Genomic DNA, 57,671 nt, shown 5'->3' with positions numbered 1-57,671 from the left:
AAATGACTGTTGTCTCGCAAATATTTTTCAAGTACTGCGGATGCCGGAAGTGTTTTTAAACAAACTGGATTGGAGAGCAATCAATAAATGGGAACACGTAAAGAAAACGAACGAATCGAGATACGAAACGGTATTATCCGTATGCAAATCATCGGCGCAATCGCCGCACTGTTTCTGGGGTTGGGGATTTACGGCCTGTATGTCGCGAAAGGCGATGCATTTCATCCTTTGTTAAATCATCATGAGCTGGTTAGCGCCATGCTGGTTGCCGGTATCGTGTTGGAGATATGGCATTTATCTCAACTAATTCCGTTGCTCAAACAATATGCCAAATTTAAGCAGTTGAGTGGTATGTAGATATTATTTCCGGACGGACGGTATCGAAGTACAGAAATTGGACGCATCATGCCTAAATGAATACAATCGTTGTATTCCGACTAGCCTGGTTTCAGTTGAAATCGAAGCGAGAGCATGGTGACACAATTCAAATCAAATGGCGTTCTTATTGAATGCATTCAGGGGAATATTGCCGAACAACCGGATATGGCGGCCATTGTCAATGCGGCAAATGCCGCGTTGCAGACAGGCGGCGGCGTAGCCGGTGCCATTCATCGGGCTGCCGGACCTGAGCTCGAAGCAGAATGCAGGCAGTTTGCGCCAATTCGGCCCGGCCAGGCAGTCATCACCGGCGCATGCCGGTTGCCGAACCGTTATGTCATTCATTGCCTGGGACCGGTTTATGGCGTCGACGAACCTTCCGACGTATTGCTGGCATCATGTTATCGTCGTGCGTTGCAGCTGGCCGAAGAAAATGGCGTTGAATCCATAGCGTTTCCGGCTATTTCGACCGGTGTTTTTGGTTTTCCGCTGCCATCTGCCGCCAGGATCGCATTGAAAACAGCGTTGGATGCGCTTCCAAACCTTGTCAGAGTCAAGCATATCCGTTTCGTTCTGTTTGGCGAGTCTGATTTGCGGGTTTTTGTCGAAGCACTCAATGCCTGTACCAGCAAATGAAATTGACGCAATATAGGTCGCTGGCGGTATTGACACGATTGCTGATAGTCAGATGGCGCTTGTTTGCGAAACTTCGTGTATTTACTTGATCATCTGCGGTTCATCCTGATGGCAAACGCGAGTAAGCGGTATTCGTGAATAAATCGCTGCTATTGTACTGTTGCTGCAGCCCCATGTAAGGTAGATGGGTGAAGGTCACTGGACTATTGCTCAACGCGGATAAAAAACTGAAGGAGCAGGTGATAAACCGATACTTCGAGTGCGGTGCTATGCATCGAATCTTCTTGCTGCTCATGCTGGCGCTATTGTCGGGATGCGTGCAGCCGCAATTTGTCGACAAGCCCTATCCGCGCTGGGGAGAGGAATTCCAGGTACCCGGATCAACCGACACAGGTGAGGCAGCGACGCCGGCGCAATCCTTGTTGTTGCGTGTCATGTCACCACCGGCGGAAAACCCGCCTGCAGGTTGCTTGCTGCTTGTGCACGGAATGAATGAGCATATCGGCCGTTATGAGGATGTTGCGCGCTTTTTCTCGCAGCGGTTTATGGTGGCTGGTTTTGATTATTACGCACACGGTCTGTCCAATCCCGTATTGCGGCAGGCAGATAGGGCGCTTTCTGACGGGGCTGGGAGGCAGGATGCCAGTGACGCGTATCTGGCGCAAGCCGCGCTTGACGACCTGGAACCGATGCGCCGGGATCTCGATCGCGCAATCAAAGAAACGGTGCGTATCTGCGATACGCAGCATAAAAAGAATAAACCGGTGTTCATTATTGCGCACAGCCTGGGTGCTTTGGTGACGGCTTCGTATATGCTGCAACAGCAAGATGCCAATAGCCCGGTCAGCCGAATAGCGGGTGTCGTGTTTCTGGGACCCGGTTTTGCCGTCAGCGAAGTGCCCGGCTGGCGGGGTTGGCTGGCCAATCCGTTGATTAAGTTGTCGTTTCATGCCGAGACACATTTCTTGCACCCTCACGACGAGCCGTTACCGGTATTGATTTTCAATCAGCTAGTGTCTTTGCTGACTGTACCGGTGCTGGACGGTATATTTGAAGTACTTTCGTGGCCGGGTATCCGCCGTTTCGCCACACCGTCCGCGCCCGATTGGGTTGTGGATTATCTGACTGACAGTGCGCATGAAAAAGCGAACTTGAAGGGGGATGGATGGATCATCCGCCGCAGCCTGCTGCGGTATGTGAAAGGGATTGAAAGCGAAATCGTACAGTTTCGCCGCCATATGGACGGATTTTCCACGCCGTATTTTTTGATTTATTCAGTGCATGATCCCATCACACCCGCCTGGGGCAGCAAAGATTTTATTCATGCGACATTACACAATCATCCCGATAATGCCTGCCGGGCATTGCCGCAATCGCGTTACCATCAACATCTGTTCTTGACAGAACCCTTAAGAAGCAGGCTATTGCATGATATCGAGCAATGGCTTAATAAACGCGTGTAAACGCTTCAACAAAAACAAAAGTGAATGCTGCGAGAATCAGGCATGTTAAACAATTGTTGTAAATTTTTGTGAAAGATGCGGTAGCATAACGGTTTTTATCTGACAGAATGAACCGCTATGCCTGTTAACATCCCTGCTTTATCTTCGGAACATTTGCCGCCGGTGCCGGGCGTTTCGCTGGGTATTGCCGAAGCCGGTATAAAAAAACAGCACCGCAAGGATCTGCTGGTTATCAAACTGGATGAAGGCAGCCGGGTTGCCGGTGTTTTTACGCACAACCGCTTTTGTGCCGCGCCGGTTATCGTGGCGAAAGCGCATCTGGCATTGTCACCGGCTCGGGCGCTGGTGGTAAATACAGGCAACGCCAATGCCGGCACCGGAGAAGCAGGGCTGCAACATGCCCGCGCCACGTGTGCGGCGCTGGCCGAGTTGCTGGATTGTGAAACGCAACAGGTGCTTCCATTTTCTACCGGCGTGATTATGGAACCGTTGCCGGTTGACGCAGTGGTTGACGGATTGCCCGCGGCTGTGGCAAATCTTAAAACGGATAACTGGTTTGACGCGGCGCAGGCGATTATGACAACAGATATCGTGCCCAAAGGCGTATCCAGGCAGATTAAACTGAATGGCAGTACAGTGACCGTTACCGGCATCGCTAAAGGGTCGGGTATGATCCGGCCGAATATGGCAACCATGCTTGGTTTTGTCGCGACCGACGCCAGTATCAGCCAGACGCTGCTTCAGGAAATTGTACATTATGCAGCAGACCATTCGTTTAACTGCATCACGGTGGATGGCGATACCTCGACAAATGATGCATTTATGCTGATAGCAACCGGATGCGCCGGTCACGCCGAGATCGAAGACCGGAGCAGCACTGAGTTTCAACAGCTCAAAGATGCTGTAACCGATGTGGCCGTAACGCTGGCGCAAATGATCGTGCGGGATGGCGAGGGTGCGACCAAATTTATGACCATACGGGTTGATGCCGGGTGCAGCGAAAAAGAATGCAGGCTCGTGGCGTACGCCGTAGCGCATTCGCCACTGGTGAAAACCGCTTTTTTTGCATCCGATCCGAATCTCGGCAGAATACTGGCGGCGATTGGTTATGCAGGCATTGATGATCTCGATATCAGCGGTATCGAGCTGTATCTTGGAGATATACTGGTTGTAGAACAGGGCGCGCGCGCACCGGCATATCGTGAAGAAGATGGGCAGTCCGTCATGAGACAATCCGAAATTACCGTCCGCATTGTATTGAACCGTGGCGACGCATCGGCTACTGTCTGGACGTGCGATTTTTCATACGATTATGTGAAAATCAATTCTGATTATCGCAGTTAACTGCTGGCGTACAAAACTATATGCAAGAACTGGGAAAGCTTTGCGACCGTGCGGAGACATTGCTTGAACGACTGGAGAATTTTCTGCCTGCGGTACCACCGGAGCCGGACTGGTCTTCGAGTACCGCGTTTCGTTGGCGCCAACGCAACAACTGTGGTTTTGTTCAACCGGTAGCGCACCCGCACCGGATAAAGCTGAAAGATTTGCGTGGCATTGATCAGCAAAAAAAGCTGGCCGATCAGAATACACGCCAGTTTGTACAGGGGTTTTCCGCAAATAACGTATTGCTGACCGGTGCGCGCGGCACCGGCAAATCATCGTTGATCAAAGCATTACTGAATCAGTATGCCGGCGATGGATTGCGTTTGATCGAGGTGGAAAAAAACCACCTGGTTGATCTGCATGACATTGTGGCGCAAATAGCGCAGCGACCCGAACGTTTTATCGTGTTCTGCGACGATCTGTCGTTTGAACGCGATGAGCCGGGTTATAAGGCGTTGAAGGTGGCGCTGGATGGCTCGGTTGCGACGGTTTCGGATAATGTGCTGATTTATGCCACATCCAACCGGAGGCATATGGTGCCGGAATACATGCGTGATAATCTCGATACGCGTCATATAGGAGAAGAAGTGCATCCCAGTGAAACAATCGAAGAAAAAATTTCACTATCGGAACGTTTCGGTGTATGGATATCGTTTTATCCGTTTGATCAGGAACAGTATCTGGAAATTGTGCGTTGCTGGCTTGCAGGTTTCGGCTTTACGGATATGAATCCGGAAATACGTCGGGCGGCATTGCAATGGGCGCTCGGGCGCGGTTCGCGCAGTGGCCGGGTCGCGTGGCAGTTTGCGCGCGATTATGCAGGGCGACAGCAGTCCAGCAAACGGTCTGGTATTTGATCTGTCCGATAGGAGATTTTTGTTTGTGACGACGCCCCGGCCTGCAGCAGTTGTCGATGTTGCCGCTGCCGTCATCGTGCAGCCCGATGGCCGTTTCTTATTGACGTGCCGTCCCGAAGGCAAACCCTATGCCGGTTACTGGGAATTTCCGGGCGGTAAAATAGAACCTGGAGAAGCGCCCCTGCATGCATTGGACCGTGAACTTCAGGAAGAACTGGGCATTCAGATTCTGAACGCCGAGCCGTGGATTACGCGCAACTTTACGTATTCCCATGCTGCCGTTTGTTTGCGTTTTTTCCGTGTGACTCAGTGGCAGGGAATACCTCAGGCGCGGGAACATCAACAACTGGCATGGCAACAGCCCTGTCGGATCGCGGTTTCACCCATGCTGCCCGCAAATGCGCCTGTTTTACGCGCACTGCTATTGCCGCCGGTCTATGCGATTACGCAGGCATCCGAAATTGGTGTCTCGGCCGCTTTACAACAGATTGAGGGGGCGCTGCAGCATCGATTGCGTATGATTCAGATCCGGGAAAAAGCGATGAAGGGCGAAGCGCTGCGGACGTTTACGGAAAAAGTCATTTTGCTAGCGCATCAGGCGGGAGCGTATGTTTTGCGAAACAGCGATACGGATATGCCTCATGTCAGTGGACTCGACGGCGTTCATTTGACCGCGCCGCAGCTGATGGCCTTGTCCGAGCGCCCTGCACTGGAGAATGGCTGGTGTGGGGCTTCCTGTCATAATCGTGAGGAATTGTATCAGGCGGCACTGCTTCAGGTTGATTTTGTGGTGCTGGGGCCGGTTCTGTCGACGTTAAGCCATGCCGGTACAGCGCCCATGGGATGGCGGAAATTTGCCGCTCTAATTCGTGACTACCCGCTTCCGGTGTATGCGCTGGGCGGTATGGAACCGGATGATTTGTCTACTGCCCGGGAGCTGGGTGCGCATGGCGTTGCCATGATACGCGCAATCAGCCGTCTGTAATCCAGTGAAACTGTTTGCAGCAAGCTTGACAATAGATGGTTAATTTCTATCCTTTGCGGTTTCTTCGTGTTCTGTGTCGGGAGGTTCGGGCTCAGGAATACGGTAGGATTCCTGCGCCCAGTGTGCGAGATCCATGGTTTTACAGCGCTCGGAACAAAAAGGGCGGAACCGGTTTGCCTGATTCCAGATCACGGATTTGCCGCATTGCGGACAGTTGACGGTACGTTGTTTCATAGTCCAGTATTGTAAGTGATATTGTCCGGATAGCTCAAATTACGTTGCCTGAACTGATTGTTGATACACCGTATGCCAGAAAAAGTACTCGATAAAGCATTATCCGGCTCTGTCGTTTTGCGCAATGAACGTGCGCCAGACAGTCATTTGCCTAGTGCTGTCTTGCTGATGGGGCCGACTGCGAGTGGAAAAAGCCGGATCGCGCTGGAGATTGCAGGACAATTTCCGGTTGAGATTGTCAGTGTGGATTCCGCGCAGGTTTACCGGCATATGAATATCGGTACGGCCAAGCCTGGCCGGGATATACTGGCCCGAACGCCGCATCATTTGATCGATCTGATTGATCCGGTCGAACAGTATTCCGCGGCGCAATTCCGGCGAGATGTACTCAATGTGATGCAGGACATTACCGGGCGCGGAAAAATTCCGTTACTGGCTGGCGGCACCATGCTGTATTTTCAAGCGCTGCTGGACGGACTCTCAGTGTTGCCGGAGGCTGACAACAGGCTTCGAGCCACAATTGAGAGCAAGGCGGTAATTTCCGGGTGGCCTGCCTTGCACAAAAAGCTCGCGGCACTGGATATCGAGAGCGCGGCACGGATTAAGCCCACGGACAGCCAGCGTATTCAGCGTGCGCTGGAAGTCTGTATGCTCACCGGTCGCCCTATGTCTGAGATACTCAAGGCGCCCCGTAATGCCGAACTGCCTTTCCGGTTGGTCAAGCTTGCCTTATTGCCCGCCGATCGCGGCCAGCTGCATCAACGAATCGCACAGCGTTTTGAAAACATGCTGCAGGAAGGCCTGATAGATGAAGTGTCATTGCTGCGCCAGCAATTTGATTTAAATCCTGAACTGCCGTCGATGCGTTGTGTCGGTTACCGGCAGACGTGGCTTTACCTCGAAAAAAAGATCAACCTGGAAGCCTTGCGGGACAAAGGAATCGTTGCTACCAGACAACTCGCCAAGCGACAACTGACCTGGTTACGCAGTATAATGCGCAGATACGAAGTCACCGCGCTTGATTGCTTGGCTGATGATGTGCACCATCAGGTCCGTGTTTTTCTGCATGCAGCAAATATCGGTGACGGAGCGGCGCAGTGAAACGGCGGACAAATTGCAAACACCGCTGTTTTTTTGATTATTGTCAAAATACGGAGTGCGGTTTTGTGAGATTTTTAAAAAAGATATAAGTGTTTGTTATATTTTTGTATTTAAATGACCTAGAAAAAGGAGAGCAAGTATGAAATATTCTTTGTTGGCACTCGTTTTTGCAGTTTTTGCGTTAAGTGCTTGCGGTGAACCGAGAAGAACACCAGACGGCCATCTGATGGATAAACCGACGCCGTCAGCCTATGCACCCAGTGACTTCAACACACCAGGCGACCAGCCGGAGGATGAAGATTTACAGCAGGATCAGTAAGGTTGATCAATCAGTTGTATAATCATTCGGATTATGTTTACGTTTTAGTGCGTGACAAGCGGATGATCAAAGCATTTATTTCCATTTTGAGGAATGGTCGCTATCGATACATAATCAAAAAAAGAACGGGTAGAATCGTTCGTAAATCCTGCTGGCATCCTGTGCTGCTTTTTCAGCAATGATGTTTAAAAACGGCCGTTAATACCGCTTATTCTTTGGCGGATATAATCGCTCGTGAATGCTGTGTAACGCTGAGATTTCCATGGCGGCCTCAATTGGAAACCCCGATCTTCTTTGATCTCTGCGGTCAACAAGCAGTTTTTCGATGAATGGATAGAACTCATCGTAACCCCAATGCAGCTCGATTTTTTCCGCGACATGTTGATAATTTTTATCAAGCAGCGATTCCTTTTCTCCCAGAAAAGCGCCAAATTCTTTGATGAACGTTTTTAAAGCCATTGTTTACCGCGCTATTGATCAGGATGTTGTACACATTTTTATTGTAGCGACTGTTTGGTCTGTTTTATTTAAAAATTAACGGGATAAACACTCTGCTGATTACCTGATTGGCTTTGCGGTTTGAAACCCGTTGACGATAACCCTTGTTGCCATATGTTTGCTCAGTCATCCATGCGCAATGATGGCAGACAGTGTTTCGTTTCCTGTTTGCATGTTTAAGCATGAACATGTGTTTGAAAATTGTTTCGGTCTGTCAAACTACAATATTGACCAATTTGCCTGGTACGACAATAATTTTTTTTACCGCTGCATCTCCGATGAAATTAAGGACCTGTTCATTTTCCAGTGCAGTCTTTTCAATGACTGCTTGATCGGCTTGCTTGGCGACATGTATTTGTCCACGCAGCTTGCCATTGACCTGTACTACCAGTTTGATCTCGTCCTGAATCAATGCGGCTTGATCGGCTTGTGGCCAAGGCTGGTCGAGTAGTTCAGTGTCTGGTTTGAGCTCACGCCAGAGAACATGGCAAATATGTGGCGCAATGGGTGACAACATCAAAATGATGCATTCCAGTGCCTCTTGCATCAGGTTGCGGGCTGTTGGGGCGGTATCGTGCGCTTTGGCCAGACTGTTCATCAATTCCATTATTGCCGCGATAGCCGTGTTAAAGGTGTGGCGCCGTTCCAGATCGTCACTGACTTTGGCGATAGTATGATGCAGTTGAAAACGCAGCGCTTTGAGCTCCGCTGTCATATTCGTGTATAGATCCGGGTCAACGGCGGTGGTGCCTTGTTTGACGTGGCTGTAAACCTGCTTCCACAGACGTTTTAAGAATCGGTATGCGCCGTCGACACCCGCATCGGACCATTCCAGCGTTTGGGTTGGCGGACTCGCGAACATCATGAATAATCGTGCTGTGTCTGCGCCATATTCCTCGACCAGTTGTTGAGGATCAACACCATTGTTTTTGGATTTCGACATGGTGCCGATGCCCCCGGATTCTACGGGTTGCTGATCGGAATGCAATATTGCGCCGCAACGCTTGCCACTTTCGTCAAACTGAATGTCTATCTCGGCAGGATTGTAATAGGTAATACGACCGCCGTCGTTTTTACGGTAAAAAATTTCATTAAGCACCATGCCCTGCGTTAACAGATTGGTGAACGGTTCGTCGGTTTTCAGCAGACCGACATCACGCATAACCTTGTTCCAGAAACGCGAATACAGCAAATGCAAAATAGCATGTTCAATGCCACCGATATATTGGTCGACAGGCAGCCAGTAATCTGCGCGTTCATCGGTCATGGCTTTATCCTGATCAGGGCAGGCATAACGGGCATAGTACCAGGAAGAGTCGACAAAGGTGTCCATGGTATCTGTTTCCCGGCGTGCAGCCTTGCCGCATTTCGGGCAGGTGCATTCGTAAAAATGCGGTGTTTTGCCAAGGGGGTTGCCGGAGCCGTCCGGCACCAGATCTTGTGGCAGGACGACAGGCAGCTGTTCATCCGGTACCGGCACGATACCGCAGGATTCGCAGTGTATCAGCGGAATAGGGCATCCCCAGTAACGCTGGCGTGAGATGCCCCAATCGCGCAAACGATACTGCACACGCTTGTTTCCAAGTTTTTTAGCCTTTAATGCCGCTGCAATTGCATCAACCGCGGCCTGAAATTCAAGACCGGAAAACTCCTCCGAATCAACCGTGACACCATAATCAACATGGGCTTCAGTCAGCGGCAATTTCAAATCGCCATCGACTGGTTTGATCACCGCTTTAACCGGTAGTGCATATTGACTGGCAAATGCAAAGTCGCGTTCATCGTGTGCGGGAACGGCCATGACGGCACCTTCGCCGTATCCCATCAACACATAGTTTGCAATCCAGATAGGCAGCCGTTTGCCGTTGAGCGGGTGGATTGCGAACAAGCCGGTGTCCATGCCTTTTTTCTCCTGGGTTGCCAGATCGGCTTCCTTGGTTGCACCCAGTTTGCATTCCTGAATGAAATTATGCAGTGTCATATTGTCTTTGGCGGCATGGATTGCGATCGGATGTTCTGCGGCAATGGCTACGTATGTGGCCCCCATCAGCGTGTCAGCACGGGTGGTGAATACTTTAAGATCCTGCGGTGTGCCGGATTCCGTGTCGGCTGGAAAAATGATATCGACGCCGTAACTTTTGCCTATCCAGTTGGCTTGCATGGTTTTCACGCGTTCCGGCCAGCCTGGCAAGCTATCCAGCGCTTCCAGCAGCTCGTCGGCATACGCTGTGATTCTCAGGTAATACATCGGGATTTCGCGCTTTTCAACCGGTGCACCTGTGCGCCAGCCACAGCCGTCAATCACCTGTTCATTGGCCAGCACAGTTTGGTCCACCGGATCCCAGTTGACCGTACCGGTTGTCTGATAGGCAAGTCCTTTTTCCAGCATGCGCAGAAACAGCCATTGATTCCATTGGTAGTAGCGGTGGTCGCAAGTCGCCAGTTCACGGCTCCAGTCAATACTTAATCCCAGGCTTTTGAGCTGCATGCGCATATATGCAATATTGTCGTATGTCCATTGCGCCGGAGAAACCTTATTTTGCATTGCCGCGTTTTCCGCAGGCAGGCCGAAGGCATCCCATCCCATGGGCTGTAATACGTTATAACCCTGCATGCGGCGGTAACGTGACAGTACATCTCCAATCGTATAGTTACGCACGTGTCCCATATGTAATTTTCCGGACGGATAGGGAAACATCGACAGACAATAGTATTTTGGTTGGTTGGTCAATTCTTCCGCTTTAAATGCGGCGGTTTTTTCCCAAAATTGCTGGACGTTTTTTTCAATTTCCTGGGGATGGTATTTTTCTTGCATGACGCGGTAATTGTCGCTTTTAAAAGCTTTCATTATAGCGCGAAGTGGTAGAGCAGGACCATGTGGTGTGTTGCAATCAATTCAGTGTCCTGGTAATCAAATTTATAAGGCTTGATACAACCGGTTTGCCGGTTATGCCCTGTTACTTTTTAGTAAGAGAGTATAGGCTGGATTTGCCGTAATTTAGACTCAGGGTTTATAAGGTTAAGATAATTTGATACAATTGTAAGATTTTGATAACAAATAAGGCAGAGTATGAGTGATTATCTTTTTACTTCAGAATCCGTATCAGAAGGCCATCCGGATAAAGTTTCCGATCAAATATCGGATGCAGTGCTTGATGCGATTTTAACGCAAGATGTTAACGCAAGAGTTGCGTGTGAGACTATGTGCAGCACCGGATTGATTGTGTTGTCAGGTGAGATCACGACAACTGCAACAATTGATTATAATGTTATAGCGCGTGAGACTGTGCGCAATATCGGGTACACCAGTTCTGACATTGGATTTGACTCGACAACCTGCGCAGTACTGACTGCTTTCAACAAACAATCCCCTGACATTGCGCAAGGTGTAAATCGAACAAAAGAAGAAGAAATGGACCAAGGTGCCGGCGATCAGGGGTTGATGTTTGGCTATGCCTGTGACGAAACGCCACAATTGATGCCAATGCCCATTTTTTATGCGCACCGCTTGGTTGAGCGCCAGTCTGTATTGCGAAAAAACGGAAAATTATCGTGGCTTCGCCCTGATGCAAAATCACAGGTGTCAGTCAGATATCTGGATGGTAAACCGAAACATATTGAAACGGTCGTTATTTCCACACAACATAATCCTGAGATTTCCTATGAAATGCTGAAGGAAGCCGTTATTGAAGAAATCATTAAACCGGTTTTGCCGCAGGAGATGCTGAATGATCAGACCCAATATCTGGTAAATCCGACTGGACGCTTTGTAGTCGGCGGTCCGATGGGGGATTGTGGTTTGACGGGGCGCAAAATTATCGTGGATTCCTATGGTGGCATGGCACGCCACGGCGGCGGCGCATTTTCAGGTAAAGATCCATCGAAAGTAGATCGTTCCGCGACTTACGCAGGACGTTATGTTGCGAAAAATATTGTAGCTGCCGGCCTTGCAGGCCAATGCGAAGTTCAGATCGCATATGCCATTGGTGTGGCAAAACCCGTTTCATTGATGGTCAATACCTTTGGTACGGGAAGAGTTCCAGATAACAAAATTATTCAACTGGTCGAAAAGCATTTTGATTTGCGGCCGCGTGCAATTATTCATACGTTGAATTTGTTGCGTCCAATTTATGCCAAAACAGCGGCCTATGGCCATTTTGGCCGCGAAGAGCCTGAATTTTCCTGGGAAGCTACAGATAAGGCTGAGCTTTTGCGTGGCGAAGCAGGTATCTGAAGTAGATATCCGATCTACTGACTTCAATTCTTTTATATTGTTAATATTAAACTATTTTGTTCGCAATGTTGAGGGGCGCTGCAACGGGAAACCCGTGAGGCTCAGCATGTGGATATTGATACAACGGCGCTCGCTCCATGTTATGGGAGAAAGACTATGAACGCTGTGCTTAATCCGGATGGAAGCAGCTCTACTGATTTTAAAGTTGCCGATATAGCATTGGCCGATTGGGGCCGGAAAGAAATCGCTATTGCTGAAACAGAAATGCCAGGTTTGATGGCTGTGCGAGAAGAATATGCAGGACAGAAACCATTAGCAGGTGCGCGTATTGCCGGGTCTTTGCATATGACAATTCAAACCGCAGTATTGATCGAAACGCTGGTTGCGCTCGGTGCGGAAGTGCGCTGGGCGTCCTGTAATATTTTTTCCACGCAGGATCACGCTGCTGCGGCAATTGCGGCCCAGGGTATTCCTGTTTTTGCGTACAAGGGCGAGTCTCTGGAGGAATACTGGGACTATGCACACCAGATTTTCGAATGGAAAACCGCAGGTCAGCCTGGGGACGCAAATATGATTCTGGATGATGGCGGTGACGCGACTTTACTGCTTATTCTGGGAAGTAAAGCCGAGAAGGATATGTCTGTCATTGCTGACCCATCGAATGAAGAAGAACAGGCATTGTTTGCATCAATTAAGAGCAAGCTGGCAACTGAACCGAACTGGTATTCAAAAAAACTTGCCAGTATAAATGGTGTAACCGAAGAAACGACAACAGGCGTGCATCGATTATATGAAATGCAAAAAAGCGGTGAATTACCATTTCCAGCTTTCAATGTAAATGATTCTGTTACAAAGTCAAAATTTGACAATCTGTATGGTTGTAGAGAATCGCTGGTTGATGGCATCAAGCGTGCTACTGATGTCATGATAGCAGGTAAAATTGCACTGGTATGCGGTTACGGTGACGTCGGTAAAGGATGCGCACAATCGCTGCGGGGGCTGGGCGCTACTGTGTGGGTGTCAGAAATTGATCCGATTTGTGCGTTGCAGGCTGCAATGGAAGGCTTTCGGGTAGTCACAATGGACGATGCCTGCGATAAAGCTGATATTTTTGTGACAGCTACGGGTAATTTGAGAGTAATTGCCCATGACCATATGCTGAAAATGAAAGACCAGGCAATTGTATGTAATATCGGTCACTTTGACTCTGAAATTGACATTGCCTCTGTTCAGAAATATCAGTGGGAAAATATCAAGCCTCAGGTGGATCATGTTATTTTTCCGACAGGCCGCAGAATTATCGTATTGGCTCAAGGAAGACTGGTAAACCTTGGGTGCGCCACAGGTCATCCTTCATTTGTAATGTCGAACTCTTTCACCAACCAGGTGCTGGCGCAAATGGAGTTATGGAGAAACGGTGAGAACTATCAAAAAGAAGTGTATGTGCTGCCCAAACATCTTGATGAAAAAGTAGCTCGGTTGCATCTGAAAAAGCTTGGCGCTAAACTGACCGAATTAACTGATGAACAGGCGGTATACTTGGGTCTTGACAAGAATGGCCCATATAAGCCGGAAATGTATCGCTATTAAGAATCGCAAATAATAGATGTTGACAAAACAGGTTGTCTGCTGTTTTGTCAACAAATTTGCTTAATCATTCGATCATAAAACGCACGAATCAAGATAAGCGCAGTTAAGACTTTGCCATATATAACAGGCTGGTGTGAACTTTACAATGTTTATTGTGTTGCAGACAGTATGCGAGTAGCTGCATGTTGGTGGCGCAATTTATGCGTTTATTTTATACGCTTACCCCAGCCTTCTGTTATTTTTATCAGATAGCGCACTGAGAATAGAGACACTATTTATAGTGCTTTTCTGCATAATGGTGAAATTGCAGACACTGGATATTGATCATGCAGGTGCTTTTGATTTCAGTGGTTATGTTAACCAGAAACTGCCTTATCGCATGCAAATGAAATATCGTATATTCCGGTTTGCATGATTTGACGTGTTTTTCCAACTATCCAAAATGGAATCGCAAAAAAAATTTTTCCCTACATATAGTTTTGAACTATTTCCACCGCAATCAGAACAGGGTATTGAGAAGTTGAAAGAGGCGCGTAAAAAACTTGCGCAGCTTAACCCAAAATTTTTTTCGGTAACCTTCGGTGCCGGCGGTTCAACACGGGAACGCACCCTTGAAACCGTACTTGAAATGCAATCTGAAGGATACAGGGTTGCTCCGCATATTTCGTGCATTGGTTCCACGAGACAAAATATTTGTTCGATTCTGGAAACATACCATGCAGCGGGCGTAGATCAGTTGGTTGCCTTGCGCGGAGACATACCATCGGGTATGGCGCAAGCGGGTGAATTTCGTTATGCAAGTGAATTAGTGGCATATATCAGAGAAGCATTCGGCCAAGTATTTCATATTGAAGTAGCCGCATATCCTGAGAGTCATCCACAGGCCCGTTCAATGCAAGCTGATTTGGAAAATTTTAAGCGTAAAATCGAAGCCGGGGCTGATTCTGCAATTACTCAATATTTTTATAATGCAGATGCATATTTTTATTTTATCGAATCATGTGAATCGATGGGGTTATCGGTTCCTATAGTACCCGGCATTATGCCCATCAATAAATTTTCACAGTTAGTCAGGTTTTCTGATGCTTGTGGTGCTGAAATTCCGCGCTGGATTCGAAAGAAACTGGAGTGGTATGGAGATGATACAGCATCCATCCATGCATTCGGGTTGGATGTCGTGACAGACATGTGCGAACGATTACTTAAAGAAGGTGCGCCGGGCTTACATTTTTATACCATGAACAGCGCGAATTTGACGTCCGAAATCTGGCGGCGACTCGGATTGGAAACAATGCACTAATGCATGCCTGAGGCATGCCCGAGCATCAATCGTGTCGAATTCAACAGGTTCTTTTTTCAGATCAAGCAAGCCGGTATATAATGCAAAAATATATTAAGTCATCAAAACATATAAGGCGATTGCAAGATGGATGAGAAGCGGAATGATGTTGAAGTAGAAACCGAAGCCGAAAAGACTATACCTGATATTTCACCCGTTGACGCGTGCATAGACTATGGACGTGATATTTTGGCCATACAGATCGGTCTTGTTAAAGATAAAAACTATGACTTTGCGCCCGAGTTCAGAGATATGACGACGCAACTGTATCTGATCGGCATTATGTGGAAATATGCCGAAGGCCTCGAACACGCTGAGGATCCGCGTGAAACAGCATTTAGCGCGATGGAAACAATGCTGATACGAGACGGCATTAAGCCAAAGGATATCGGTAAACGTATTGAATTTCTTAGAAAGATGTCACGTTTGGAAGATGGCAGCAATGCGCTGGCTGTTGCAATCGGTTATGATTCACGTGCCGGTGATCACAGCTTGGTAGAGGTTTTTGAGCATTATGTCGATGAAATTCAGGTGTCGGGTGCTTTCTGGCGATTATATGACCGGGTCAAAAAAACAATGCTTTATGGCGGACTTTTTATTGCCTTTGTCGTAATTTGGTTTATAACATTATTCATGCCGGGCAACAGTACAATAGCAATACTTGCCGCAGGATTGATGTCAGCGGCACTATTTGTCATACCTGTATTTCTAGTCGGATTATTGATTTATTATTTGAAAATCAAAAAAGCCAAACAGTCAACTTAGAATTCGAAGCTTAGCTGCCGATTAAATGAGCGCACATATCATCGATGGGAAACTGATAGCACGGAATGTACGCGCCGAATGGAAGCACCGTGCAGCAAAACTGACAGAGCAAGGAAAAAGACCGGGACTAGCAGTCATTATGGTCGGGGACAATCCCGCATCAGCAATATATGTACGCAACAAAGTCAAAGCCTGCAACGAAATCGGTATTCATTCGGAGGTGCACCATTTTTCCAGTACTGCTGAGCAGGATGAGATACTGGACTGCATTGATATTTTGAATCGCAATAGGCATGTGCACGGCATACTGGTGCAATTGCCGTTGCCGCCGCATTTCGAAAACAACAGGGTTATTACTTCGATTGCGGTTGAGAAGGATGTAGACAGCTTCCACTTGTATAATGTGGGCGCATTGGTTACCGGCAACACCAATTTTATTCCGTGTACCCCCTATGGTGTGATGGTCATGCTTGAACAATGTCGCATTACAGTAGAAGGAAAGCATGCTGTTGTTGTCGGGCGCAGCAATATTGTTGGCAAACCGATGGCAATGATGCTTCTGGAACGCGGTGCCACGATCACTATTTGTACGTCTAAAACCAAAGATTTGGCGCAATTTACGCAGACAGCAGATATTCTTGTGGTTGCTGCCGGCCAACCTGGCATGATAACCGCGAATATGGTAAAACCTGGTGCAGCCGTCATTGATGTGGGGATTAACCGTTTGCCGAACGGCAGTCTGTGTGGTGATGTCGAATTTGAAACGGTCAAAGAAGTTGCCGGCTATATTACGCCTGTTCCTGGCGGCGTAGGGCCAATGACAATCACAATGCTATTATGCAATACTATACAGGCGGCTGAACGCTCCCAGCTAACTGCATAATGATTAATTGATGATCACCTCAATGGAACAGTATGGAATCGTACCCTGACATAGATCCGCAAGAAACGCAGGAATGGCTGGAGGCACTGGAGTCTGTGCTAATCAATGAAGGTCCGGAACGCGCACATTTTTTACTGGAGAAGCTGGTGGAAAAAGCGCGCCGCTCAGGTACCTATCTGCCTTATAGCGCCAATACGGCCTATATTAATACAATACCGCCAGGCAATGAAATACGTTCGCCGGGTGATAATGCCATAGAACATCGTATTCGTTCTTATGTGCGCTGGAATGCGATGGCAATGGTGCTCAAGGCCAATCGATCGACTAATGTGGGAGGACATATTGCAAGTTTTGCTTCCGCTGCAACGCTGTACGATGTTGGTTACAATCATTTCTGGCATTCTCCTAGCGAGAATCATGGTGGAGACCTGGTATATGTACAGGGCCACTCCTCGCCAGGCATTTACGCCTATGCATTTCTTGCCGGGGAATTGACAGAAGATCAACTGGACAATTTTCGCCAGGAAGCAGACGGTAATGGTTTGTCTTCATATCCGCATCCATGGCTGATGCCTTCATTCTGGCAGTTTCCGACTGTATCCATGGGGCTTGGACCTATAATGGCGTTATACCAGGCGCGTTTCATGAAATATCTTGGAAGCCGCGGCCTTGTGAATACGGATGGGCGTAAAATATGGGCATTCATGGGTGATGGAGAAATGGATGAGCCAGAGTCACTGGGCGCCATTACGCTTGCATCACGTGAGAAACTGGATAACCTGATTTTTGTTGTTAATTGCAATCTACAACGTCTTGATGGACCGGTCAGAGGCAACGGGAAAATCATTCAGGAGCTGGAAGCTGCATTTCGCGGTGCAGGTTGGAATGTGATTAAAGTAATTTGGGGTTCTTATTGGGATCCTCTGCTTGCTAAAGACACCAAAGGGTTACTGCAAAAACGCATGATGGAGTGTGTTGACGGCGAATATCAAAATTTTAAGGCCCGGGATGGCGCTTATGTCCGTAAACATTTTTTCGGCAAATATCCTGAATTGCTGGAAATGGTTGCCACTATGTCTGATGATGATATCTGGCGTTTAAATAGAGGCGGGCATGATCCGCATAAGGTCTATGCAGCCTATGCAGAAGCGGTTAAGCATAAGGACCAACCCACAGTAATTCTGGCCAAAACAATTAAAGGTTATGGCATGGGTGAATCTGGTGAAGCGCAGAATATCACACACCAGCAAAAAAAAATGGGCACAATTTCCTTAAAAGCATTTCGCGATCGCTTTGGGCTGGAGATACCTGATGACAAAATCGAAGATGTGCCTTATCTTACTTTTGACGAGGATTCACCAGAATATGCTTATATGCGTGAACGCCGAGAAGCGCTGGGCGGTTTTTATCATCGCCGTAAACAGCGGGCAGAGCCCCTGGAGGTGCCGCCGTTAAGTGCGTTTGAATCCGTATTGAGAGCTAGCGGTGAAGGCAGGGAATCTTCAACAACAATGGCCTATGTACGCATACTGAATATTTTGGTCAAGGATAAGCAGATTGGTAAACATATCGTACCGATTGTTGCGGACGAGGCGCGTACATTCGGTATGGAAGGCATGTTCCGTCAACTGGGCATTTGGTCGTCAGTTGGTCAGCTTTATACACCTCAGGACGCCGAGCAGTTGATGTATTACAAGGAAGACAAGAACGGCCAAATCCTGCAGGAAGGTATTAATGAAGCCGGAGGGCTGTCATCCTGGATCGCTGCTGCGACCGCATATAGCACGTACGGCATCCAGATGATTCCTTTTTTTATTTTTTATTCCATGTTTGGTTTTCAGCGTGTTGGTGATCTGATCTGGGCTGCAGGTGATATGCGTTGCCGCGGTTTTTTGATTGGTGGGACAGCAGGTCGAACCACACTCAATGGTGAAGGGTTGCAGCATGAAGACGGTCATAGCCATATAGTCGCTTCCACTATTCCTAATTGCATTTCATATGATCCGGCATTCTCATATGAACTGGCCGTAATTATGCAGGATGGTTTGCGCCGCATGTGTCAAAATCAGGAAGATGTTTTTTATTACATTACTGTAATGAACGAAAATTACCCCCATCCGGAAATGCCCAAGGGTGTGGAGCAGCATATCCTGAAAGGAATGTATCTGTTCAAGGAAGCTGCAAAACGCAGTAAAGGTCTGCATGTGCAGTTACTCGGCTCGGGAACGATACTGCGCGAAGCAGTTGCTGCTGCTGAAATTCTGAAACAAGAGTATGACGTCAGCGCGGACATCTGGAGTGTGACCAGTTTCAACGAATTAAGGCGCGAAGCTTTGCATATACATCGATGGAATATGCTGCATCCGGAAAAAAAAGCAAAAGTTTCACATGTTGAGGACTGTCTGAAACGCAAAGGTGGTCCTGTAATTGCCGCGACAGATTATATGAAAACTTATGCGGATCAGATTCGTGAATTTGTGCCTGGCAGTTACCGCGTATTAGGTACCGATGGTTTTGGCCGCTCCGATACGCGCGAAAAGCTGCGCCGGTTCTTTGAAATTGACCGGAATTATATTGCCGTCGCGGCATTAAAAGCGCTGTCGGATGAAGGTAAAGTGTCTACAAAAACAGTAACGCAGGCTATCAAACGATTTGGTATCAGTCCGGAAAAACCCGATCCTGTGACACTTTAGTCATATATCGCATGCGATCCAATAATCGATGTCTGAACAATGTCTTAAATGACTATTCTGCACTTCAGAATCGCTCTTTCGCGAAGATTTGATTCAAGGAAAGTATATGAGTGAACTTAAAACAGTTTGCATTCCGGATATCGGGGACTTTTCTGATGTACCTGTTATTGACATTTTTGTGCAGGCCGGTACTAAGGTAAATGCTGAAGATTCCTTGTTAGCACTGGAGTCGGATAAGGCAACCATTGATATACCGGCGCCTTATTCAGGTACTGTCAAAGAACTTAAAGTCAAGACAGGCGACAAGGTTTCCGAAGGCACCCCTGTCGTCGTGATGGAAATTACTGAAACTGCCGAAATTTCGGACAAACTCCCGGAATCCGATGAAAATGAAGCCAGGCTTGCTGAAACAGCTGATAAGGAATCTGTTGCGCAATCCGAAGCCGAACATCAAGAAATGAAAGAAACAAAATCTGTGGCACCTATGACACAGGAGGAGCGGGCGATGGAACAGCCAATGGCGTCATCGAGTGCGTCAGATTTGGTAGAGCCGATACCTTCCAAAGCACATGCGGGTCCATCAGTGCGACGTTTTGCACGTGAATTGGGCGTTAATCTGGACAGGATTACAGGCAGTGGCCGCAAACAACGAATTATTAAAGAAGACGTCCAGGCATATGTAAAAGCCAAGTTGTCACAAATACAAATGGACACCAAAGGTGCTGCGGCCGGTACTCCGTTTGATTTGTTGCCTTGGCCGCAGATTGATTTTGCCAAGTACGGACCGGTAGAAGTGGATTCTCTTTCGCGAATAAAACAGATTGCCGGCGCCAACTTGCATCGTAACTGGGTGATGATTCCGCATGTGACCCAGTTTGATGAAGCGGATATTACGGATCTTGAGGCATTGCGCAAGGAATCCAATTCGACCGAAAAAGAAGATACGGTCAAATTGACACTATTGTCTTTTTTGATGAAAGCGCTGATTGCATCATTAAAAAAATTTCCCGAATTTAATGCGTCGCTAGATAGGGGTGTTAACGGGGAAAGCAGTCTGATTATTAAACGCTATTATCATATTGGCTTTGCTGTTGACACGATAAATGGTCTCGTTGTGCCTGTAATTCAGGATGTCGATCAGAAAGGCGTGGTAGCGATTGCTCGAGAACTTGGTGAATTGGCGGCTCTGGCGCGTGATGGCAAACTAAAGCCAGCTCAAATGCAAGGCGCCAGTTTCACCATCTCAAGTCTGGGTGGCATCGGCGGAACGGCGTTTACTCCCATTATCAATGCACCCGAGGTCGCTATTCTGGGTGTGTCTAAAGCCAGTTATAAGCCTGTTTTCAGGGGTGGCCAATTTGAACCGCGCTTGGTGTTGCCGCTTTCCTTGTCCTATGATCATCGGGTCATTGATGGCGCGGCTGCTGCAAGGTTTACTTCTCACCTGGCGGAAGTATTAACGGATATGCGCTTGGCATTACTATAGTCTGTTTTTTTATATGTCAGCAGACTTGTCATGTTCCAGGAGTGCGTCATGTTTACGTACAATTCTGTTTGTTTTTCGGACAAAAGGATCAGGTTTTTGTGCCGCAGGACATGCCGGAGCATATTCAAGGCGCGAAAACGACGATAATTTTGTTCGAAAAACAAACCCGAAGGGCGCGGCATATTTTGCACCTGTTTGTTCAAAGCGTTTGAACATCGCTATGGCTATGCTCTGCACGCTTTTCACAAACATTCATCAAAAATCTGCACGCGCATAATTGCACATAATACATGACGACACTCCCTGGCGGACGTTAGACGATGGAACCAGTACTGATCGGTATTTACGGCGGAACATTCGATCCTATACATTACGGTCATCTCCGCGTTGCCGAGGAACTGGCTGATGCTATCCGTTTCGACCAGTTTTTTTTCGTACCCGCCGGAGAGCCGCGCTTGCGTGATTCGCCAGGCGGATCAAAACATCATCGCGCCCGCATGATATCGCTTTCCATACAAAACAGTACACGTTTTCTTCTGGACGAACGCGAAATCAAACGCCCGGGTGTAAGTACTTCTGTGACTTCCCTCAGGGAATACCACGCAGAATATGGCGGCAGGGCCGTACTCTGTTTTATTATGGGTGCCGATACCTTTTTAAGAATCCACTACTGGCATTGCTGGCGGGAACTGTTTCAATTGTGTCATTTGATTATCGTAGAACGGCCCGGCAGCATGCGTTTGATTAATCGTAGCGATCTGCCTCAGAAGATACAGATAGAATGCGCCTCGCGCTGGACTTCAGACCCGAACGATCTGGCCTGTCAGTTCAGTGGTATGATTTATACTGCACAAACAACGCTACTGGATATTTCCGCAACCAAAATACGAGATCTGGTAGCGGCGGGCAAAAGCATTCGCTATTTGTTGCCTGATATCACCGCTGATTACATTAAAACACATGATCTATACTTAGGAGAAAATGAATTCAGATAAGCTGGTTAAAATTATTGTGGATGCGCTTGAAGATATTAAGGCCTTCGATATCAAAGTATTATGTGTTTCCGAATTAACATCAATGTTTGATTATATTATTATCGCAAGTGCAAATTCTTCGCGCCAGACCAAGGCTTTGGCTGATAATGTTCAAGAGAAAGTCAAAAGCGCCGGTGGCAGTATACTATCACTGGAAGGCGGGCAGACCGGTGAATGGTTGTTGGTGGATCTGGGCGATATTATCGTGCATATTATGCAGCCGGAAGCCCGTGAATATTACAATCTGGAAGCATTGTGGACGAGTTAGCTGTAAAAAGAACGTTTATACCCCGTTTTTTTGGATGATCCACTGAAATATGCCATGTTATAAATCAGTATGTTAATAATAACTGTAAATCTGTAAATTAAACATGGCGGCAGAAGACAATAAAAAGCTGAATCAGTGTGTTGCGTATCTGACGAAGGTTGAGATACCCGTTCTAAAGCAAACCGCACGTAAGTTATCTACGTTGATTGAAAACGTCGATCATCTCGATGCACGATGTCTCGCTCATGTCATCAAAAGCGATCCATTGATGGTTGTAAAGCTGATACGCTATTTGCAACAGCATAGGGCGCGTCAACAAGCACATCAAATAATGGAGGTAGAGCAGGTATTAATCATGCTCGGAATGGATAATGCGCTAAAAAATGTTTCTGCAAAGCCATACATTGAAGATTTGCTGGGAAGTGATCATAGGGAAGCGCTGGTGTATTTGCTAAAAGCCACACATCGCGCAAAGGTGGCTTCAGCTTATGCGTTTGATTGGGCCGTGCGCTTGCACGATCTGCGCTACGAAGAGGTGCGGATAGCGGCGTTATTGCATGATTTGGCAGAAATGCTGATGTGGTGTTTTGCGCCTAAAGCAATGCTGCAAATTAAGTTGATCCAGACGCAAAACAAAACGATACGTAGCCAGCATATACAAGAAAAAGTGTTAGGTTTCCCGTTATATGCGTTACAACACGCATTGGCGGCGCAGTGGAAACTGCCCGAACTGCTGATCGCCCTGATGGATGACAATCACAGCGATCAGCAGCGTGTGCGCAACGTTTTTCTGGCCGTTAATCTTGCAAGGCATGCAGCCAATGGGTGGGACGATGCAGCATTGCCGGACGATTACGAACAGATTGGTCAGCTGCTGCATTTAAAACCCGAAGAAGTGATGACCATTATCGGTGCTGACAAGTAACCGATTTCCTGTTTGCAACCTTTCGACTTATTCAGCTATTATCGCGTGTCGTGTGATAGCAAACTTCATTACCTGAATTTTTTCAGGGACTCGGATTGGGATGGTCCAGATGTATCCTTTCAATTTCTTCGAACACTTCAGCCGGTAGTGACAGTTTAATGCTGTTGATATTCGATTTGAGCTGCTCCATGGTCGTGGCGCCGATTATCGTACTGGTTAAAAATGGCCGGCTGTTAACAAAGGCAAGTGACATTTGCGCCGGATCAAGCCGGTGTCTTTTCGCCAGGGAGACATAGCGTTTGATAGCGCGTATGGCGTTTGGATTGCTGTAGCGCGTGTACTGCGGGAATAGATCCAGCCGTGATCCCGATGGCTTTCGGTTATCCAGATATTTGCCTGATAGTGTGCCAAACCCAAGTGGCGAGTAAGACAGTAGCCCGACGTTTTCGCGCCAGGAAATCTCAGCCAGTCCGACTTCGTAGCTACGATTGAGCAAATTATAAGGGTTCTGAATACTGACGACGCGCGAGAAGCTGTGCTGTTGTGCGAGCTGCAGAAATTGCATCACACCCCAGGGTGTTTCGTTTGACAGGCCGATGTAACGGATTTTTCCCGCACGCACCTGTTCCTCTAATGCTTGTAGTGTGTCAGCAAACGATGTGTGGAGTGTTTCATCTTTTGGCACAAAACCCAATTGACCGAAAAAATTGGTGTTGCGTTCCGGCCAGTGTAATTGATACAAATCGACATAATCCGTTTGCAGACGTTTAAGACTGGCATCTAATGCAGATTGGATATGTTTTTGATTAAATGTTGTCCGGCCGTTGCGGATATATGGTATCCAGTCAGCGCCGGGACCAGCAATTTTAGTAGCCAGAACAATCTTGTCGCGTTGACGCCGTGTTTTAATCCATTCGCCGATAATTGCTTCGGTACGACCGTATGTTTCAGCTTTTGGCGGTATTGCGTACAGTTCGGCGGTGTCAAAAAAATTCACGCCCTCTGTCAGGGCGTAATCCATTTGCTCGAAAGCTTCAGCCCTGGTATTTTGTTGACCCCAAGTCATCGTGCCCAAGCAGATGACGCTGACTTGCATTTCTGTATTACCCAGATTTCTGTATTGCATGATTTCAATTGATTTTTACAAGTTTAAACCGACGTCATGGTATCAGCCCAGCCAGCTTAAATTTAACGCGTGGCATATACAAATAGCATTTTATCTCAATACTCGCAGAACTAATCATTACCTGTCAAACGACTGAACGACTATTAGATATGACAAATTGAGACAGGATAATAAAAACAATCTTCAAAATAACCGGGAAGTCATTGAACTTGGTTTTGAAACAGTTATCATACCGACATGAAATTATTCTTTGCCTTCATTGTGTTGTTATTGCTGTTTCCGGAAAGATCGGTTGCGCATGAATTGCCGGACCTGGGCGATGTTTCACAGGCAGCAATAACGCCGCATGAAGAACGGCAGATTGGGTTGCAGGTTATGCGGCAAATCCGGGCTGACCCAAGTTATCTGGACGACCCGGAGATCACAGGTTATTTGAACAGTTTGGGTCACAAATTGATTGCGGGTTCAAGTGAAGCCCGACCTGGTCAGTCATTTGAATTTTTCGCACTGCAGGATTCCACCATAAATGCTTTTGCATTGCCAGGCGGGTTTATGGGGTTTAACAGCGGGCTAATAATCGCCGCCCAAAACGAGTCCGAGCTCGCAGGTGTGATGGCACATGAGATCGCACACGTTACGCAAAAACATCTGGCGCGCATGATTGCCGGTCAAAAATACAGCATGATTACATCGATAGCCGCACTTGCAGTCGCCATTTTGGCATCACGTTCGAATCCGCAAGCCGGACAGGCTATCATTGCAGCATCACAGGCCGGTGCAATACAGTCACAACTGAATTTTACTCGCAGGCATGAAAAAGAAGCGGACCGTGTCGGTCTGAATATCCTGTTGGATGCTGGTTTCGATCCGCAAGGGATGTCGGCTTTTTTTGAACGATTACAGAAAGCCAGTCGATTTTATGAAAATGGTGCACCATCCTACCTGCGCACGCACCCATTGACGTACGAGCGGATTGCTGATATTCAGAACCGCACCCATGAAATGGGTTATCGCCAGGTGGCAGACAGCATGGATTTTCTGCTGGTGCGTGCGAAACTGCGTGCGTTACAGGGTAAATCACGAGATGCAGTCAGTCAGTTTAAGGCGCGCCTTGAGGATAAGCGCTATATTAATGAAGCGGTTGAACGGTACGGATATGTTTACGCACTGTTGCGCGATAAACAGTATCAGGAGGCCAACACCCAACTGGCGCAGCTTTATACCCTGATTCAGAAAGACAGCCAGCCGAATATCCTGCTTAAAGACCATCGGCTCGGTAAGACTATTCAGGTTGAGCAAAAAGAACTGCAGGCTGGAGCGATGATTGAGACACTGGCAGCTGAAGTCAAACTGGCTAACGGACAGATTGATGATGCGCTCAAAATTTACCGTACTGCATTGAGAATCTACCCGCAGCACAGAGCACTTTTTAAGGGTTATGTCGATACCTTGCTGCAAAATAATCAGGTAGATACTGCACTTGAATTGATTAACCGGGAATTGCAATTGCATCCCAAAGATACCCGGTTATACCGCTTGCAGGCCCGTGCTTATACGCTTCAGGGTAAGTTAATGCTAAAGCATCGCGCGCAGGCAGAAGTATATTTCCTGCAAGGTTACTATGATGCAGCTATTGAGCAGCTCAGAATTGCGCTTAGACATGGTAATAATGATTTTTATCAGCTATCGAGTGTCGAAGCGCGTCTGCGGCAATTGCAGAAATTTGCGGAAGAAGAAAGCGATGATTAATTCTTTCCGCTGTATGCTTACTCAGTTTTGCTGAGGTCAAAAATGGTCACCAGCAACAGCAGTGCACGCACGTTTAACTATCGACAACCGCTCGATTATTAAGCCGGAAGAAACAGCAAACTGAGGGTAACGCAAGCATAAAACACAATGGTTCGTATTGTCATCCTTTCAACAACACAGTTTGGCTATCATAGTGATACTTACTATTACTGTAAGTACCTTAAAGGCAGATGTCAGATGACCTATATTGGATGGAATATGGGATTCCGGCCCATTGTAATGGAAGGCGTCAATGTCATTTATGTAAATCGGCGAGGTGGCCCCATTCGTGTTATTAGGCTTCTAACCGCCTTTTGGAATCACACCAAACATAAAGATATCATCATATTCGTTAGATATTTCAAATTTCTGTCATGGCTTTTTCGGTTAATGCGGCCAGGAAACCCTATGGTGCTTGATATTCGCACGGGTTCTGTTAAAAAGAATGAGTTGGTTCGTAAATATTTTGATACGGTTTTAAAGATTGAAACATTATTTTTCAATAATATAACCATTATTTCCAACGGGCTTATTAAAAAACTGAATATAAAAAAAGAAGTACAAATTTTGCCGTTAGGTGCCGAAGTGATTTCACCGACCGAAAAAATCTTCAGAAGTTGTCGAATGCTTTATGTAGGGACACTGTATAACAGAAATCTTGAGAACGTGATTTATGGACTTGCAGAATATTTATCGCAATCGGAAGCGCATAAAAAAGTAGCTTTAACAATCGTGGGTGACGGTTTGCCTGGTCAGCTTGATCAATTGATTGCAGAAGCAAAGCGTTGTGGGATAAGTGAGGTCGTTGAGTTTACGGGGGTGGTGCCACATGATCAGTTAAAGCCGTTTTTTGACAGCCATAATGTAGGTGTATCTTATATACCGCTAACTTCATATTTCGACAGCCAGCCACCGACGAAAACATATGAATACCTTATGTCTGGCATGCCTGTGATTGCCACTAAAACAAATGCCAATCAATTGATTATTAATAATGATAATGGCGTATTAATTGGGGATTCACCTTATGAAGTTTGTCTGGGTATCAAAACAATGCTGCAAAAAATGAACCGGTTTTCTTCAAAGAAAATCAGAATGTCTTCTCAAGATTATGAGTGGTCCAAGATTGTTGACAATCTATATATATATCTGTGCAGGTTAAAATAATAATATGAAAAGCCACTGCTGCCTCGTTAACTTTTCGATCAGAACAAGGCTGGCTGGTTATCACCCTTGTAACGCCTGATAGGCAGCTGCCTCGTAGAGTGCCATGAGATCGCGTTTTTCAAGCAGATTGAGGCGCAATAACCGCTAACCGTTATGTCTGTTGCATGCCGATCGGAATTGTTGACTGGAATTTGATGAATGCAATAAATAAATAGACGCTTAATGCGATCCAGATTTGTGTCATGACAGTATTTTTACTGGTTCCGTCAAATGATTTGATTTTAAGGTTATGCTTGATCCATTTGAAAAAGAGCTCCACTTGCCAGCGTGCTTTATAGATGTCGGGTAATTGTTCAGCGAATGTATCTGTCAATCAGTCTCTGAGATAAAATTGGGCAATTCATCTGCGAAGAATAGCACGGTAGCGCCAACTGTGATTTTTCTCACACGGATTTGTGTTGTATTTTCGGTAAGATGAGATTTTTTCTTGGAAAAGGTTATGCTGAGTAATCATATGAAATTCCTGGTTGTTGACAACATCGCAAATATGCATGAACAGATCGCACATATTCTCAAAGACCTCGGTTTTTGGAATGTAGAGGAAACAGATAACGGGGAGATAGCACTACAGAAATTACAAGCAGGCGAATTTGATTTTATTATTTCAAACTGGCATGTGTCCGCCGTGGACGGTTTGACTATACTACGGAATATTCGGGCGGTAGAAAAGCTGAGTGACGTGCCTGTGTTAATGGTTGCGACCGAAATAAAGAAAAAACATATCGTAGATGCCGTGCAAGCTGGTGCAAATGGTTTTCTGGCAAGACCCTTTACCGCTACTATGCTGTTCGAAAAACTGAGCCTGATTGTCAGAAACCATAAAAATAGATGGCAGTAAGTTGAATCGGTCCGCGCCATCAAAGGGCTTTCTCAATGACCAAAGATTGTTTATGGTTTCGTTTTGATCCTCAGTAAAGCGCATTTGCCTGCCGGCTGATCGTTTAGTTGCTGCTATGGCATTCAGGAGCGAGCGGTTGACGCGTTACTGAAGATAAAAGAATATTGCTTTTTAGGCGAAGTAATCTGACTGATTTTGCTTGGTTGTTTGAGCGTGTGTCGACTGGACTTTATTTTTCAGCCAGCTGTTAAATGACCCGCTGACTTCAGGATGGGAACATGCTATGTCCACGACGGCTTTTAAGTAACCGATTTTGCTGCCACAATCATAGCGTTTACCATTAAAATGGTATGAAAAAACCCGTTCTTTTTTGAGTAAACTAGCTATTCCATCGGTTAACTGGATCTCACCGCCAATACCTGGCTGCTGGTTTCTTAGTTCTTCAAAAATGGTTGCTGCTAGAATATATCTGCCCACAACCGCCATTGTACTTGGCGCCTCATCTGGTAAAGGTTTTTCAACGATGTTATTCATTCCAAATAAACCAGGCTGTACTTCAGATCCACTGACAATACCATATAGATTCGTTTGTGTTCGAGGAACATTCTGGACAGCAATTATGCTTTTTTGTAATCGTTTATATTGTTCAACCATTTGTGCCATGACTGGTTGTTCTGCAATCATGAAGTCATCGGCTAAAATTACGGCGAAATCATCATCACCAACAAGTTTTTCAGCACAAAGTATTGCGTGGCCAAGACCAAGCGTCCGGTTTTGCCTGACATACATGCAGTGCATATCATCAGGCGTGACATTGCGAACGGATTCGAGCAATTGCTGTTTCTGCGAATATTCCAGTATTGATTCGAGTTCATAAGCTGTATCAAAATGATCTTCAATCGCACGCTTTGTGCGACCTGTTACAAAAATCATTTGTCGAATGCCGGCAGCATAGGCTTCTTCGACCGCATATTGAATCAGCGGTTTATCAACGATAGGGAGCATTTCTTTGGGGGAGGCTTTGGTGACAGGAAGAAATCGTGTTCCTAATCCGGCTATCGGAAATACAGCTTTTGTGATTGTGCTGGAAATTTTATTGCGCATCGGTTTTACTCCTCAAGTATGTCAAAAAGCCTGTCCCGGGGTCTTATATGCTGATAAGAGTGAACGCGTGGTTTCTTATGGAAAGTTCATGTATTCAAATAGTTATATTATTCATTTGTATAGCAGTTTAAAGACCACGATGCATAAGATATTACACGGGTATCGCTTTTCTGGAACGTGACAAATTGTCGCATCCGCTGTTTATATGCAAGCGATATACGTATTGAAAGTTGAAAAATTATTCATCGTAATCATGCCGTCATAATCTCGCCGGCACAGCTGGCTGTTATTATTTGATTGATATGTATATTGTAGATATCTTGAGAACGAATGTCATGTAACTTGGATTTTTTCAGTTGCGATGTATAGCAAAATGATTTCTGGCAACGTCAAAGCGAGCCTATTCGCGTCATCCTGCTTCTCATTACCTTTTGGGATCATATCAAAGGTAAAAATGCCATTATATTTGTCGAATATTTCAATTTTGTGCCTGGCTATAATACAGTAGCGTCCGAAAAAATCGATGGTATTCAATGTCTGAACGTGCTCAGCGGCGTAACATTCAAGAATTGGTATGCCATTAATTTTTTAGCGGAACGCTGTTTTTTTCGCCGGATTTCAGCCTTGTCTTGATTGCTTATGGTTTAAAGCAATCTGCCATTTCCAAGCAGTATCCATCATATCGTAAAGATTGTATTGATGCGTCCATTTGAGTAGTTGTGCCGCTTTTGTTGCATCGGCCCAGATTTGTTCAATATCCCCGGCTCTTCGAGCTCCTATGGCGTAGGGTAAAGGTTTTCCGCTGGCCTGTTCAAACGCTTTAATCACCTCGAGTACGCTATGTCCTTTACCGGTGCCTAAGTTAAAAATCTCGTAATCCTGATGCATAGTAAATGCGTAATCCAACGCTTTGACATGTGCTCTGGCCAAGTCTACAACATGGATATAGTCGCGTATGTTGGTTCCATCGGCTGTATTGTAATCATTGCCGAAAACAGTCAGTTTGTCCCGGATACCTGCTGCCGTTTGTGTAATATACGGAACCAGGTTGTCTGGTACGCCAATTGGTAACTCGCCAATGCATGCGGATGGGTGAGCACCGACAGGGTTGAAATAACGTAAAATGATTCCTCTGAAACCGCTATACCTGCACAAATCTTTCAAGATTTGTTCGCACACCAGTTTGGTTGTTCCGTATGGCGAAATGGCTTCAGTTACCGGGTGCGTTTCATTTATTGGTGAATTTTTGGTATCACCGTAAACGGTGCAACTGGAAGAGAATACGATTGTATCAACATGATATTGGCGCATTACTTTTTGCAAAGTAATCATGCCATCGATATTATTCCGGTAATATTTGAATGGGTTCTGAACAGATTCGCCAACGGCTTTGTGCGCGGCAAAATGAATGACACCATCAATTGTTTCTTGTTTGAATAAAGCATCGATCAATGATTCGTCATTAATATCAGCGATATACAGTTTGATTGGCATCTTTGTAATAGAGGCAATTCGTTCTGCGACTTCTCTGATGGAATTCGACAGACTGTCGATTACGACAACATCGTAGTTGTTTTCCTGTAATTCCACGACGGTATGACTGCCAATATATCCTAATCCGCCAGTTACAAGAATGGTTTTTTTCATACTATTTCCATGCACAGCTTATCTGTTTCGAGATCATATGCTGAAATAACCGTGAGTAATGGATAAGATAGATCGTCAAACAATTCAGTACCCCGATCTCTCTCCTAAGGAGTCGTTCATAAATAACTGTAACACCTGGATCGCATCTGGCGGGCACACTGCGGCGTTGTTGTTCGTCGTCGCCATAGCTTGTGTGCTATGACTCATCCTCCCGCCTTGCATTGCATCCCGCCAGACGCGCCCAATTGTCATACTTATTTATTCGCGACTCCTAAGTAACTTCTGATTGCAGGATTTTGAAATGTAAAAAATGAAAATACATCTCATTCAATGATTAGAATTGCATATTATTCTAACATTCTTTACAGTGATACGGGCAGGCGTAAGTCTGCTTTGAAAACGGCACTGGTAGCGTATGTTGGACGCCAGTTTCTAATTTTCTAAAATAGTTAATTATCAAAATAACAATGGAGTGTCAAACATGTCAAAAATATGGATTCTTTCCGCAAATAGCGGCAACGCCAAACTTTTTTCAGCGGATACACCCATTGGACCTTTAACTGAAATTGAAACCTTCGACAACCCTGATGCTCGGGCAAAAAAGAGCGATCTGTCTTCTGATCGCGCTGGTCGCAGTTTTGACAGTTATGGTGAGGGGCGCCATGCAATGGAAGTTGAAGTCAATCCGCATGAGCATGAACAGATCCGTTTTGCAAAACTGCTTGTAGATCGGGTGGAACAGGGGCGCTTAAAAAATAAGTTTGACCGGGTTGTCATTGTGGCTGCACCCGCATTTCTCGGGCTATTACGAACCAATCTCAGTCCGGCTCTCAGTTCATTGCTGTCTCTGGAAATTGATAAGGACTACACTGCACTGAAAACCGATGAATTGCGCTCTCGGCTGCCTGAGCGGCTTTAATTGTTCTCAAAAAATCATCAAAAGAGTGAAGCATGCAAATTCAAATTAATACCGATCATAATATCGATGGGCATGAAACATTGTCAAGCCATGTTAGCGCAATGGTTGAGCAATCATTAGGTCGATTCAGTGAGCAGGTCACTCGGATTGAAGTGCACATCAGCGATGAAAACAGTGACAAAGGTGGTGAAAATGATAAGCGTTGCTTAATAGAAGCGCGCATCGAAAACCGGCAGCCCGTTGTGGTGACACATCAGGATGCAAGCCTTGATTCCGCCGTGCGCGGTGCTATCGACAAACTTAAAAAAATGCTGAGCAGCTTGTTCGGAAAACAAAAAAACAGATAATTCGTGGCGCCCGATAAGTCGGCTGCCTGCAAAACAGGCAAAAAATTGTCTTCAGTAACTACTGATGTTTTAGTCCCTTTTGAGGTGTAGTTGGTATGATTATGATGGGGGCTAACGAAAAATATCCGGATGCGAGCCTCTTTTCAGCACGCTGATTGCTTCTTCTCGACTGCTGACAGTTTGTTTGTGCGGGCAGAACAGATTCTTTGACAATTCACGCTGTGCATAAAATTGCCGGACAAAATCAAGCGGTTGCCAGTCTGATACTCTGGGTTCTGACCAGGTGCGGTCGTCGCGACCAATGGCATACAGCTTTCTCTCATTAGTGATACAGCGGATACCTTCATAGCTGATATTCATGGCGCCGGTTGAGGAGCGCGTGACCAGTGTAAAACGGATTACGCCGTCTTGGCCGATGCTGATGGAGTCAGGGTCTACGGCATGACTGTAATCGGTGATCGAGCCGGCGTCAAATTCAATCAGATTTTGTAAATCGGGAAAATCTGGAAGTTGGGCAAGCTGTTCCACCCAGGTTTTTCCCACGTCAAATTCATCCTTGAACTCTTTTTTGGCAGCGCATGATATCAGCAGTGATAAAACAATTGCTGAGGTAATCCATGTCGTTCGTGTAAGATTGTTCACTGAATGTCGATAAGATCGTTAATCAGCGAAGCGCGACTTTGTTCATCAATAGATTCAATCACAACCCGGTACGCTGGGTGATCAACGCCCATGGACAAGTTGCCATGCTGACGCAGTGCGCGGATCATGTCTTTCGACAATTCAAATCTGAGAAAATGTACGGCAGAGGTTTTTTCGGTATTTTCGCGATCAAGATCTTCGTCTGCAATCGCGTAGACAGGCGGAAGATCATCTATTTTTACCCAGACGCTGTCTTCAATTCCGACCATTTTCGCAAGCCTGTCGGCGCGCACGGACGGGTCGGGATATTCAATCATCATGGTGGCTTTCCAATTGGTACCGTCCGGCACCAGCGGCAGGTAAGTTTCCAGTTCGTGCGTGATTTCATCTTCTTGAAAGATACGTTCGATATGGAGCATTTCCTGGATTTGATAACGGATCGTTAAGTCGTCTTCAAATAACAGAATAACATGGTCGCCGAGCGGAATTTTACGTGCTTTTTTATGCGTCATGACTTCGTCGCGTTTTTGTTTGCGAACCTTGGCGTAATCTTCCAGTGTTAATAAACTGTCACGTGTAATTGTGCTCATTTCCCTTAACCGGTTTTTTCGTTTGCTGATTTGTTGGATAAATCGAGTTGCTGGCTGTCGTCAGATAGGCCTTCGTAAGCCATGCGCAGCAAAGAAATCGGGTGTATTTTTTTTGCGGTATTGTCCGCGCCCATACCCTGCTCGATGTGCCGGGCGGCAATTGGGCAATCCGAACTGATGTAATCGGGCCGGCTGGCGGCCATTTGACGGAAAACAGGACGGCCGATTTTCATCGAGTCGTCAAAATGTTCGCTTTTGACGCCCCATGTGCCATCGTGGCCGGAACAACGCTCAACAATACTGATTTCAGTGCCGGGTATCAATTGTAAGACATCGCGCGTTTTTCTGCCGATATTTTGTACGCGCTGATGACAGGGGATATGGTAAGACACTTTTCCCAGCGGCATTTTAAAGTCAGTTTTCAGCAACCCGTCCTGGTTTCTTAGCATAAAATATTCGAACGGGTCAAACATGGCGGCGGCGACAGCCTGAACCGCTTCGTCATCGGGAAATAACAACGGCAATTCCTGTTTATACATCAGCGTGCAGGATGGTATTGCAGACAGAATTGCATAGCCCTCCTGAGCCAGTTTTAGTAATTGCGTGATATTCTCGTTTTTGAGTGTTTCAACCGTTTCAAGATCGCCGAGCTCCAGCTTTGGCATTCCGCAGCATGCTTCTTTTGCAGCAAGTGTCGTGGGTATTTCATTATACTCAAGTATTTTCAGTAAATCATGGCCAATACCGGGTTCGTTATAATTTATGTAACAGGTAGCGTAGATGGCCACTTTGCCGGGTGTGTGCTCGCCGTTTTTGACGGGATAATGGTCAATGGTCTTGGCATTTGAACGGAATTTGCTGGTGGTGTATTCGGGCAGTTTGCGTTCGGCATGTATGTTAAGCGTACTGTCCAAAATTTTGCGCGCGACAGGAGCTCTGTTCAGTGCGTTAACGCTTTGCGCAATACCAGGTGTCGTTGCGAGCTTGCCGACCTGATCGGTATTCGATAACAGTTTGTCGCGAAAACCGGCGCCTTCGGTCTTGAATTGAACGGCTTTGGCGCGCAGCATCAAATGTGGGAAGTCGACATTCCACTCGTGCGGCGGTACGTAGGGACACTTTGTCATAAAACACATGTCGCATAAAAAACAGCGATCGACAACTTCCCGAAATCTGTTTTTATCTACACCATCCAGCTCGCCGGTGGTACCTTCATCAATCAAATCAAACAAGCGCGGGAATGCAGTGCACAGATTGACACAACGCCGGCAACCATGACAGATATCGAAGATGCGCTCCATTTCATTCTGGAGACTGGCTTCATTGTAAAAGTCAATTTTTTTCCAGTCTATCGGATGACGTGTGGGTGCTTCCAAGCTGCCTTCACGAATTGCCATAGAGAGAAAAAAGATGAAAAAAGATGAGAAAAAATGTGATTGACTTTACCAAACGGATGAAACTTTCCACCAGTGGTAAAAAATTCCATCCGCCGTTGTTTTACAAGACACGCTGTGCTGACTGCAATGATTAACTGTTTATGGACTAATCTGTCAGACTGTCGAGTGCCCGCTGAAAACGGTTGGCGTGTGAGCGTTCGGCTTTAGCCAGCGTTTCAAACCAATCCGCGATTTCATCAAAGCCTTCATCGCGCGCGGTTTTTGCCATACCCGGATACATATCGGTGTATTCGTGTGTTTCACCGGCGATTGCCGTTTTCAGATTATCGCGGGTTGCGCCGAAAACCAGACCGGTGGCTGGATCGCCGCATGACTCCAGATATTCCAGATGACCATGCGCATGTCCGGTTTCACCTTCTGCGGTTGAACGGAAGACTGCGGCAACATCATTTTGGCCTTCAACATCAGCTTTGGCTGCAAAGTATAGATATCGGCGATTTGCCTGAGATTCGCCTGCAAAAGCAGCTTTCAGATTACTTTCGGTTTTGGATCCTTTAAGTTCCATCGTTTTATCTCCTTTGTAACGTAACGCGTTTCAATACTAATTAGAATAATTTTTTTATGATCAGAATTATGCATTATTCTGACATAAACACCAGCATCAATGATAAGAATATGACATTTTTCGAATGCTGAGTGATTTTTGGCTGCGAGCCTAACGAAGCGGTTTAGGCTTGTCAAGTTTGCCAGTCAGACATTTGTTAATTGCAGTTTGCAAATCGTTAGCCGGGTTTGCCGTCGATACGGGAACGCCAATAAACCGGTATGTAGCGAACGGCCCATAAAGTGAAACATGCCAGCCAGATCAGTCCAGCGAACAAATACAGTATTGGTGCTAACTGACCTATTGCAGGAATCAGTTCAGGCAGCATTCTGACCACAGCGGTTGCTTGAAAGCCAATAAACAGTTGCCATGTAAAACGATCCAGCACTAACGGGCGGCCGGAGTGTCCGATTGTGACACGTGATGCCATGCCCAGTACCATACTGGCGAAATAACCGATTGCCAGGGCATGCAATGGCGCCATGCCCAGAAGCCAAGTATTTGTTTCGCTCTGCATGAATACAAGGCTCTGCAGTCCAAATAGCAGCATTGAGACGCTGAGCCAGGCAAAAGCAATATGCAGTACTGCGAGCAGGCTGACTTGAAAACTGCGCAGCAGTCCCCAACGGATAGATAAATACAGGGCGCATAACGCCAGGAGAAAATCTGCCAGCCATAGATACTGGATTAAATGCGTCAGTTGCAACAAGCCATGCAAGACTGTACACGCCAGCATGATCCACAGTATCCAGTAAGGCCTTACGATTATATAATTATCCAGTACCCGGCTGGAAAAAAAGGGTATCATGCGGTGTGAAACGGTCAGCAATATCGGCATCAGGAAAAACCAGATACCGGCATAGCGTGAGAAATCCAGTAGAAACCGTATTTCAGTCAACAACCATAATAAAAATGCCGCAATTCCCAAACATCCCATCAATAAAGCTGTGCTGGTAGCAATGGCATGACGTCTGTCCTGTTCTTTAGCTTTAACCAGAACAAGTTGTAACGCTCTAAAAGCATTAATGAATCCTCCCAACAAAGCAATGACCCCCAATACACTAATCCACTGTCCGTGAATCAGTCCGGTGTAAAATAAAGCAACGCCGGTGACCATTAGCAGGCAGGTTGTCATATAGACGTGTTTGGTGATTTTTTTTCCATTTAACCAGTTTGGATAAGTAGTAAACAGAAAGCCGAAGATAAAAAACGGAAAAAAACAATAAATCATCAAAAATGCATGTGCCCAGGTTGGTGCAATACTCCAGACTGAATATGTACCAAGAATGGCATATCGCCCGGCTAGATCGTACATCCACCAGGTCAGTGTAAAAATACCCTGCAGCGCGCCAGCCAGAAACAGGCTACGATGCGGTGCCGCTGAAATGTGATGCCATGAATTATTAAGCATTCAGAGTCCTATGAACGTGAATTTGATATAATTGCTATCTAGATCGTCAAAACACCGGGTTATCGCTTGTTACGCCCGGTTGGTTTTTGATACAAATTGAATTGCGAGTTCTGTCTCATATTAAACCGAAATTCCTACATGCTTGATATCGATTTGCACTGTCACTCCAATGTTTCCGATGGCATTTTAACACCTGCCAAGCTGATAAGCAGAGCCGCTCAACGTGGTGTGGAAATGCTGGCATTAACGGATCACGATGATGTGGCCGGACTGGATGAAGCACGTTCTGCCGCATTTGAAAAAAATATCACATTTATAAACGGTGTGGAAATTTCTGTCAGCTGGCGCAACCGGACCATACACATTCTAGGGTTAAATATTGATCCCGATTATCAGCCGCTTTTTGACGGCCTGGCAGCAATTCGCGCCGGGCGTGCGCAACGCGCGCAAAATATTGCTGTTGAACTTGAAAAGGCCGGTATTGGAGGTAGTCTTGAAGGTGCCTATGCCTATGTTGGGGAGCGTGGGTTGATCGGCCGGACACATTTTGCCCGTTATCTGGTTGAGAAGGGGTATGCTAAGGATACGAAGTCGGTTTTCAAGAAATATCTGGTTAAAGGAAAGCCGGGCTATACACACCATGAATGGGCCGCGCTCAGCGAAGCGATAACATGGATTGCCGGTAGTGGCGGCCGGGCCGTAATTGCTCATCCGGCCCGTTATAATCTCGGTAAAAATGTTTTAAATGACTTGCTTGACGAGTTTAGTGCCTTAGGCGGTTGCGCTCTCGAAGTAATCAGTGCCAGTCATACAGCCCAGCAAGTGGAAATTTTTGCCGCACACGCAAAAAGCAGAAACCTGTTCGCTTCGTGTGGATCGGATTTTCATGGACCAGGCGAAAGCTTTTATGATTTAGGCCGCTTGCCCGAATTGCCATCGGGATGCGTTCCAGTATGGCATGACTGGAATACATTCCAAAATAACTGACACGCAATTAAGTTGACTTCTACACAAACCTGCTATTGCAGCCGCTGCAAAGTCTGTCAGTATACATTAATGGACTGACAATCATTTGATATAATCTTCCGCTATGGCTCAATTTTTCACGATTCATACAGAAAATCCTCACTTGCGATTGATCAAGCAGGCAGTGAATATCGTGCGTAATGGCGGCATTATCGTTTATCCTACCGATTCATGTTACGCACTGGGGTGCCAGATCGGTGATAAAAATGCAATGTCACGGATACGGACGATACGTCAGGTGGATGAAAAACACCATTTTACGTTGGTTTGCCGGAATCTGGCCGAGATTTCCCTGTATGCAAGGGTAGACAATGCGCAATACCGCTTGCTTAAGGCTAATACACCGGGTAGTTATACATTTATACTGCAGGCCAGCAAAGAGGTCCCACGTCGTCTTCAGCATCCAAAACGCTATACCATTGGTCTGCGTATTCCAGATCATCCCGTCGCGTTAGCGTTATTGGAAGAAATGGACGAACCTTTGTTGAGTTCAACGTTGATACTGCCAGATGACGAACTGCCGATGAATGACGCGGAAAATATCAGAGGGCGTCTGGAGCATCAGGTCGATCTGGTGATGGATGCTGGTTCTTGTGGTTTGGAGATGACCACCGTTATCGACCTGACAGACGATATTCCAGTACTTGTTCGAGCGGGCAGAGGCAGTCTTGATCCTTTCGGAATTGAGCATGGATCTTGACGGCATTGTACAGGGAATTGCCATTTATGCTTTACCTGTTATTTTTGCCATTACCATGCATGAAGCCGCACACGGTTATGTGGCCAGATATTTTGGTGATCTTACTGCATATAACCAAGGGAGAATCAGTCTCAATCCGACAAAGCATATTGATCCGGTAGGAACGATCTTAGTGCCGGCAACGCTTTTTATTGTCAGTAAGTTAACCATGGGAGCGGGGTTCCTTTTCGGTTGGGCCAAGCCGGTACCCGTTAACTTCGCAAATCTGCGCCAGCCTAAACAGGATATGCTATGGGTTGCAGTTGCCGGGCCGGGAGCTAATTTGATTATGGCCTTCTTCTGGGCTCTGGTCATGAAGTTCGCCATTATCCTGCCTGTCAGTGACTTTACCAGACCGATGCTATTGATGTGCAAAGCAGGTATTGAGATCAATGTGATACTGATGGTGTTAAACCTGCTGCCACTGCCTCCTCTTGATGGCGGACGCATGGCTATGAGCCTGCTTCCGCACCGGATTGCCCGCCATTTCGCTAGAATCGAACCTTACGGCTTTATGATTTTACTGATTTTATTGATAAGTGGCGTTTTGGGTGTCATTGTCTGGCCGTTGATAATACTTATCAAGTTAATGATGGTTTCTTTCTTTGGGTTATACGTTTAATCGACTTTTCGGTGTCCAAAATTGTTAAATGAGCGGATGATTCATACTATCTGATATTAGGACATAACTTATGTTTGCTGATCGCGTTTTATCGGGAATGCGTCCAACAGGTAATTTGCATTTGGGGCATTATCATGGTGTATTAAAAAACTGGGTTGAACTGCAACAACAGTATGAATGCCTGTTTTTTGTGGCTGATTGGCATGCGTTGACAACACATTATGATTCGCCGGAGATTGTCGAAAAAAATGCAATGGATATGGTGGTCGATTGGCTTGCAGCCGGTGTCGATCCTTCAAAAGCAGTATTGTTTATTCAATCCAAAGTGCCGGCGCATGCCGAACTGTTTTTGCTGCTGTCAATGATGACGCCGCTGGGCTGGCTCGAGCGTGTTCCGACCTATAAAGACCAACAGGAGAAGCTGACTGAAAAAGACTTAAGCACATATGGTTTTCTTGGCTACCCCTTGTTGCAAAGCGCTGATATTCTGATTTATCGCGCAAACCGTGTCCCGGTTGGTGAGGATCAGGCTCCGCATATTGAATTTACTCGAGAGATTTGCCGCCGCTTTAATCATCTTTATGGAAAAGAATCCGGTTTTGAAGAAAAAGCCGAGGCAGCCATTAAAAAACTAGGCTCGAAAAAATCGAAATTGTATAGAGAGCTGCGTAACAGGTACCAGGAACAAGGTATCGAAAGTGCTCTGGAACAGGCCAAGTCATTGCTCGACACCCAACAAAATCTGAGTATGGGTGATAAGGAACGTTTGTTTGGCTATCTAGAGGGTGGCGGAAAAATGATACTCTGCGAACCTGAGACACTGTTGACAAAAGCATCACGTATGCCGGGTCTGGATGGACAGAAAATGTCCAAGTCATATAACAATACCATCAGTCTGCGAGAGGATCCTGAAAGGATACGCAAAAAAATACGTACCATGCCAACCGATCCAGCGCGTGTCCGGCGTACCGATCCAGGTAATCCGGCTGTCTGCCCGGTATGGCAATTCCATCTGATTTATTCTGATGATGAAACCTGTAAATGGGTACAGCATGGCTGTACAAGCGCAGAAATTGGATGTCTCGATTGCAAAGCTCCGGTGATTGAAAAAGTTTTGGCGGAACTGGAACCAATGCGTGAGCGTGCCCGTATTTATGAAGAAGACCCCGTGCTGGTACGCAATATTATTGCCGATGGCTGCGAAAAGGCAAATCAGCTCGCAGAAGAAACAATGCGTGACATTCGGTCTGCCATAGGGCTGAATTATTCCTAACCCATTTAAAATGTAATGATTCTATCAACGGATTCGACGGTCATTGAACCATTGAATCAATCTGTCCAACAACCTATTGCACAAATCTGTGGCGAACCCGTCATGGAAGTGCCGCGGGATTTATACATACCGCCGGATGCATTGGAAGTATTTTTGGAAAATTTTCAAGGCCCGTTGGATTTGCTGCTTTATCTGATCCGTAAACATAATCTTGATATTCTCGACATACCGATGGTGCAACTGACACAACAATACATGGCATATGTTGAGATGATGGAAGTGGGGCAATTCGAGCTGGCCGCGGAATATTTATTAATGACGGCCTTGTTGATTGAAATAAAATCGCGTATGTTACTGCCGGCTTCCGGAACTGAGACGGAAGAGGAAAATGACCCAAGGGCCGAGCTGGTTGAACGGTTGCTAAAATATGAACAAATTAAATTGGCGGCAACGCGTCTAAATGAATTGCCGCAGGCAGGGCGCGATTTTTCAACCGTACAGGTATGGATGGATCAGTGTGAATCCAATCAACTGCCGGATGTCTCCGTCGATGACCTTCGTCAGGTCTGGCTGACATTACTGGCAAGAGCCAAAGCCAACAGGCATCATCACATCATTCGTGAAAAGCTCTCGGTACGCGCTTATATGAGTCAGGTATTAAGGGACTTGCAGCAGCGTGGACAAGTAGCGCTGTATGATTTGTTCAACCCGGTAGCGACAGTGGCAGAAGTGATTGTTACTTTTTTGGCGATACTCGAACTTGCCAAGGAAATGTTAGTGATAATTACACAGCCGGAAACATTAGGAACTATCTATGTCAGACCGGGCGACTCAATTTAACCAATCAGACTCAGCTGCAAACAATCCGGTGGATGCAACAACCAATACCTGGAAGGCGGAAAAAATGAGGCAGGTGATTGAAACAGCTTTGCTTACAACACAAGAACCCCTGCCGATATCCACGCTGAAAAAATTATTCAATGATGAAGTCAAAACAAAACAAATAGCTGAATGTATTGAAACGTTACGCGATGACTGGGTTGACAGTGGAGTTGAGCTTGTACGGGTGGCGAGTGGATGGCGGTTTCAAGCAAAAGCGGAAATGCAGACTTTTCTGAATCGCCTGAATCCACCAAAGATGCCGCGCTATTCGCGTGCGGTACTGGAGACACTGGCCATTATTGCCTATTATCAGCCGGTTACGCGGGGAGACATAGAAGAAATTCGAGGCATCAGCGTTTCATCATCCATTCTGAAAACATTGACAGGACGCGGCTGGGTTGACCAAGTCGGGAATCGAAATGTGCCGGGAAAACCGGCATTGTTTGCAACGACACGGCAATTTTTGAATGACCTTGGTATGCGCGCCTTGGAGGAACTTCCACCGTTAGAGGAACTTGGGGCGCTGGTGGAAACACAAGCGCATGATTCAGATGAATCTGAAAAATAATCTGCTAATAAATCAATGCCATCAAAGAAACACTAAATACCTGCTATGATGCTGTAATGAGAAGTTAATTGTTTATATTCAGTAGATTATCAGTGCCTCCGTGCAGCACGATGATTCTCGATGAGTGCCTGGCTCAGATGTGGTTGGATAGTCTTGAGCAGTTGCGCAAACACTTTTGGATTGCCGGCGAGGATTTGGCCGCTCTCCAGATAAGAGTCATTGCCTTCCAAATCGCCCACGAGGCCGCCGGCTTCCTGGATCAGCAGGCAACCAGCGGCCATATCCCATGGAGCCAGCCCGATTTCCCAAAAACCGTCATACCGGCCTGCGGCTACATAAGAAAGATCCAATGAAGCTGAGCCTGGACGGCGAATGCCTGCTACGCGCGGAATAACATCTTTGAAAATTTTTAGATACGCCTCTACATGTGTCAAATCCCTGAACGGAATACCGGTACCAATCAGGCAGTCCTCCATGTGTGAACGTTTACTGACGCGTAAACGCTGATTATTCAGATACGCACCACCCCCTCTGCTTGCAGTAAATAGTTCGTTGTTATTAGGATCGTATACAACTGCCTTATTTAATAAGCCTTTATGTTTTAATGCAATCGAAACCGCATAGTGGGGCAAACCATGCAAAAAGTTTGTGGTGCCATCCAGTGGATCGATAATCCACTGAAATTCGGCATTCATCATATCTCCACGGATACCACTTTCCTCGGCAAGAATGGCATGATCAGGGTAGGTGCCGTGTAGAATTTTAATGATGGCTTCTTCGGCGGCTCCATCAACTTCACTGACATAATCGCTGCGGGACTTTTTGGAAATATTCAATAAATCCAAATTTCGTGATGCCTGGATAATGATGTCACCTGCTCGACGTGCGGCTTTGATTGCAATATTTAACATCGGGTGCATAGCGTTCGGATCCTAATGCCTAACTAAAAAGGCGTAATTCTAATATGAATCGGGTCTGTGCATGAAGTAAAGTGTACATACGGTTTGAACTAAAAGCGAATAGAACAGCAAATAACAAATCGATTCATGTGCCAGCCATGTCTTATGAATATTCAATTTCTTTGTGATTTAACCGTAGAGAAGAAAAACAAGCCTGTCTTGTTCAACCTGTTACCTGGTTGCGCAGATGTCTTAAAACTCGAGAAAACATGAAAAATCATTGAGGAATATGCATGAATATTGTAGAACTGCTCGCATTTGTGGTTAAAAACAAAGCTTCCGATTTGCATTTATCCGCTGGGATGCCGCCGATGATCCGTGTCAATGGCGAAGTCAAGCGAATCAATCTGCCTGAGATGGAACATAAAGAAGTCCACAGCATGGTTTACGACATTATGAATGATGGGCAGAGAAAATATTATGAAGAAAATCTCGAGTGCGATTTTTCATTTGAGGTGCCGAATCTTGCCCGCTTCCGTGTGAATGCTTTCAATACACAGCGTGGTGCAGCTGCAGTTATGCGCACTATTCCATCTAAAGTACTCACGCTTGAAGAACTGAATGCTCCCAAAATTTTTGCGGAAATCGCTCAACAGCCCCGTGGCGTTGTTCTGGTGACCGGGCCGACTGGGTCGGGTAAATCGACTACGTTGGCAGCAATGATCAACCACATTAATGAAAACGACTTTGGGCATATCCTGACACTTGAAGACCCAATTGAATTTGTTCATGAAAGTAAAAAATGTCTGATTAATCAGCGCGAAGTCGGGCGCGATACACACAGCTTCGAGAATGCATTACGCTCAGCTCTGCGTGAAGATCCGGATATTATTCTGGTGGGTGAAATGCGTGACCTGGAAACGATACGTTTGGCAATGACAGCTGCAGAAACCGGTCACCTTGTCTTCGGTACCCTCCATACCAGTTCCGCTGCGAAAACCATAGACCGTATTATTGACGTGTTTCCGGCCGAAGAAAAAGAAATGATCCGTGCAATGTTATCAGAATCTTTAAGGGCGGTGATATCGCAAACATTACTTAAAACAAAAGAAGGTAACGGGCGGGTAGCCGCACACGAAATTATGGTTGGCACCCCCGCAATTCGTAATTTGATCCGTGAAGCCAAAGTTGCGCAAATGTATTCTGCAATACAAACCGGACAGAGTGTGGGTATGCGGACATTGGATCAGAATCTGACCGAACTGGTCAGGCGCAATGTTGTAACAATGGCAGAAGCGCGTATGAAAGCAGCTAATAAAGATAACTTCAGATAAGGCTGGTAACTCAGGAATAAAAAATGGATAAAGCACAAGCCACAAAATTTATGCACGATCTGCTACGTTTGATGCTTAGTAAAGAAGCATCGGACTTATTCATTACAGCTGGATTCCCGCCGGCTTTTAAAGTCGATGGAAAAATGACGCCTGTTTCACAACAAGCATTATCATCGCAACATACCGTAGCTTTAGCACATGCGATTATGAATGAAAAGCAGGCGACTGAGTTTGAGCAAACCAAGGAATGCAACTTTGCCATCAATCCTGCCGGCATCGGGCGTTTTCGTGTCAATACGTTCGTTCAGCAGCAAAGAGTTGGATTGGTGCTGCGTACCATTACAACAACAATTCCCGACTTTGATGAACTTAAGCTGCCACCTGTACTCAAGGAAGTGGTGATGAATAAAAGAGGTCTGGTCATCTTCGTCGGCGGTACCGGTTCTGGTAAGTCAACTTCAATGGCTGCGCTGATCGGTCACCGTAACAAAAATAGTTTCGGCCATATCATTACCATTGAAGACCCGGTGGAATATGTCCATGAACATATCAACTGTGTGGTTACACAACGTGAAGTGGGTGTCGATACTGAATCCTGGGAGGCAGCGCTAAAAAATACACTGCGGCAGGCTCCGGATGTTATTTTGATCGGCGAGATCCGTGATCGGGAAACCATGGAACATGCTATTGCATTTGCTGAAACGGGCCACTTATGTATGGGCACGCTGCATGCTAACAGTGCCAATCAGGCGCTTGATCGAATTATCAACTTTTTTCCGGAAGAACGTCGCGCGCAGTTACTCATGGATTTGTCGCTCAACTTGCGCGGTCTGGTTGCTCAGCGTTTGATTCCTAAAAAAGATGGAAAGGGACGGGTGGCCGCAATTGAAATTATGTTAAATTCTCCATTGATTTCTGATCTGATTTTCAAGGGGGATGTGCATGAAATTAAGGAAATAATGAAGAAATCACGCGAATTAGGCATGCAGACATTTGATATGGCATTATTCGAATTATTTGAAAGCGACCTGATTAGTTATGAGGATGCTCTAAGAAATGCTGATTCCATGAATGAATTACGTTTGCAAATCAAGCTGGAAGGAAAAGAAGCCAAAGATGCGGATTTAACAGCGGGCATAGCACATTTGGCCATTCAGGAATGATTATGCTGGTGATTTAATCAGTTACATGTCCAGGCAATGGATGCGCGGGATCTTGAAAGGTGGATTATGGTCTTGGGAAAAGGTATAGGCAAGGTAACGACACAGATTTTTCTACGCGAATTGCGGGATACTGGTACAAGGCTATGCCGCCATTGTCACCGTCGGCTTTGCGCGCAGCAAAAGAATTGGGGTATTTGTCTGATCATGTGAATAGTGATGCAATGGTTATAACCCGTTTGCGGCAATTATGGACGGACAGCCAGCAATCAATCAAAGAATTTACGCACGTTGAAGCGGCGTTAGTGCACCATGGATTGCATTTGCGGCATCACAAATTGTCATAATTTGTACAGATTCAATATTGTATCGGCACTTAAACAGCTGGTTAACTTGATTCTTGCCGATTAATCCTTACGTTGTAATCAAGTCTGATTAACAAGTAGCAGCACAATGACCAGGATTCATTCTCTTTCCGTTCGCCAGCCTGCCGTGGCTGGCCTGTTTTATCCAGCCGATGCGTGCCGGTTATCACAGGATATTCAAAGATTGCTAAAAGGTGCGGAACAATACGCCTTGACGCCGAAAGCGTTAATTGTGCCACATGCCGGATATGTCTATTCTGGGGCAATTGCCGCGACGGCCTATCGTACGTTACTTACAGTGGCGGAATCTGTTAAACGTGTCGTGTTGCTGGGTCCAGCACATCGTGTATTGATTCATGGCTTGACACTGCCTGACGTAGAATACTTTGATACGCCACTGGGTGTTGTGCAAGTAGATGTTGAAGCGGCGCGTGCAGTTTCGGATTTGCCGCAAGTAATCGCCAATTTCGATGCACACGTGTTTGAACATTCACTCGAAGTCCAATTACCTTTTTTGCAACAAGTGCTAGCGTCGTTTAAAGTATTGCCTCTTGTTGTAGGCACGGCTTCGGCTGAAGAAGTTGACGAAGTGCTTGATCGGGTATGGGGCGATGACGAGACGCTTATTGTGGTCAGTTCCGATCTTTCGCATTATCTGCCTTATATAGTGGCGCAACAAGTTGATAATGCGACCGTACAATCCATTTTACAACTTAGGCAGCCGATTGCACATGATCGGGCCTGTGGCGGTACGCCTGTGAACGGACTGATTGTGGCCGCCCGGAAACACCAGTTAAAGCCATGCTTGCTTGATTTACGTAATTCAGGTGATACGGCAGGTTCACGTGATCAGGTTGTAGGCTATGCTGCGATAGCATTTTGTCAAAATTGACGGACGGCTGAACAAAATGGTACCGAACGTTAATCAAAACAAGTTTGGGAAAGTACTGTTAGCTATTGCACGGACTTCAATTGCAGATGCGTTGCAGATAGACGCTGCGAAAGCTGTCACAATAGACACCACGGCACAATGGTTGACCAAGCCGGGCGCAACTTTTGTGACACTGACGCAACAACATCAATTGCGTGGCTGTATCGGTTCCATACAGGCACGTCAGTCGCTACTCGAGAATGTACGTGGCAATGCCGTTGCAGCCGCACTTTACGATCAACGGTTTTCACCTGTATCAGCGCGGGAACTTGTGTCAATCAATGTGGAGATTTCATTGTTGTCTGCACTGCAACCACTTACGTTTGTCAACGAAAAGGACGCTTTATCACAATTACGTCCAGGTATTGACGGCGTTATGCTAACTTGGGGTGCGTATCGCAGTACTTTTTTGCCACAAGTATGGGGCAGTCTGCCGCAACCGTGCGAATTTCTGGCACGGTTAAAAGTCAAAGCGGGACTGGATGCCGTTTTTTGGGATGATGCGATTCGTTTGTCGCGTTATACCGTTCAAAAATGGCGTGAAACGGATTTTGTAGAGGAAAGAAACGATGGATGAACCGATTAGTACCGAAGAACAGTATCCGGCAAAATACTGGCATATCTTAGAAGACGGCCGTATGCAATGTGATCTTTGTCCGCGTGACTGTAAGCTGCATGACGGGCAGCGCGGAGCGTGTTTTGTGCGTGGTCGTATCGGAAATGCCATGGTGTTAACCACTTACGGGAGATCATCCGGTTTTTGTATAGATCCGATTGAAAAAAAGCCACTCAATCATTTTTATCCGGGCAGCAGTATTTTGTCATTCGGTACAGCAGGTTGTAATCTGGCATGTAAATTCTGTCAGAACTGGGATATTTCCAAATCACGCAGTTTTGACAAACTGGCAGCTAAGGCCGGCCCAGAGGAAATCGCTGATGTGGCGGTTTCACTTGGCTGTAAAAGTATCGCATTTACCTACAACGATCCTGTAATTTTTGCCGAATATGCGATGGATGTAGCGGATTCCTGTCATGTGAAAGGTATAAAAACGGTTGCAGTAACAGCAGGTTATATACATTCAGAGCCGCGCCGTGAATTTTTTGCCAAAATGGATGCTGCAAACATTGATTTGAAAGCGTTTACTGAAGCCTTTTATGTCAAGCAAACCGGTGCCCATCTGCAACCTGTGCTGGATACGCTAAAATATCTGAAGCAGGAAACAGAAGTCTGGTTTGAGCTGACAACATTGTTGATTCCCAAACTCAACGACTCCGCGCATGAAATAGAAGCCATGTGTACTTGGATAGCTAAAGAGCTTGGCACTGATATTCCCTTGCATTTCAGCGCATTCCATCCGGATTATAAAATGACTGCGGTTTCATCCACGCCGGCGTCAACATTGATTCGGGCGCGACAGGTTGCGCTTGATGCAGGCCTACGCTATGTTTATACAGGCAACGTACATTACCGAGAAGGTGATGCAACCTGTTGTCCGTCATGCGGTCATGAAGCTATTGCGCGTGACTGGTATGAGATAGAACATTATCATCTGAACGATAATGGATGTTGTTTACAGTGTGGCGAGCAGATTGCCGGTTGTTTTGAGCGCTTTAACGGTGGTTTTGGGCGACACCGCATTCCGGTCGATATTCAATCCAGAATTCATGCACACCTTTAAACAAAGGTCGGTGTGCAACACAAATTATCTATGCCCAGTTAACGAATTGTAACAAATAGTCAGTGCCAATACGGCTTGGTATTCTGGTGTTTGTTTCAGGTGCCAGCCTGCTGCAATGGCAGGCTGAACTGCCGGCATTGCAAAATGCGCTGATTCTGCCGCTGTTATTGATTGCTTGTGTGTCATGTTGGCGTGGTCAGAAAACCGTATTGCTGGCGGTCAGCCGATTTTTGTTTTTATTGCTTTTGTTCGGCGGAGGATATTTCTGGGCGGCTGGTATGGCGCACTGGCGTCTTGCCGATACCTTGCCGGAAGCGTGGGAAGGCAGGGATATCCAGATAATTGGTGTGATTTCGGATTTGCCGCAGTACACAATCGGCCGCGTGCGGTTTCAGTTCGAAGTCGAACAGGTACTCACTCCCCAAGCGCATGTACCTCAACGTATTTCGTTGTCCTGGTATTCTGAGCGCGAACAAAATGATAAACATAATGTACCGCCATTGCCATCTGTTCGTGCCGGCGAACGCTGGCAAATGACGGTACGCTTAAAACGTCCGCACAGTCAAGCCAACCCGCACGGTTTTGATTATGAAGCCTGGGCGCTGGAACGTAACATCCGTGCCGTAGGCTATGTGCGGCGAGCGCCGGATAATTTGCTGCTAAACGCCCGGGTCAACAGGCCTGCATACTGGATTGCGGCACAGCGTCAGCAGATACAACAGCGGTTTGATTCGAGACTTGACGGTAAAAGCTATGCGGGTGTTCTCATGACGTTGGCAACTGGCGATCAACGCGCAATACCTTCCGGCCAGTGGCAGATATTTACACGTACCGGCACCAATCATTTAATGGCCATATCCGGATTACATATTACGCTGGTTGCCAGTATAATGTATTTTCTGGTTTTCAGAATATGGCGTCAAAGCGCGAGCCTGTTATTGCATATGCCTGCACGGCGGATGGCGGTTAGTGCAGGCTTGTTGGCGGCGGGTGTGTATGCATTGCTCTCCGGTTTTGCGATTCCGGCGCAACGTGCATTTTTTATGCTGGCCGTCGTGGCTGCGGCGATTTGGTCTGGTCGTATGACAGCGCCCTCGATGATTCTGGCCTGGGCGCTGCTCCTGGTTGTCATTATTGATCCATGGTCAGTGTTGTCAGCAGGATTCTGGCTTTCCTTTGGTGCAATCGGCGTTATTATGCTGGTCACTGTCGGCCGTATTGGCACACCGCATTGGCTTGTTGGCTGGATACGCGTGCAATGGGCAATAACTCTGGGATTGGTTCCGTTATTGCTGGCGCTGTTTCAACAGGTATCACTGGTATCGCCAGTCGCCAACGCGGTCGCAATTCCACTGGTGAGTCTCTTGGTCGTGCCGCTTACGCTCCTATCCATGATTCCGTTATGCGAATTTTTGTTACCACTGGCGCACGGTTTATTAAGCGTTGTAATGGCTTTTCTTCAAGGGTTGAATGAATTGCCGCAACCAGTCTGGCAGCAACATGCGCCGCCAATGTGGACGATAGCCGTTGCCGTCATTGGTATTGTCTGGTTGCTGCTGCCGGGTGGTTTGGGATTGAATTTTTTTTCTGGGTTTCCGGCTCGCTGGCTTGGCGTAGTTGCACTGTTGCCATTGTTTCTGGTGCTGCCGTCCAGGCCGTCCGAAGGCGCGCTTTGGCTGACGGTTCTTGATGTCGGCCAGGGGCTGGCAGTGGTGGCGCAAACGCAACGCCATGCGCTGCTGTTCGACAGTGGTCCGGCCTATGCTGAAAGTGACAGCGGCGAACGCGTTGTCATACCGTTCCTGCGTGCACGGGGAATCGGCAAGCTGGATAAAATGATTATCTCGCACGCCGATTCTGATCATAGCGGCGGCGCGTTATCGGTGCTCAATGCCTTGGATGTCAAAATACTGCTTTCATCACTGGATATGAATCATCCCGTTTCGCAGACTGCCTATCAGAGCGCGTTGTGCGTTCAGGGGCAGTCCTGGCATTGGGACGGTGTCGCTTTTGAAATCCTGTATCCGGACGCTGATCTTTATCAGAAACCGTCGCGCAAGACCAATGCGAGCAGTTGCGTGTTGAAAATTACGACTGCAACCGGCAGCGTACTCATACCCGCCGATATCGGCCGTGCTGCTGAGCGAAAATTAATAGACGCGCATCATGAGAAATTATTATCCACGGTGCTGATCGCGCCGCATCACGGCAGTTTGACTTCTTCAAGTGAAACCTTCATAAAGCAAGTGAATCCGGCAGTTACCGTTTTCACCGTTGGCTACCGTAACCGTTTCGATCATCCCAGAGCAGCCGTTACAGAGCGTTACCGCGAACAGGGAAGTCTGCTGTTGCGCAGTGACCGGCATGGCGCGATACTGATTCGTTTCGAACCGGCAGGGTTTTTTGTCGGTGGCTGGCGGCAGTTACGTCCGCGTTATTGGCAGCAAAAATTTTAACGCCATTATGCCAAACGGATCTGGCAGTTTATAGTCCGTTCACGTGTAATTAAATTCTTCTTGACGGGCAGTCTGATAACCAGTAATTTCACTTGGCAGGATAGAAATTATAATATAATTTCATGATGTTATGAGTTAAGTAATGATTTTCTGTGTAAAGGAAAACTGTACAAAGACAAAAATTTTGCTTTTCATGCCAGATTTGTTAATCCAATAATGAGAAAAATAATATGAATACACGAGATCTATATATAGCAGGTGTTATTAGTTATCTGTACCTCGGTATGTTTTTTGCCGCAACAGCGTTTGCGGCGCCGACACCTGTGGCAACGTATACATTTGATAATTCCTTTAACGCGCAAGAAAAGGATGTCGTTGCGATTACACCCATTGACCCATTGTCTGAGAACAGTTTTTTGACCGACATGATATTCGATGAACAGGCAGGATTACTTCTGCATTCAAGAAATGTCCTGGGAAACAGGGCACCTACTCAGTGGAGCTGGTGTTTCAGTTTGAAACGGGCGTAACGGATTCTGATAGGTACAAAATTATCTTTGGTGTTTCAAATTGTCGGAGCGACAACGCATTTTATGTCGATCCCGAGGACCGGCTTACGGTTTATCCGGATTTAACTGCAAATGATGCGTTCAGTTATGATACCTATCACCATGTTGTGTTAACGCATAATAACGATGAAATTGTTTCGGTCTATCTAAACGGTGTATTACAATTTCAAGGTACGTCCACATCGATGGACTTTAATACCTATACAAACAACCCGGACCAGTTGGTTCATTTTTTGTTGATAACGGCTCCGAATTCTCAGATGGACGGGTTGCGTTGATCAGACTGTACGATACTGAACTGACCATGGATGATGTTCAGGAGATCAGCAGTAATCCCTTCGAGCGCTGTACCGCAAATTTTTCCGCAGATGGAGCGCTGTTTATTCCTTGCGTCAAACTTACCAATGAATTTGGTGTTGTCAGCATGTGCGAAGCTGCACTTCAGCTTGTATCGTCAGGCGGTTCACCGTCATTCAGACTCATTGCAGCGCGGCAAATCAGCGTGTCGCAGGTAAATAACAATAGCTGCACTGCAGTCTATTCTGACAATAGTACTGTAAGTTTACCTTGCGTCAATGTATCCGATATCTTTGGTGGCGTTACACGTTACAACGCTATTTTAGAGTCAATTGTCGGCGCAAGTCCTCTGACATTTTCGCTAAAACAGGCTGAACAGCGGGATTAATGCAGTTTAATTTGCCAGCTTGCGCCAGACAAGCAAGCGATTATTGGATGGCATTGCATTGTTCTCTTGTAGTCCTAAGCCGTTTTGCTCAGCCTGGTATTGTAGATCGCCAATGTCGCGAATACCGCTTTGGTGGTCACGGTTCCTGAGCCAAATGTCAAATTGCGCATTGCTTTCGCTGGTGTAGCGGCCGTCCATATTAAATGGGCCATAGGCGCAGAAAATCCCATTCGAAGGAAGCAATGCGCCGACCCGTGCAAACAGCCTGCATACCTGTCGCCAATGGATGATATGCAGTGTATTGGCCGTAAATACGGTGTCTGCCTCAACAGAGGTCCAAACGTCATTGTCAATATCCAATATAATGGGTCTGGCCAGATTTTCTGATGGATGGAGCAGGCATTGACGCAACAGCATGGGCAGTTTGTCTGGCAGCTCAGAAGGCTGCCAGACCAGATGGGGCAGAGCGGGCGCGAAGTAAACCGCATGTTGACCGGTACCGCTGCCTATCTCCAGCACGGATTTGCTCGAAGCCAGCAGAGCATGAAGTTTTTTCAGAATTGGCCGCTTATTACGTTCCGCCGCTTCAGAAAAAGCAGTTTGCACGGGTTGAAATGATTATTCTGCCGTTGGCAGCAGCTTCAGGATTTTGCCGTCATTTTCATCAGTCAATAAATAAATGGCGCCATCGGGTCCTTGTTCCACGTCACGAAAACGCAGGGTGTTTTTCAGCAACTGTTCTTCAGTCAGTACTTTATCGCTGCTGACCGATAACCTGATCAAATGCTGACCGGCCAATGTGCCGACAAACAGGTTGTTGCGCCACCCCGGAAACAGGCCGCCGGTATAAAACAGCATGCCGGAAGGCGCGACCGATGGCGTCCAGTAATAAATCGGCTCTTCATAACCCTGCTCGGCATGCTCATCTTTGATCGGTATCATTGAATAGTGCGTGCCATAGCTGGCGTTCGGCCAGCCATAGTTTTTTCCGGGTTCGGGAATATTGATTTCATCGCCACCGCGCGGGCCGTGTTCATGAATCCATAATTCGCCGGTTTTCGGATGTATCGCTGCGCCCTGGACGCTGCGGTGACCATACGACCAGATTTCTGGTTTCGCCTTGTTATTTTTTACAAAAGGATTATCTTCCGGAACAGAGCCGTCAGGGCGGATGCGGATAATGGCGCCGATATGATTGTCAATATTCTGAGCTTCTTCTTTATAATTGCCGCGATCGCCGAGTGTGATAAACAGGTTGCCGTCTGGTGCGAACACGAGCCGTGAGCCAAAATGCTGCCCGCCGTCAGTCTTGGGATTCTGGCGGAAGATGACTTTTAGATTTTTTAGGCTATTGCCGTCCAGCTCGGCGCGCGCGACAGCAGTGCTGGCGATAGTGCCGTCGGAGGTACCGACAGGTTCGGCATAGGACAGATAAACCAGCCGGTTGGCAGCAAAATCGGGGTCAAGCGCGACATCGAGCAGTCCTCCCTGTTTTTTGTGGTACACCGCCGGCACATTGCTAACCGGTCCGGATATCCGCCCGTCTGGCGTGACGATACGTAAACGGCCGACACGTTCTGTAACCAGTATTCTGCCATCGGGGAGAAAAGCCATTCCCCACGGATGACTGAGTCCTCGCGCAAGCAGCTTGACATCAAAGTCCGTTTGAATACGCTGGGCGTAGGCTGCGGGTGTCAGCAGGCAGCTATACAACAAGACTGCCAGTAAACCAGTTATCGTGTTATGAAGACGTGTATTCAACGAAAATGAATATGCCATTTCTTCTCCTCGGGATTAATAACGTATTGAACGCAATGTATCATCGTTGCGTGACTGTCTCAATAGTTGTGTCGATCAATCCCTGGGTTGGTTGTTGATCAGAATGGCATAATACGCAATCTGATGCCGCCAAACATATTGACAGGGGCCCCGGGTTCGAAATAGCGGCCGAACGCTGCATTAATGCGGGTGTTGGCATTATAGCGTTCATCGAACAGGTTACTGACACCCGCAAAAATACTGCCTTCAAGCCAGCGCAAGCGAGTACTCCAACCGAACAGCAGTTGCCCGAGAGTATAGGCATTATTGGCGACCGAATTGGTGTCGTTGACAAAAAATGCGCCTATATGCTGTACATGGATCTGCCCGAAAAATCCAAGCGTATGCGCATACCGCAGCAGGCCCTCCCAGCGATGCTGCGGTATGCCTGGAAAGGCATTGTCACGCAAACTGACAGCGTCTACAGTGTATTTCTGAAACTCAAAATCTGAATAGGTATAACTGATCTCACTACGAAGCCCGTACCATTCGGGTGTGGCCAGCCGCGTTTCCACTCCCAGCCGGCTGGATTCACCGGTATTGCGAAAGAAAGCGCGCCCCGGCGCCTGCAGCAATTCAAACGGCAGAATCTCATTCCACGAATAAATATAAAACAATGCGGATTCATACCGAAATCCCCGTATCAGACCACGTATGCCAAGTTCTTGGCTGAGCGAAGTCTGCGGCTTTAAGCCAGGGTTGAATCCGCCGCGGCCGGCTGGATTATTGACCAGCTCTGTAGTCGTTGGTGTTTCAAAGATTGTAGCGACATTGGTATAAACCTGATGTTGCCGGTCCAGATGATATACCAATCCGACGGTGCCGCTGCCTTGAGAAAATGTTTTTTCGCCGGACTGGTCGCCATCTGTGCGATAAGCGTCTTTCACCTGAAAATGAAGCCAGTCCCAGCGCCCGCCAGCAACAAGATCGAGCCTGTCATGCATGCGCCATTCATTACGAAAAAAAGGTCCGACATTCTGCACACGTTCAATTTGATTCAGTGTCAATGCACCGCGTTTGCCATCGTCGTTATTGAATCGCTGCCGATCATCATTCTGAATACCATAATCGACACCGATGATCAGGCGATTGGGGCGGTCGAACAGACGGTGATCATGCCGATATTGTATTGCTATACCGCCGACTAGGCGGTCAAACTGCACCTGACCGCCGTCAAAAAACGGCAGCCGGTTCTGAAAATCACGGTGCAGCATATGCGCTGTAACCGACAATTCCTGGTTCGCGGTTGGTTTTTTGCGAAGGCGTATGCCCATTTGCTCCTGATCGACTTCTTCACCAGCATTGAATCGTGTATTTCTCGTGGATGCCTGGCGTGGATTATCGCGTACCTGCTCGTGCGTCAGGCCGCCAGGGTCCCTGGCTTCGGGTGAATAAAATTTACGGAACAGCAGCATCAGATCCGAATCGTCATTGATTCTAAAATTCAATCTGGCCTGAGAAAAGTAGTTCTGGACATTGCTGTGATCGCGCCAGCCATTCTGCTGCAGATGGGAACCGAATACTGTGTAGTCAAACCGTTCATGCCGTCCGCCGGCAAACAGTTCGGACTTGAACAGACCGTACTGGCCAAAAACCTGGCGTGGCGACACCATAAAACGTTCCTGCGGCGCTGCGCGCGTCGTCATGCCGATCATGCCGCCGGATGCATTGCCGTACAATGACGCCAGCGGACCGCGTACGATTTCCATTTGTTCAATCAATGACGGGTCGATTGAGTCGAGCTGTGTCTGCCCATCCGGTAATGTTTGCGGAATGCCGTCAACGCGCATCTGAATGCCGCGTACGCCGAATGCCGAACGTGCGCCGAAACCGCGGATTGAAATGCGTAAATCCTGTGCAAAATTAGCCTGGTTTTGAAAAAAAACACCGGGGACGTTGCGTGCAAATTCGTCAAGCGTTACGCCAGGCTGGAAACGTTGTTGCGGATAACGGTCAAATTGTGAGATCGCATTAGGAATTTCCTGGATTGAACGTTCGCTGCGGGTGGCCGTGACGTTGATCGGGTTAAGGGTGATTGTCTGTTTTGCTGCGGGCGCTTGCGCAGAAACAGGCAGCGCGATCAGAAATAACGTTATCGTTCTGATTGTATTAATCGTACAGGGACAATTATTCCATTTCATAATCAGCCGTCAACATTTCGAGCAAATGCCCATTTTCGTCTCTGAAATAAACACCTCTGCCACCGTAATTGTGGTTGATGCGCATGTTATCAGGTTCAAAAGGACCGCTGCCATAAGTGATATTTTCACTTTGGATACGATCAAAAATTTGATCGAATTCCGCCTCTGATACCTTGAAAGCATAATGGTGCGATTCAAATGTATCGCGATTGGCAAAATCTAGACATAACGTATCGTTGACGCGCACGACATAAAACGAAGCAAAGGAACCGATATATTCGAAGCCGAAAATGCGCGCATAAAACCGCGCGCTTTTTTCTTTATCGTGCGCGGGGATAATCGTGTGATTCAATGTAATGGACATAATGTTATTTCCTTTTACTTTAATGATTGTTCCGACAGTATAACGAATGTGAATTATTCATTGTGATGTAACACTCCTGTCATATTAGCTTGGTAGATTTGTCGAACCGAGATTTACCGCATACAGAAGTGGCCCCGGTTATTTGGACGCTGTAATGGGTAAGTTAAGGAGTTGTTTTCTGTATGATTATTTTTAGAACAGGAGTACAGAAAATGAGCAAGAAACGCAGAAATCATTCACCGGAATTCAAATCCCGGTCCGAAGACCTCAAAACCACATCCGCAGCACAAGGCGTTGATCTAACCATAGCATACATGTTCAAAAATTCTCTATACAAACATATCACCACGGTAGCGCTCTGTACCGGAAAATCACATGGACAGAGTACTTATTCCGTAATAACTATAGGCGGTTGTTATGCAACATTAGGGGTTTGTTGATTATTGCTGGCGGTGTGATTTTCAATGATAGTGGAAAGATTTTTTATCTGCTCCAGATAGTATGCCTCATATTCTGCAATTTCTTTGAGTTTATCAATATCCAATAAAATAATTTCATTTGAAGTCGCATTGATGAGTTTGTCCATTCGCAGTTTTTTTAAAGTTCTGTTCATATGGACGAGACTCAGGCCCAGCGTATCGGCCAAAAAGTGTTGTGCAAGTGGCATCGAGAAAGCGTTATTTTCTGTTTCGTCGATAATTTTTAATCGATGGAATAGCTCTAGCAGCAGATGTGCGGTACGTTTGTATGCAGAGCGCCGGCCAACACGAACCACTTGTTCCGCAACTATCGAATCATCACGGCCCAGCAGCCATCCATAAAGCAAACCTAACTTAGGCTGGGTGGTAACCAGTTCGACCAAATATTCAGGTTTAAATTCACTTACTTCCAGACGTGTAATGCTCGCAACAGAATAGGTTGTTCTCGGTATTACCACGGCAAAAGGACTGATAATATCGCCTGGCAAATAAAAATTAATTATCTGGCGGCTTCCGTTACTTAAGTCATTGAAACGATATGCCCAGCCTTTAGTCACGATAAAGCATTTTTTATGTACATCCCCATGGTTTAAAAAAACCGTACTTTCGTCAATAAAATGCGAATTATCATGCATCTTCATCAGAGCCTTGATCTCTTCCATATTGAGCGGCTGTACAAAATTAAACTTTCTTATCAGTGGAGGAACGTCTTTATTTAACAGTTCACTATCTATTAAGTTTGGAGACTTCATAGAAACACCTCGCCGCGTAAGATAAAAAAGATTGTATTTTCAGGAGCTTTTTTGAGAAGTGCGGGATAAAAATAAGGAACTAAGAACTATACATAGTTTATTGATAAAAAGATAGAAGGAGAGACTGTCCCACTAACTGTGTAAATGTCTATCATTAGATTTTTAAAAGGATAGACGATGAATAAAAAGGAATTGGAGCAATTTGCCCGCAAGGC

Annotated in this window: 57 protein-coding genes, 1 pseudogene and 1 riboswitch; of the genes and pseudogenes, 39 read left to right on the top strand and 19 right to left on the bottom strand. The window is 46.6% G+C overall.

Features of this window, described 5'->3' with window-relative positions; all coding sequences use genetic code 11:
• Positions 1-87 precede the first annotated feature (87 nt).
• The 6 genes from BMY60_RS06705 (at position 88) to BMY60_RS06680 (ending at position 5,705) form a co-directional block, all read left to right on the top strand.
• Positions 88-357 (top strand): hypothetical protein, encoded by a 270-nt coding sequence (locus BMY60_RS06705; RefSeq protein ID WP_090332362.1) that lies wholly within the window; start codon positions 88-90, stop codon positions 355-357.
• Positions 358-471: 114 nt separating this feature from the next.
• Positions 472-1,014, top strand: coding sequence for a macro domain-containing protein (locus tag BMY60_RS06700; protein WP_090332360.1), 543 nt, complete (start codon positions 472-474; stop codon positions 1,012-1,014).
• Between the two features lie 269 nt (positions 1,015-1,283).
• Positions 1,284-2,477 (top strand): alpha/beta hydrolase, encoded by a 1,194-nt coding sequence (locus tag BMY60_RS06695; protein ID WP_090332358.1) that lies wholly within the window; start codon positions 1,284-1,286, stop codon positions 2,475-2,477.
• 117 nt (positions 2,478-2,594) lie between these two features.
• On the top strand, positions 2,595-3,821 hold the full coding sequence (gene argJ / locus BMY60_RS06690) for a bifunctional glutamate N-acetyltransferase/amino-acid acetyltransferase ArgJ (protein ID WP_090332357.1): 1,227 nt from the start codon (positions 2,595-2,597) through the stop codon (positions 3,819-3,821).
• 20 nt (positions 3,822-3,841) lie between these two features.
• Positions 3,842-4,720, top strand: coding sequence for an ATP-binding protein (locus BMY60_RS06685; RefSeq protein ID WP_090332355.1), 879 nt, complete (start codon positions 3,842-3,844; stop codon positions 4,718-4,720).
• Between the two features lie 25 nt (positions 4,721-4,745).
• Positions 4,746-5,705, top strand: coding sequence for a Nudix family hydrolase (locus BMY60_RS06680; RefSeq protein WP_256250737.1), 960 nt, complete (start codon positions 4,746-4,748; stop codon positions 5,703-5,705).
• A gap of 39 nt (positions 5,706-5,744) precedes the next feature.
• Here the strand turns inward: BMY60_RS06680 and BMY60_RS06675 are convergent, their stop codons facing one another.
• Positions 5,745-5,939: a DNA gyrase inhibitor YacG gene (locus BMY60_RS06675; protein ID WP_090332351.1), complete on the bottom strand. Its 195-nt coding sequence runs from the start codon at positions 5,937-5,939 to the stop codon at positions 5,745-5,747.
• A 168-nt stretch (positions 5,940-6,107) separates the two neighbouring features.
• Here BMY60_RS06675 and miaA point away from each other — a divergent pair, with 168 nt between their 5' ends.
• Both miaA and BMY60_RS06665 read left to right on the top strand, forming a co-directional pair.
• A complete protein-coding gene (gene miaA / locus BMY60_RS06670; RefSeq protein ID WP_218141650.1) occupies positions 6,108-7,040 on the top strand; it encodes a tRNA (adenosine(37)-N6)-dimethylallyltransferase MiaA in 933 nt (310 codons plus the stop codon).
• 139 nt (positions 7,041-7,179) lie between these two features.
• Positions 7,180-7,359, top strand: a complete 180-nt coding sequence (locus tag BMY60_RS06665) for a hypothetical protein (protein ID WP_090332348.1) — start codon at positions 7,180-7,182, stop codon at positions 7,357-7,359.
• Between the two features lie 198 nt (positions 7,360-7,557).
• Here BMY60_RS06665 and BMY60_RS06655 read toward each other — a convergent pair whose 3' ends face one another.
• Together BMY60_RS06655 and leuS are read right to left on the bottom strand one after the other, a co-directional pair.
• Positions 7,558-7,818 carry a hypothetical protein gene (locus BMY60_RS06655; RefSeq protein ID WP_090332344.1) on the bottom strand — a complete coding sequence of 87 codons (261 nt, stop codon included), beginning with the start codon at positions 7,816-7,818 and terminating at the stop codon, positions 7,558-7,560.
• 253 nt (positions 7,819-8,071) lie between these two features.
• Positions 8,072-10,672 (bottom strand): leucine--tRNA ligase, encoded by a 2,601-nt coding sequence (gene leuS, locus BMY60_RS06650; RefSeq protein WP_090332394.1) that lies wholly within the window; start codon positions 10,670-10,672, stop codon positions 8,072-8,074.
• A 255-nt stretch (positions 10,673-10,927) separates the two neighbouring features.
• Between leuS and metK the strand changes: the two genes are divergently transcribed.
• The 10 genes from metK (at position 10,928) to BMY60_RS06595 (ending at position 23,074) form a co-directional block, all read left to right on the top strand.
• On the top strand, positions 10,928-12,091 hold the full coding sequence (gene metK / locus BMY60_RS06645) for a methionine adenosyltransferase (RefSeq protein ID WP_090332343.1): 1,164 nt from the start codon (positions 10,928-10,930) through the stop codon (positions 12,089-12,091).
• 64 nt (positions 12,092-12,155) lie between these two features.
• Positions 12,156-12,230, top strand: a riboswitch (S-adenosyl-L-homocysteine riboswitch).
• A 17-nt stretch (positions 12,231-12,247) separates the two neighbouring features.
• A complete protein-coding gene (gene ahcY / locus BMY60_RS06640; RefSeq protein WP_090332341.1) occupies positions 12,248-13,681 on the top strand; it encodes an adenosylhomocysteinase in 1,434 nt (477 codons plus the stop codon).
• A gap of 442 nt (positions 13,682-14,123) precedes the next feature.
• On the top strand, positions 14,124-14,981 hold the full coding sequence (gene metF, locus BMY60_RS06635; protein ID WP_090332340.1) for a methylenetetrahydrofolate reductase [NAD(P)H]: 858 nt from the start codon (positions 14,124-14,126) through the stop codon (positions 14,979-14,981).
• A gap of 126 nt (positions 14,982-15,107) precedes the next feature.
• On the top strand, positions 15,108-15,785 hold the full coding sequence (locus BMY60_RS06630) for a hypothetical protein (protein WP_090332338.1): 678 nt from the start codon (positions 15,108-15,110) through the stop codon (positions 15,783-15,785).
• A 25-nt stretch (positions 15,786-15,810) separates the two neighbouring features.
• Entirely contained in the window at positions 15,811-16,668 is an 858-nt protein-coding gene (gene folD / locus BMY60_RS06625) for a bifunctional methylenetetrahydrofolate dehydrogenase/methenyltetrahydrofolate cyclohydrolase FolD (RefSeq protein ID WP_090332337.1), read from the top strand.
• Positions 16,669-16,700: 32 nt separating this feature from the next.
• The gene (aceE, locus tag BMY60_RS06620; protein ID WP_090332335.1) at positions 16,701-19,361 is read left to right on the top strand and encodes a pyruvate dehydrogenase (acetyl-transferring), homodimeric type; all 2,661 of its coding nucleotides are present in this window, start codon (positions 16,701-16,703) and stop codon (positions 19,359-19,361) included.
• A gap of 106 nt (positions 19,362-19,467) precedes the next feature.
• The gene (aceF, locus tag BMY60_RS06615) at positions 19,468-20,847 is read left to right on the top strand and encodes a dihydrolipoyllysine-residue acetyltransferase (protein ID WP_090332334.1); all 1,380 of its coding nucleotides are present in this window, start codon (positions 19,468-19,470) and stop codon (positions 20,845-20,847) included.
• 320 nt (positions 20,848-21,167) lie between these two features.
• Positions 21,168-21,842, top strand: a complete 675-nt coding sequence (gene nadD / locus BMY60_RS06605; RefSeq protein ID WP_090332330.1) for a nicotinate-nucleotide adenylyltransferase — start codon at positions 21,168-21,170, stop codon at positions 21,840-21,842.
• Positions 21,829-22,149, top strand: a complete 321-nt coding sequence (gene rsfS, locus BMY60_RS06600; RefSeq protein WP_090332329.1) for a ribosome silencing factor — start codon at positions 21,829-21,831, stop codon at positions 22,147-22,149. The genes nadD and rsfS overlap by 14 nt, the downstream gene beginning before the upstream one ends.
• A 103-nt stretch (positions 22,150-22,252) precedes the next feature.
• Entirely contained in the window at positions 22,253-23,074 is an 822-nt protein-coding gene (locus BMY60_RS06595; RefSeq protein ID WP_090332328.1) for an HDOD domain-containing protein, read from the top strand.
• 82 nt (positions 23,075-23,156) lie between these two features.
• Here BMY60_RS06595 and BMY60_RS06590 read toward each other — a convergent pair whose 3' ends face one another.
• Positions 23,157-24,200 (bottom strand): NADP(H)-dependent aldo-keto reductase, encoded by a 1,044-nt coding sequence (locus BMY60_RS06590; RefSeq protein ID WP_090332326.1) that lies wholly within the window; start codon positions 24,198-24,200, stop codon positions 23,157-23,159.
• A gap of 237 nt (positions 24,201-24,437) precedes the next feature.
• On the opposite strand from BMY60_RS06590, the gene BMY60_RS06585 reads away from it, so the two are divergent.
• Both BMY60_RS06585 and BMY60_RS06580 read left to right on the top strand, forming a co-directional pair.
• Positions 24,438-25,949 (top strand): M48 family metalloprotease, encoded by a 1,512-nt coding sequence (locus BMY60_RS06585; RefSeq protein ID WP_090332325.1) that lies wholly within the window; start codon positions 24,438-24,440, stop codon positions 25,947-25,949.
• 447 nt (positions 25,950-26,396) lie between these two features.
• Positions 26,397-27,155: a glycosyltransferase family 4 protein gene (locus BMY60_RS06580; protein WP_177166605.1), complete on the top strand. Its 759-nt coding sequence runs from the start codon at positions 26,397-26,399 to the stop codon at positions 27,153-27,155.
• 60 nt (positions 27,156-27,215) lie between these two features.
• Here the strand turns inward: BMY60_RS06580 and BMY60_RS16620 are convergent.
• Positions 27,216-27,498 (bottom strand): annotated as a pseudogene (locus tag BMY60_RS16620) (transposase); the annotation flags it as partial.
• A gap of 156 nt (positions 27,499-27,654) precedes the next feature.
• On the opposite strand from BMY60_RS16620, the gene BMY60_RS06570 reads away from it, so the two are divergent.
• The gene (locus BMY60_RS06570) at positions 27,655-28,053 is read left to right on the top strand and encodes a response regulator (protein WP_090332319.1); all 399 of its coding nucleotides are present in this window, start codon (positions 27,655-27,657) and stop codon (positions 28,051-28,053) included.
• 171 nt (positions 28,054-28,224) lie between these two features.
• Here BMY60_RS06570 and galU read toward each other — a convergent pair whose 3' ends face one another.
• From galU to BMY60_RS16200, 3 genes are all read right to left on the bottom strand, one after another.
• Positions 28,225-29,157, bottom strand: coding sequence for a UTP--glucose-1-phosphate uridylyltransferase GalU (gene galU, locus BMY60_RS06565; protein ID WP_090332318.1), 933 nt, complete (start codon positions 29,155-29,157; stop codon positions 28,225-28,227).
• Between the two features lie 618 nt (positions 29,158-29,775).
• Positions 29,776-30,804 (bottom strand): UDP-glucose 4-epimerase GalE, encoded by a 1,029-nt coding sequence (galE, locus tag BMY60_RS06555; RefSeq protein ID WP_090332314.1) that lies wholly within the window; start codon positions 30,802-30,804, stop codon positions 29,776-29,778.
• An 84-nt stretch (positions 30,805-30,888) separates the two neighbouring features.
• Entirely contained in the window at positions 30,889-31,011 is a 123-nt protein-coding gene (locus tag BMY60_RS16200) for a hypothetical protein (protein ID WP_256250733.1), read from the bottom strand.
• 274 nt (positions 31,012-31,285) lie between these two features.
• Here BMY60_RS16200 and BMY60_RS06550 point away from each other — a divergent pair, with 274 nt between their 5' ends.
• Together BMY60_RS06550 and BMY60_RS06545 are read left to right on the top strand one after the other, a co-directional pair.
• Positions 31,286-31,723 (top strand): host attachment protein, encoded by a 438-nt coding sequence (locus BMY60_RS06550; RefSeq protein WP_090332313.1) that lies wholly within the window; start codon positions 31,286-31,288, stop codon positions 31,721-31,723.
• A 32-nt stretch (positions 31,724-31,755) separates the two neighbouring features.
• The gene (locus tag BMY60_RS06545) at positions 31,756-32,070 is read left to right on the top strand and encodes an HPF/RaiA family ribosome-associated protein (RefSeq protein WP_090332312.1); all 315 of its coding nucleotides are present in this window, start codon (positions 31,756-31,758) and stop codon (positions 32,068-32,070) included.
• 111 nt (positions 32,071-32,181) lie between these two features.
• Here BMY60_RS06545 and BMY60_RS06540 read toward each other — a convergent pair whose 3' ends face one another.
• The 5 genes from BMY60_RS06540 to BMY60_RS06520 all read right to left on the bottom strand — a co-directional run bounded on the left by BMY60_RS06540 (position 32,182) and on the right by BMY60_RS06520 (position 36,714).
• Positions 32,182-32,712, bottom strand: coding sequence for a CNP1-like family protein (locus BMY60_RS06540; RefSeq protein WP_256250732.1), 531 nt, complete (start codon positions 32,710-32,712; stop codon positions 32,182-32,184).
• Positions 32,709-33,302 carry a DUF3501 family protein gene (locus BMY60_RS06535; protein ID WP_090332310.1) on the bottom strand — a complete coding sequence of 198 codons (594 nt, stop codon included), beginning with the start codon at positions 33,300-33,302 and terminating at the stop codon, positions 32,709-32,711. The genes BMY60_RS06540 and BMY60_RS06535 overlap by 4 nt, the downstream gene beginning before the upstream one ends.
• A gap of 5 nt (positions 33,303-33,307) precedes the next feature.
• Positions 33,308-34,699: a heterodisulfide reductase-related iron-sulfur binding cluster gene (locus tag BMY60_RS06530; RefSeq protein WP_090332309.1), complete on the bottom strand. Its 1,392-nt coding sequence runs from the start codon at positions 34,697-34,699 to the stop codon at positions 33,308-33,310.
• A 145-nt stretch (positions 34,700-34,844) separates the two neighbouring features.
• The gene (locus tag BMY60_RS06525) at positions 34,845-35,264 is read right to left on the bottom strand and encodes a rubrerythrin family protein (protein WP_090332307.1); all 420 of its coding nucleotides are present in this window, start codon (positions 35,262-35,264) and stop codon (positions 34,845-34,847) included.
• 217 nt (positions 35,265-35,481) lie between these two features.
• A complete protein-coding gene (locus BMY60_RS06520) occupies positions 35,482-36,714 on the bottom strand; it encodes an NnrS family protein (RefSeq protein WP_090332306.1) in 1,233 nt (410 codons plus the stop codon).
• A 138-nt stretch (positions 36,715-36,852) separates the two neighbouring features.
• On the opposite strand from BMY60_RS06520, the gene BMY60_RS06515 reads away from it, so the two are divergent.
• The 6 genes from BMY60_RS06515 to scpB all read left to right on the top strand — a co-directional run bounded on the left by BMY60_RS06515 (position 36,853) and on the right by scpB (position 41,824).
• Positions 36,853-37,701 (top strand): 3',5'-nucleoside bisphosphate phosphatase, encoded by an 849-nt coding sequence (locus BMY60_RS06515; RefSeq protein WP_090332304.1) that lies wholly within the window; start codon positions 36,853-36,855, stop codon positions 37,699-37,701.
• Positions 37,702-37,804: 103 nt separating this feature from the next.
• On the top strand, positions 37,805-38,440 hold the full coding sequence (locus BMY60_RS06510) for an L-threonylcarbamoyladenylate synthase (RefSeq protein ID WP_090332303.1): 636 nt from the start codon (positions 37,805-37,807) through the stop codon (positions 38,438-38,440).
• On the top strand, positions 38,430-39,101 hold the full coding sequence (locus tag BMY60_RS06505) for a site-2 protease family protein (RefSeq protein ID WP_090332301.1): 672 nt from the start codon (positions 38,430-38,432) through the stop codon (positions 39,099-39,101). The genes BMY60_RS06510 and BMY60_RS06505 overlap by 11 nt, the downstream gene beginning before the upstream one ends.
• A gap of 70 nt (positions 39,102-39,171) precedes the next feature.
• The gene (locus BMY60_RS06500; RefSeq protein ID WP_090332300.1) at positions 39,172-40,374 is read left to right on the top strand and encodes a tryptophan--tRNA ligase; all 1,203 of its coding nucleotides are present in this window, start codon (positions 39,172-39,174) and stop codon (positions 40,372-40,374) included.
• 15 nt (positions 40,375-40,389) lie between these two features.
• Positions 40,390-41,214 (top strand): segregation and condensation protein A, encoded by an 825-nt coding sequence (locus tag BMY60_RS06495; RefSeq protein WP_090332299.1) that lies wholly within the window; start codon positions 40,390-40,392, stop codon positions 41,212-41,214.
• Entirely contained in the window at positions 41,189-41,824 is a 636-nt protein-coding gene (gene scpB, locus BMY60_RS06490) for an SMC-Scp complex subunit ScpB (protein WP_090332298.1), read from the top strand. Before BMY60_RS06495 ends, scpB begins: the two co-directional genes overlap by 26 nt.
• Before the next feature lie 89 nt (positions 41,825-41,913).
• Here the strand turns inward: scpB and BMY60_RS06485 are convergent, their stop codons facing one another.
• Positions 41,914-42,744, bottom strand: coding sequence for an inositol monophosphatase family protein (locus BMY60_RS06485; RefSeq protein ID WP_090332296.1), 831 nt, complete (start codon positions 42,742-42,744; stop codon positions 41,914-41,916).
• A 272-nt stretch (positions 42,745-43,016) separates the two neighbouring features.
• Here BMY60_RS06485 and BMY60_RS06480 point away from each other — a divergent pair, with 272 nt between their 5' ends.
• The 10 genes from BMY60_RS06480 (at position 43,017) to BMY60_RS06435 (ending at position 51,902) form a co-directional block, all read left to right on the top strand.
• Entirely contained in the window at positions 43,017-44,057 is a 1,041-nt protein-coding gene (locus BMY60_RS06480) for a type IV pilus twitching motility protein PilT (protein ID WP_090332294.1), read from the top strand.
• A gap of 23 nt (positions 44,058-44,080) precedes the next feature.
• A complete protein-coding gene (locus BMY60_RS06475; protein ID WP_090332293.1) occupies positions 44,081-45,220 on the top strand; it encodes a PilT/PilU family type 4a pilus ATPase in 1,140 nt (379 codons plus the stop codon).
• A gap of 143 nt (positions 45,221-45,363) precedes the next feature.
• On the top strand, positions 45,364-45,564 hold the full coding sequence (locus BMY60_RS06470) for a hypothetical protein (RefSeq protein ID WP_090332291.1): 201 nt from the start codon (positions 45,364-45,366) through the stop codon (positions 45,562-45,564).
• Between the two features lie 106 nt (positions 45,565-45,670).
• Positions 45,671-46,474 (top strand): AmmeMemoRadiSam system protein B, encoded by an 804-nt coding sequence (gene amrB / locus BMY60_RS06465; protein WP_090332290.1) that lies wholly within the window; start codon positions 45,671-45,673, stop codon positions 46,472-46,474.
• A 16-nt stretch (positions 46,475-46,490) separates the two neighbouring features.
• Complete coding sequence (gene amrA / locus BMY60_RS06460; RefSeq protein ID WP_090332288.1) at positions 46,491-47,090, top strand: AmmeMemoRadiSam system protein A; 600 nt, start codon at positions 46,491-46,493, stop codon at positions 47,088-47,090.
• Positions 47,083-48,192, top strand: a complete 1,110-nt coding sequence (gene amrS / locus BMY60_RS06455) for an AmmeMemoRadiSam system radical SAM enzyme (RefSeq protein ID WP_090332286.1) — start codon at positions 47,083-47,085, stop codon at positions 48,190-48,192. Before amrA ends, amrS begins: the two co-directional genes overlap by 8 nt.
• Before the next feature lie 62 nt (positions 48,193-48,254).
• Positions 48,255-50,648, top strand: a complete 2,394-nt coding sequence (locus BMY60_RS06450; protein ID WP_090332285.1) for a DNA internalization-related competence protein ComEC/Rec2 — start codon at positions 48,255-48,257, stop codon at positions 50,646-50,648.
• A 230-nt stretch (positions 50,649-50,878) separates the two neighbouring features.
• Complete coding sequence (locus BMY60_RS06445; protein ID WP_090332282.1) at positions 50,879-51,178, top strand: hypothetical protein; 300 nt, start codon at positions 50,879-50,881, stop codon at positions 51,176-51,178.
• The gene (locus BMY60_RS06440) at positions 51,145-51,495 is read left to right on the top strand and encodes a LamG-like jellyroll fold domain-containing protein (protein ID WP_177166604.1); all 351 of its coding nucleotides are present in this window, start codon (positions 51,145-51,147) and stop codon (positions 51,493-51,495) included. The genes BMY60_RS06445 and BMY60_RS06440 overlap by 34 nt, the downstream gene beginning before the upstream one ends.
• Positions 51,492-51,902, top strand: coding sequence for a hypothetical protein (locus tag BMY60_RS06435; RefSeq protein ID WP_090332279.1), 411 nt, complete (start codon positions 51,492-51,494; stop codon positions 51,900-51,902). The genes BMY60_RS06440 and BMY60_RS06435 overlap by 4 nt, the downstream gene beginning before the upstream one ends.
• 6 nt (positions 51,903-51,908) lie before the next feature.
• Here the strand turns inward: BMY60_RS06435 and BMY60_RS06430 are convergent, their stop codons facing one another.
• The 5 genes from BMY60_RS06430 to BMY60_RS06410 form a co-directional block, all read right to left on the bottom strand.
• Positions 51,909-52,508: a DUF938 domain-containing protein gene (locus BMY60_RS06430; RefSeq protein WP_090332278.1), complete on the bottom strand. Its 600-nt coding sequence runs from the start codon at positions 52,506-52,508 to the stop codon at positions 51,909-51,911.
• Positions 52,509-52,520: 12 nt separating this feature from the next.
• Positions 52,521-53,681: a PQQ-dependent sugar dehydrogenase gene (locus tag BMY60_RS06425; RefSeq protein WP_090332276.1), complete on the bottom strand. Its 1,161-nt coding sequence runs from the start codon at positions 53,679-53,681 to the stop codon at positions 52,521-52,523.
• 98 nt (positions 53,682-53,779) lie between these two features.
• Positions 53,780-55,861, bottom strand: a complete 2,082-nt coding sequence (locus BMY60_RS06420) for a TonB-dependent receptor family protein (protein WP_090332275.1) — start codon at positions 55,859-55,861, stop codon at positions 53,780-53,782.
• Positions 55,848-56,225: a VOC family protein gene (locus BMY60_RS06415; RefSeq protein WP_090332273.1), complete on the bottom strand. Its 378-nt coding sequence runs from the start codon at positions 56,223-56,225 to the stop codon at positions 55,848-55,850. Before BMY60_RS06415 ends, BMY60_RS06420 begins: the two co-directional genes overlap by 14 nt.
• A 415-nt stretch (positions 56,226-56,640) precedes the next feature.
• Positions 56,641-57,456 (bottom strand): Crp/Fnr family transcriptional regulator, encoded by an 816-nt coding sequence (locus BMY60_RS06410; RefSeq protein WP_090332271.1) that lies wholly within the window; start codon positions 57,454-57,456, stop codon positions 56,641-56,643.
• Positions 57,457-57,671: the final 215 nt, after the last annotated feature.

It is taken from the genome of Nitrosomonas sp. Nm51, from assembly GCF_900111165.1.
GTDB lineage: Bacteria > Pseudomonadota > Gammaproteobacteria > Burkholderiales > Nitrosomonadaceae > Nitrosomonas.
The sequence above is the reverse complement of the archived record's forward strand: the minus strand, read 5'-3'. Positions and strand labels throughout refer to the sequence as shown.

Coding starts and splice junctions, on each gene's coding strand:
- aceF (WP_090332334.1), top strand. CDS start 19,468: ATGAGTGAACTTAAAACAGTTTGCATTCCGGATATCGGGGACTTTTCT.
- BMY60_RS06425 (WP_090332276.1), bottom strand. CDS start 53,681: ATGGCATATTCATTTTCGTTGAATACACGTCTTCATAACACGATAACT.
- BMY60_RS06705 (WP_090332362.1), top strand. CDS start 88: ATGGGAACACGTAAAGAAAACGAACGAATCGAGATACGAAACGGTATT.
- BMY60_RS06470 (WP_090332291.1), top strand. CDS start 45,364: ATGCCGCCATTGTCACCGTCGGCTTTGCGCGCAGCAAAAGAATTGGGG.
- BMY60_RS06675 (WP_090332351.1), bottom strand. CDS start 5,939: ATGAAACAACGTACCGTCAACTGTCCGCAATGCGGCAAATCCGTGATC.
- BMY60_RS06595 (WP_090332328.1), top strand. CDS start 22,253: ATGGCGGCAGAAGACAATAAAAAGCTGAATCAGTGTGTTGCGTATCTG.
- nadD (WP_090332330.1), top strand. CDS start 21,168: ATGGAACCAGTACTGATCGGTATTTACGGCGGAACATTCGATCCTATA.
- BMY60_RS16200 (WP_256250733.1), bottom strand. CDS start 31,011: ATGAGTCATAGCACACAAGCTATGGCGACGACGAACAACAACGCCGCA.
- argJ (WP_090332357.1), top strand. CDS start 2,595: ATGCCTGTTAACATCCCTGCTTTATCTTCGGAACATTTGCCGCCGGTG.
- galE (WP_090332314.1), bottom strand. CDS start 30,804: ATGAAAAAAACCATTCTTGTAACTGGCGGATTAGGATATATTGGCAGT.
- BMY60_RS06570 (WP_090332319.1), top strand. CDS start 27,655: ATGCTGAGTAATCATATGAAATTCCTGGTTGTTGACAACATCGCAAAT.
- BMY60_RS06550 (WP_090332313.1), top strand. CDS start 31,286: ATGTCAAAAATATGGATTCTTTCCGCAAATAGCGGCAACGCCAAACTT.
- BMY60_RS06485 (WP_090332296.1), bottom strand. CDS start 42,744: ATGCACCCGATGTTAAATATTGCAATCAAAGCCGCACGTCGAGCAGGT.
- aceE (WP_090332335.1), top strand. CDS start 16,701: ATGGAATCGTACCCTGACATAGATCCGCAAGAAACGCAGGAATGGCTG.
- BMY60_RS06520 (WP_090332306.1), bottom strand. CDS start 36,714: ATGCTTAATAATTCATGGCATCACATTTCAGCGGCACCGCATCGTAGC.
- BMY60_RS06695 (WP_090332358.1), top strand. CDS start 1,284: ATGCATCGAATCTTCTTGCTGCTCATGCTGGCGCTATTGTCGGGATGC.
- BMY60_RS06530 (WP_090332309.1), bottom strand. CDS start 34,699: ATGGCAATTCGTGAAGGCAGCTTGGAAGCACCCACACGTCATCCGATA.
- amrB (WP_090332290.1), top strand. CDS start 45,671: ATGACCAGGATTCATTCTCTTTCCGTTCGCCAGCCTGCCGTGGCTGGC.
- BMY60_RS06445 (WP_090332282.1), top strand. CDS start 50,879: ATGAATACACGAGATCTATATATAGCAGGTGTTATTAGTTATCTGTAC.
- BMY60_RS06475 (WP_090332293.1), top strand. CDS start 44,081: ATGGATAAAGCACAAGCCACAAAATTTATGCACGATCTGCTACGTTTG.
- BMY60_RS06545 (WP_090332312.1), top strand. CDS start 31,756: ATGCAAATTCAAATTAATACCGATCATAATATCGATGGGCATGAAACA.
- BMY60_RS06685 (WP_090332355.1), top strand. CDS start 3,842: ATGCAAGAACTGGGAAAGCTTTGCGACCGTGCGGAGACATTGCTTGAA.
- BMY60_RS06665 (WP_090332348.1), top strand. CDS start 7,180: ATGAAATATTCTTTGTTGGCACTCGTTTTTGCAGTTTTTGCGTTAAGT.
- BMY60_RS06700 (WP_090332360.1), top strand. CDS start 472: ATGGTGACACAATTCAAATCAAATGGCGTTCTTATTGAATGCATTCAG.
- rsfS (WP_090332329.1), top strand. CDS start 21,829: ATGAATTCAGATAAGCTGGTTAAAATTATTGTGGATGCGCTTGAAGAT.
- BMY60_RS06630 (WP_090332338.1), top strand. CDS start 15,108: ATGGATGAGAAGCGGAATGATGTTGAAGTAGAAACCGAAGCCGAAAAG.
- BMY60_RS06535 (WP_090332310.1), bottom strand. CDS start 33,302: ATGAGCACAATTACACGTGACAGTTTATTAACACTGGAAGATTACGCC.
- amrS (WP_090332286.1), top strand. CDS start 47,083: ATGGATGAACCGATTAGTACCGAAGAACAGTATCCGGCAAAATACTGG.
- BMY60_RS06515 (WP_090332304.1), top strand. CDS start 36,853: ATGCTTGATATCGATTTGCACTGTCACTCCAATGTTTCCGATGGCATT.
- BMY60_RS06495 (WP_090332299.1), top strand. CDS start 40,390: ATGATTCTATCAACGGATTCGACGGTCATTGAACCATTGAATCAATCT.
- metK (WP_090332343.1), top strand. CDS start 10,928: ATGAGTGATTATCTTTTTACTTCAGAATCCGTATCAGAAGGCCATCCG.
- folD (WP_090332337.1), top strand. CDS start 15,811: ATGAGCGCACATATCATCGATGGGAAACTGATAGCACGGAATGTACGC.
- BMY60_RS06410 (WP_090332271.1), bottom strand. CDS start 57,456: ATGAAGTCTCCAAACTTAATAGATAGTGAACTGTTAAATAAAGACGTT.
- ahcY (WP_090332341.1), top strand. CDS start 12,248: ATGAACGCTGTGCTTAATCCGGATGGAAGCAGCTCTACTGATTTTAAA.
- metF (WP_090332340.1), top strand. CDS start 14,124: ATGGAATCGCAAAAAAAATTTTTCCCTACATATAGTTTTGAACTATTT.
- miaA (WP_218141650.1), top strand. CDS start 6,108: ATGGGGCCGACTGCGAGTGGAAAAAGCCGGATCGCGCTGGAGATTGCA.
- BMY60_RS06415 (WP_090332273.1), bottom strand. CDS start 56,225: ATGTCCATTACATTGAATCACACGATTATCCCCGCGCACGATAAAGAA.
- amrA (WP_090332288.1), top strand. CDS start 46,491: ATGGTACCGAACGTTAATCAAAACAAGTTTGGGAAAGTACTGTTAGCT.
- leuS (WP_090332394.1), bottom strand. CDS start 10,672: ATGCAAGAAAAATACCATCCCCAGGAAATTGAAAAAAACGTCCAGCAA.
- BMY60_RS06500 (WP_090332300.1), top strand. CDS start 39,172: ATGTTTGCTGATCGCGTTTTATCGGGAATGCGTCCAACAGGTAATTTG.
- BMY60_RS06480 (WP_090332294.1), top strand. CDS start 43,017: ATGAATATTGTAGAACTGCTCGCATTTGTGGTTAAAAACAAAGCTTCC.
- BMY60_RS06580 (WP_177166605.1), top strand. CDS start 26,397: ATGGTGCTTGATATTCGCACGGGTTCTGTTAAAAAGAATGAGTTGGTT.
- BMY60_RS06655 (WP_090332344.1), bottom strand. CDS start 7,818: ATGGCTTTAAAAACGTTCATCAAAGAATTTGGCGCTTTTCTGGGAGAA.
- BMY60_RS06590 (WP_090332326.1), bottom strand. CDS start 24,200: ATGCAATACAGAAATCTGGGTAATACAGAAATGCAAGTCAGCGTCATC.
- galU (WP_090332318.1), bottom strand. CDS start 29,157: ATGCGCAATAAAATTTCCAGCACAATCACAAAAGCTGTATTTCCGATA.
- BMY60_RS06505 (WP_090332301.1), top strand. CDS start 38,430: ATGGATCTTGACGGCATTGTACAGGGAATTGCCATTTATGCTTTACCT.
- scpB (WP_090332298.1), top strand. CDS start 41,189: ATGTCAGACCGGGCGACTCAATTTAACCAATCAGACTCAGCTGCAAAC.
- BMY60_RS06420 (WP_090332275.1), bottom strand. CDS start 55,861: ATGAAATGGAATAATTGTCCCTGTACGATTAATACAATCAGAACGATA.
- BMY60_RS06585 (WP_090332325.1), top strand. CDS start 24,438: ATGAAATTATTCTTTGCCTTCATTGTGTTGTTATTGCTGTTTCCGGAA.
- BMY60_RS06510 (WP_090332303.1), top strand. CDS start 37,805: ATGGCTCAATTTTTCACGATTCATACAGAAAATCCTCACTTGCGATTG.
- BMY60_RS06525 (WP_090332307.1), bottom strand. CDS start 35,264: ATGGAACTTAAAGGATCCAAAACCGAAAGTAATCTGAAAGCTGCTTTT.